Origin of the sequence: Paeniglutamicibacter quisquiliarum (assembly GCF_019084045.1) — a bacterium.
Taxonomy (GTDB): domain Bacteria; phylum Actinomycetota; class Actinomycetes; order Actinomycetales; family Micrococcaceae; genus Paeniglutamicibacter; species Paeniglutamicibacter quisquiliarum.
The window spans coordinates 56,961-99,942 of record NZ_JAHRED010000013.1 but is presented as its reverse complement, the minus strand read 5'-3'; the positions used below and the strand labels follow the sequence as shown (position 1 = coordinate 99,942).

Genomic DNA, 42,982 nt, shown 5'->3' with positions numbered 1-42,982 from the left:
GGGTGGCGGTGAGGCGGATGTGCAGGGGGTGGGAGTTTTTGGGCGCGCGCCAGCAACCGCGGGCTTGCGTGAAGCGGGTGGACGGGGCGCTAGGGGAAGGGCAGCCCGGCCAGCGTGCCGACGGGATTTCCGCCGCCGAGCACGGGCAGGTTGTCGAATGCGGCCAGCTTGGCCGGATCCAGTCCCAGGGCCAGCAACGCGGGGACGGCGGCGGGCATCCGGGCCCGGTCGCCTCCGTCGGAGATCTTCAGCGCCACGGCCGAGCCGTCGGGCAGGGCGATGAGCTGGATGCCCTCGAACCCGTCCTTGGCCAGCACCCCGGGGAAGGTTTCCATCAGCGCGGTGACGTCGCGTCCGAGGCCGGCAACCATCTCCGGGTGGGTGCGCATGGCGTTCGCGACCTGGTGCTCGGCGGTGCCAGCGGGTGCGGTCACGAGTGTCCCGAAGGCCCGGGCCATGGAAGCCAGGGAGAGGGCGAAGACCTCCGTGCCGCAGCCGTCGGTGCTCACCACGGTGGTCGGTTCTCCAGTGAGCTCGGCGACGACCTCGCGGATGAGGGTGGGCAGCGGGTGGTCGTGCCGCAGGTAGGTCTCGGTGTCCCAGCCGTTGAGCAGGCAGGTGGCCAGCATCGCGGCGTGCTTGCCCGAGCAGTTCTGCGCCAAGTGGGTGGGACCGTTGCCCGCCTCGATCCATTCCCGGCGCTCGGCCACTCCGTAGGGCAGGTCGGTGGAGTTGCGCAGCGCGCCGGGTTCCAGCCCGGCGTCGGCGAGGATCTTCGCGGCCAGGTCGCGGTGGTCGGCGGAGCCCGAATGGCTGGCGGAGGCCAGTGCCAGCTGCTCGGCGGAGAGCTGCAGTCCGGCGCGCACCATGGCCACGGCCATCAGCGGCTTCAGGGCCGAGCGCGGATAGATCGGGGCCGTCGGCTCGCCGCGCGTCAGCACGGTCCGGCCGGCTGCGTCCAGGGCTACCAGCGATCCGTAGTGGACGCTTTCCACCAGCTCGCCGCGGGTTTGCACGGCCAGCGGGGCGTGGGCCGGGAAGGTGGGAGTGCTCATGCGGTTTCCGCTCCAAGGATCGTGGTCAGTGCTTCGTCGACCGCGGCTAGGTGACCGGCCATGGCCTTGCCCGCCGCGGCGCCGTCGCGCGCCTCGATGGCGGCGAGGATCTCGCGGTGTTCGGCGCGCGAGGGGTGCTGGCGTCCGGTGATGAGGTTGATGGTCTCTGACTGGTTGACCATGGCCTCGCGGATGTCGCCCACAACCCGCTCAAAGACCCCGTTGCCGCTGGCCGCGGCGATCGTGGCATGGAAGCTTGCGTCGAGGGCCACCCAGCGCTCGGCGTCGTCCTCGTCCTCCATGGCCTCGATGATGCCGCGCAGCTCCTCGAGCTGGTCGGGGGTGGCGCGGGTGGCGGCGAGTTCCGCCGCGGGGATCTCGATGTGCGGGCGCGCTTCCATGAGGCTGCGCGCGGAGAACTTGCCCAGCACCAGGTCGTCGCTGGCCTTGCCCGCGATGACAAAGGTTCCCTTGCCGGTGTGCGTCTCGGTGAGGCCAAGGGCGGCGCAGGAGCGCAGTGCCTCGCGAACGACCGAACGGCTGACGGCGAATTTTCCGGCGAGCACCGACTCGGAGCTCAGCTTGTGCCCCACGGGCAGCTCCCCGGACTCGATGGCATCGCGGATGGCCGTGAATACGGCCTCGGCCGCGCTGACCCGGACGACGGGCTGCGGTCCGGCCGTCCGGCTGTCTGACAGGTTCATGTGTTGAACTATGTCACTCCTCACAAAGTGCTGTCAAGACGCCGATCGGGCACCCCCACATGGCCCATTCCCGCTCGTCGCCGGGGCTGCCCCAAACGCCCCGGTCAACCCGTGGATTTCATTGCCGTCCCACTTGCAATTGCGGCCACGGCCCCGTTTTTCCGGGCGCACAGGGATGCCCCGGCCGAGGGCCGTCGCGGCGGGACGGCCTGTGCCCCCGCCCCCTCGAGCGGCGCCGCTTCCGGGCCGGGACAACCTCGGCGCCCGGCAACCACTTGCGCACCGGGCACCGAACTGTGCATGAATTCCGCGTCATGACATGGACACCGGATGACCTGCGGCGATACGTTGTTTAACTGGATCCGCAGCCAGGGTATCGGCATCCCGCAGTGCCCGTGCGCGGCCGAAGCGGAAAGGCGATCCCCGTGGTTGACCCCGCACTTTTTGACTCCCTGGACGGCCAGCTTGAATGGCAGCGAGAGCTATACAAGCACTTCCACCGCAACCCGGAGCTCGGCCTTCAGGAGCACCAGACCGCCGCACGCCTCGAGACCGAGCTCGCGGCCCTGGGCTACGACGTGCAGCGCATCGGCGGGACCGGGGTGGTCGGGGTGCTGGCCAACGGCGAGGGTCCCGTGGTCTTGGCCCGGGCCGACACCGACGCACTTCCGGTCACGGAGGACACGGGACTGGAATACTCCTCCACCGTGGACGGCGTCATGCACGCCTGCGGCCACGACATGCACATGGCCACGCTGCTGGGCGCCGCAAAGGTGCTGGCCGACCACCGCGAGGCCTGGTCAGGCACGCACATCGCCCTCTTCCAGCCCGCCGAGGAAACCGCCGCCGGCGCGAAGGCGATGGTTGCCGACGGCCTGGTGGACAAGGTGCCGCGCCCGGACGTGGCACTGGCCCAGCACGTCATGCCGGTGGAGGCCGGACTCGTCGGCACCACCGCCGGGCCGATCCTCTCCGCCGGCGACAGCCTGAAAATCACCGTCCACGGCCGCGGTGCCCACGGTTCGATGCCGCACAACGCGGTGGACCCCGTGGTGCTGGCCGCCTCGATCGTGCTGAAGCTGCAGACCATCGTGTCGCGCGAAACCATGCCCGGGCAGTTCGCGGTGGTGACCGTCGGATCCTCCAACGCGGGGACAGCGGCCAACATCATTCCGGCCAAGGCCGAGCTGCGCCTGAACATCCGCACCTACGACCTCGCGCTGCGCAAGCACATCATGGCCTCCATCGAGCGGATCGTGCGCGGCGAATGCGCCGCCGCCGGCTCGCCCAAGGAACCCGAGTTCGAGTACTACGACCAGTTCCCGCTAACCGAGAACGACGCGGAGGTGAACGAGCGCGTGACAACGGCCTTCACCGGGCACTTCCCCGACGGGCAGGTCTACCAGGCCACCCCGGCCACCGCCTCGGAGGACTTCAGCACCATCCCCGACGCGTTCGGCGTCCCCTATGCCTACTGGACCGTCGGATACGTCCCGGCCGAGGCGTATCGCAAGGCCGTCGAGAACGGGAGCGTGTCCGCTGACATCCCGGCGAACCACTCCCCCTTCTTTGCCCCCGCCATCGACCCCACGCTGGAAACCGCCACACGCACCCAGGTGCTCGCAGCCCTTGCCTACCTGGGCAAAAACCAACAAAGCAAGGAAGGCTAGGCCATGGGAACCACAGCAAACGCACCCGCCGCCACCACCTGGAAGCCAACCGACAAGTGGCTGCTGGGCATCGTCCTGGCCGTCATCAACTTCTGGCTTTTTGCCCAGACGCTGCTCAACGTCATCCCCGGCATCCGCGGCCAGCTCGGCGTCGAGGAAACCCTGGCGAACCTGGCCGTGTCGGTCACCTCGCTGTTCTCGGGAATCTTCATCGTCGTGGCCGGCGGCCTGGCCGACCGGCTCGGCCGCGTCAAGATCCTCTACGCAGGCATCTGGCTGTCCATCGCCGGATCGCTGCTGATCGCCCTGACCCCGGAAAACCTGGGCGGAATCACCAGCACCATGCTGCTGGGCGGGCGGGTGGTCCAGGGCCTGTCCGCGGCCTGCATCATGCCCTCCTCGATGGCCTTGGTAAAGACCTTCTATGAGGGCAAGGCCCGGCAGCGCGCCCTGTCCTTCTGGTCGATCGGCTCCTGGGGCGGGTCCGGATTCTGTTCGCTCTTCGGCGGGCTGATGGCCACCAGCGCACTGGGCTGGCGCTCGATCTTCTGGATCTCCGTGGTCCTCTCGATCCTGGCCCTGTGGCTGCTGCGCGGCACCCCCGAGTCCAGGGCCGAGCGCGATCCGGCCGCGGCCGAGCAGGGCTTTGACTGGGGCGGGCTGGCGGCCTTCATCGTGCTGCTGGTCTCGATCAACATCTACATCTCGCAGGGTCCGGCGCTGGGCTGGCTGAGCCTGGGCGGACTGGGTCTGATCGCCCTGGCCGCGGTCTCCGGTCTGGTCTTCCTGTACATCGAGACGCACCGCGCGGGCGCGTTCGTGAACCTGAAGCTGTTCTCCAATGGCACCTTCACCGGAGCCACGCTGTCCAACTTCCTGCTCAACGGTGCGGCAGGCACGCTGATCGTGTCCCTGGGACTGGTGCAGATCGCCGCCGGAATGAGCTCCCTGCAGTCGGGCCTGCTCACCCTGGGCTACCTCATCGCAATCCTGGCCACGATCCGGGTGGGCGAAAAGCTGCTGCAGCGCTTCGGGCCGAAAAAGCCGATGCTGTGGGGCTCGATGATCACAGGCGTCGGCATCCTGATGTGCTCGATGACGTTCCTGTACATCGACCAGTACATCGTGCTTTCCGTCATCGGATTCACCCTCTTCGGGGTGGGCCTTGGTTTCTATGCCACCCCGTCCACCGACGCGGCCCTTTCCAATGTCCCCGACGCGCAGGTGGGTGCCGCCTCCGGCATCTACAAGATGGCTTCCTCGCTGGGCAACGCGATCGGCGTCGCGATTTCCGCGGCTCTTTACGTCGCGGGGCAGGCTGTCAATCCGGAACTCATCCAGTCCTGGGGCCTGTTCATCGGCCGGCAGGACAACGTGGCGTTGCGCTTCGGCGGTGCCATCGGCCTGCTGTTCAACGTGCTGATGGTGGTCATCGCCATCGCCGCGATCATCGTCACCGTTCCGGCCGAACCCAAGGACCGGGTGCCGGAGCCCGAACCCAAGGAGCCGCACGACGTCGCCCCCCCGGCGTTCGGCAACTAGGCAGAGCCCCGCGACAGCGGGTTTGAGGGGCCGGGACATGGCCATGTCCCGGCCCCTCGTGCGTTTCGACGAGCCGGACGGGCACTTCGAGCGAGCTTCAGATCACAGCTAAATTGGTTGCTCTTTGGCAACCAATTCAATATAGTTGATATCAATCAACCATATTCCTGCTGTTTTTGGAGCCCCTTTTGTCCCAGACACCCACCCCCACGAAGGCGGAACCGGAGAAGTCCGAATCGGGCATGACCCACCGCCAGGTGATGCAATCACTGACCGGCCTACTCATGGGCATGTTCGTTTCGATCCTCGCCGGAACCGTGGTCTCCACCTCTCTTCCGGTCATCGTTTCGGACCTGGCCGGCGACCAGACCTCCTACACCTGGGTCGTCACCGCGACCCTGCTGGCCACCACGATCTCGACCCCGATCTGGGGCAAGCTGGCGGACCTGGCCAACCGCAAGCTGCTGCTGCAGCTCTCCCTGCTGGTCTTCGTGATCGCCTCGGCCATCGCCGGCTTCTCGCAGGACACCAACATGCTCATCACCATGCGCGTGTTCCAGGGCCTGGGCGCCGGCGGCCTGACCGCGCTGACCCAGATCGTCATGGCCGACATCATCTCCCCGCGCGAACGCGGCAAGTACATGGGCCTCTTCGGTGCCGTCATGGCGCTGGGCACCGTGGGCGGCCCGCTGATCGGCGGCTTCATCACCGACGCCATCAACTGGCGCTGGAACTTCTTCATCGCCCTGCCCTTTGCGGCCATCGCGATCTTCCTGATCCAGAAGACGCTTCACCTCCCTCTCCAGGCCAAGCGCAAGGTCTCCATCGACTACGCGGGCATCGTGCTGCTTTCCGCCGGCGTCTCGTCGCTGCTGATCTGGGTCTCCCTGGCCGGCAAGGACTTCGACTGGGCCTCGGCCACCTCCGCCTGGATGGTCGGCGGCGCCGTCGTCGCCCTGGCCGCCTTCGTGATCGTGGAGTTCAAGGCCTCCGAGCCGATCATCCCGCTGAGCATGTTCAGGAACTGCACCTTCACCCTCTCGGTCATCGCCTCGATCTCCGTGGGCGTGTCGATGTTCGGCACCTCGGTCTTCCTGGCCCAGTACATGCAGCTCGCCCGCGGCGCCAACGCCACCCAATCCGGGCTGATGACCATCCCGATGATGGCCGGCCTGCTGGTCATCTCCACCATTGCCGGCGCGATGATCTCCAAGCACGGCAAGTGGAAGGCCATCATGGTCATCGGCTCGGTGCTGCAGCTGGCGGGCCTCTACCTGCTGGGCACCATCCACTACGACACCAACTTCGTCTTGGTTTCCGCCTACATGTTCCTCCTCGGCGCGGGCCTGGGCATGGTCATGCAGAACCTCGTGCTGATCGTGCAGAACGCCGTCACCCCGGCCGAGATCGGCGTTGCCTCCTCCGGCATCGCGTTCTTCCGCTCCCTGGGCGGCACCATCGGCGTCTCGGTCCTCGGGGCCCTGATGGCCACCAAGGTCGCGGACTTGATGGGCGCCAAGAGCGCCGAACTGGGCGCCGCGATCGCGGCCCTGGGCGAGAAGGGCAAGGACCTGGCCGCGTCACTGGCCTCCGGGAACATCCCTGCCGTCCACTCCCTGCCCGAGTCGGTCCGCACCATCATCGAGTCCTCCTACGGCGACGCCGTGGCCCACGTCTTCATGGTGGCTGCCCCGCTGAGCATCCTGACCATCCTCGCGGTGGCCTTCATGCCCAACCTGGAGCTGGGCAGCCAGACCCGCCACCAGCGCGAGGAAGCCGAGGCCGCGGAGCGGAACCTGGCCGAGGTCAGCGAGGCCGCCATCGCGGCGACCCCGCGACCGGCCGGCGAAGACACCTCGGCCCGCCACTGACATGAACACCCTGGCCGATCCCCTCGCCGTCGCGGAATCCGCACCGGCCGGCGACCCCGTCATGACTTCACTGATCGACGAGGTCGAGCACCAATTCGCGACGATGTTCGTCAACGCCCGCAACAGCATCCGCTCCCGTGCCGCGGCCATCCACCCGGAACTGCATCCGCTGGGTTTCAAGGTCCTCACGATCCTCTCCCGCTCCGGCCCCCGGCAGCAGGGCGCCCTGGCCGAGGAGACGGAGGCGGACAAGGCGATGATGAGCCGGACCATCAAGCAGCTCGAGGCCCTGGGCCTGGTGGAGAGGAGCATCGACCCGAACGACGGCCGTGCCCTGCTGGTTGCCATGACCACCGAGGCCCTGGCGCGCTTCGACGCAACGCTGGCCAATGCCCGCCGGGTCCTGCACGACCGGCTCGCGGAATGGGAACCGGGCGAGGTCCGCCGCTTTACCGACCTGCTGGCCAAGCTGAACGACTCGAGCCTCTAGCCTCCTCCCCACCCATGTGGTCCCTGGTCCCGAAATGAAGATCTTCCGGGGCCGGGGACCACATGCGTATCGGGTAGCGTTTCAGTCAGCGCCACCGGTCCCCCGCACGGGATCCCGAACCAAGGAATGCCTCCATGGGAATGCTCTTCAGCCACGACACCCTGCCCCAGCGCGTGCTCTTCGGCACCGGCAAGGCCGCCGAACACCTGGCCGCGGAGGTGGCGGGGTTTGGTGCCTCGCGGGTCATGATGATCGCCGGGCGACGCGACGCCGACACGGCTGCAGGCCTTTCGGCCCGACTCCCGGTTGCCCTGCACTATTCCGACATCGTCCAGCACGTGCCGATCGCCAGCGCGGCACGTGCCCGCGCCGCCGCCCGGGAGCACCGCGCCGACCTGCTGGTGTGCCTCGGCGGCGGGTCGGCCGTTGGACTTGCCAAGGCCATCGCCCTGGACACCGGATTGCCCGTCATCGCCATCCCCACCACCTATGCCGGCTCCGAGGCCACCAACGTCTGGGGCCTGACCGAGGACGGCCGCAAGAAGACCGGTGTCGACGCCCGGGTGCTGCCCGCCACCGTCATCTACGATGCGCAGCTCAGTCTCTCGCTGCCCGCGGGGCTCTCGGTCGCCTCGGGGCTGAACGCCATGGCGCACTGCATCGATTCGCTGTGGGGGCCGCGCGCCGACCCGATCAATGCGGCACTCGCCACCGAGGGAATCCGCGCCCTGGCCGCCGGGCTGCCCGCGATCACCGATAACCCGGCGGGAATCGAGGGCCGCGAGCAGGCACTCTACGGCGCCTACCTCTCGGCGGTGGCCTTCGCTTCGGCGGGTTCGGGCCTGCACCACAAGATCTGCCACGTGCTGGGAGGAACCTGGAACATGCCACACGCCCAGACCCACGCCACGGTGCTGCTCTACGTCCTGGCGTTCAATGCACCGGCCGCGCCCGAGGCCGAGTCCCGCATTGCAGCGGCCTTGGGCAGCTCCACGGCACTCGAGGGACTCAATGCCTTGCGCACCCGGCTAAATGCGCCGCGTGCGTTGAAGGACCACGGATTCGACGCGGCTGACATCCCCGAGGCGGTTTCGCTCATTCTTCCGGTCGTCCCGGCCAACAACCCGAGGACCGTCACCGCGGAAAACCTGACGGAACTGCTCACCGCGGCCCTCCACGGCACCGACCCGGCAAACCCGACCGGCTGACGGCTACCGGGGCGATTGCGCGGCGGCGACCGCCGGGGGCGCATGGCCAATCGTCGGCACGGGCTTCACCGGGTCGCGCCTGCCGGTGCGCGTGGCGCCTATTCCGGCAACGATGACCAGCACGATGCCCGCGATCGCCGCCGGGCGCGGGACCTGGTGCAGGAAGATTAGCCCGACAACCATGGCAATGGCCGGCTCCAGGCACATCAATGTCCCGAACGCCGCGGTGGTCAACCTGCGCAGGGCCAGCAGCTCGAGACTGAACGGGATCACCGGCAGCAGCAGCGCGAGCGCCAGCCCGATCGCCAACACCTGCACGTCCATCCGCCCGATCACCTCCGGCCCCACCACCAGCGTGGCGGCCAGTGCCGCGACGGGCATCGAAATGGCCAGCGCGCCGATCCCGTCGACGGCGTCCCCGGCACGCTGGGTGAGCAGGACGTAGAGGGCCCAGCAGCCGGCACCGGCCAGGGCGAAAAGCACCCCGGCCAGGTCCGCCGCACCGTGCCACGGTTCGGTCAGCCCGAGCACGCCGGCGGCCGCGACCAGCGCCCACCAGCGGCCGGCTCCCCGGCCCTGGACGATGGCCACGGCCAGCGGGCCCATGAATTCCAGCGCGCTCGCGGTGCCCAAGGGGATCGTCTCCACCGCCTTCATGAATGCCAGCGTCATGCCCGCGGTGGCCAGGCCCAGCAGGGCGCAGACCCCCAGCGTGGCCCGGGTGAACCGCATGCGCCACGGGCGGGCAATGGCCACCAGGATGACGGCGGCCCAGGCCAGCCGCAGCCAGGCGACGCCCTCGGACCCCAGCGTTCCGGCGAGGCCGATCGACGCGGCGAGGCCCAGCTGGACGCAGCCCATCGCGGCAAACGCCATCAGGGAGCCGACGGAGGCGGACGTGGCGGCGGGTGCGGGTGTGGAACTCATGGTTTCAAGTAGATCCGAGACGGGCTGTCCATGTCCACGCGAGAATCATCAACATATCGTTCGTTATTACTGCACAATGGTTGTCATGGAAACCCGGCGCCTGCAATACCTGTACGAGCTCTCCCGCATGGGATCGATGCGCGGGGTGGCCGACATCCTGGGCACCACGACCTCGACCGTCTCCCAGCAGATCGCACAGCTGTCGCGGGAGACCGGGGCCCGGCTGCTGGAGCCCGACGGACGCGGAGTGCGCCTCACCCCGGCCGGACGCCGACTGGCCGAGCACGCGCAAACCATCCTCGCCGCCGTCGACGCCGCCCGGCTCGACCTGGACTCCGGGGCCGAACCCTCTGGAACGCTGCGCGTGGCCGGATTCGCCACCGCGATCCGCAGGACGCTGATGCCGGTCATCGAGGAACTGGCCGAGCAGCACCCCCGGGTGCGCATCGTGGTGCTCGAGCACGAGCCCGCGGAGGCGCTGAAGCTGCTGGCCACCGACGACCTCGACCTGGCCCTGACCTACGACTACAACCTCGCCCCGGACGAGGTTGGCGCTGATGTCGAAACCCTGCCGCTGTGGAGCACCCCCTGGGGGCTGGGCGTGCCGAGCGACGAGGCGCAACGGTTCGCAGCCGGTGGCCGGATGCCTGACGCCGCGGCGGTCTTCTCCGCCTTCCGGGATCGCGACTGGATCGGGAACTCCCGCAACATCGCCGACGAAACCGTGCTGCGGCTCATCTCCTCGATGGCCGGGTTCGAGCCGGCCCTGCGCCACCAGTCCGACAGCCTTGACCTGGTCGAGGACCTGATCCTCGCGGGCCTGGGCGTGGGCCTGCTTCCGGCCGACCGCCCGCAGCGGGAAGGGATCGGTATCCTGCCGCTGCACCACCCGGACCTGCAGCTGCGCGCCTTCGCCCGGACCCGGCGGGGACGCAGCGCCTGGCCAGCCCTTGCCCTGGTTCTCGAGCGGCTGCGCAACGGCTAGGGCGCCCCCGGGGAAGCGCCTACCCTCCCCCAAGGTATCCGCGGTTGCCGCGCCTAACGCGTGGCAGGGCCCCCTCCCGGGGACCCTGCCACGCGTGCCGAGGCAACGCCGTGTCAGCGAACCCCGCGGAACTTCACGGCGGAGGCAAGGGCAACGATGCTGACGCCGGCCAGCACCGCCAGGTAGTAGCTCGGTGCCATCGCCTGTCCCGTGGCCTCGATCAGGTAGGCGCAGATCATCGGCGTGAATCCACCGAACACCGCCACCGCGGTGTTGTAGCTGAACGACAGGCCGGTCGCGCGGGTCTTGGCCGGGAAGACATCGGCCATGACCGAGGGCAGGGCGCCGAAGTAGACGGACTTCAACAGGCCCAGAACCACCATGACCAGTGCCAGCACCAGGAACGTGCGGCCCGCAATGAGCCACATGAACAGCGGAATGGTCAGCACCGCGATCGCGATCGCCGCCGGAACCATGATCCGGATCCGCCCGAACCTGTCGGAAAGGTGCCCGACCAGCGGGGTGAGGAAGGTCAGGATGACGCCGGTGAGGATCAGCGAGGTGAAGGAAATCGACGGGCTGATCCCCAGCTGCTTGATGCCGAAGGTCGGCATGTACTGGATGACGAAGTTCAGCGCGGTGGAGATCGCCAGGGCGCCGCCGGCCATGAGGACGCCGGCCTTCTGCGAGACGAAGACATCGCGCACCGGGGTGTGCTTTTCCTCCGGCGCCACCTCGGCCAGCGGCGCCTCGTCCACGTAGCGGCGGATCATCCAGCCGGCCGGTCCCACCAGCAGGCCAATGATGAAGGGGATCCGCCAGGCCCAGGCGTTCATCTCGGCCTCGCTGAACACCGAGGTCAGGATGACCACGGTGATGGCGGCCATCAATGCTCCCAGGCCCTGGCTGGCAAATTGGAAGCTGCCCAGGAATCCACGTCTTCCCTCGCCCTGCGCAATGAGGTACGAGGTGGCAGCCCCGAACTCGCCGCCGGCCGAGAAGCCCTGGATGAGCCGGCCCAGGATCAGGCCGATCGGCGCGAGGATGCCGATGGCGTCATAGCCGGGCATGAAGGCGATCACGGCGGTTCCCAGCACCATCAACCGGATGGTGAGCATCAGGCCCTTTTTCATGCCGTGGCGATCAGCGTACGAACCGAGAATCAATCCGCCCAGCGGGCGGATCAGGTAGGAGACCCCGAAGACCGCGAAGGCCTGGATCACCTCGACCGCGGGGTTGTCCGAGGGGAAGAAGTTGTGGCCGATGTAGATCGCCAACAGGGCGTAGATCGACATGTCGTACCACTCGAGGGCATTGCCGATCGTGGCGGCGGCGATGCCGCGGGCCATGGACTGCTTGCGGGGCGCCGGGGCGCCCGCCGTTTGCGGGACTGCTGCGATCTGGTTCTGACTGCGGTTCATGGGAATTCCCCTCGGGAGGCGGTGTCAGGCGTTGGCGGTGAGGACCCGGGGCGTGAACGGGCTGTTGCCGCGGACCCCCAGGTCGTGGAAGAGACCGCACATGAGCTGCAGTCCCTGGCGGGCGATCGGTTCGAGCATGTGTTCGTTCGGGGCGTGCTGGAGGCAGCCGGGGTACGAATGCGGGATCCAGAGGGTTGGCAGGCCAAGGATCGATTCGAAGACGGCGTTGGGCAGCGAACCGCCGATGTTGGGCAGGATGGTCGTCGGCAGGCCGGTGCTTTCACGCAGGGATTCGGCGGCCCAGGAAACCCACGGGTCATCGGGTTCGATCCTGCTTGCCGGGAAACTGGTCAGCACCTTGGCCCTGACCGTTGGGAAGCCGTGTTCGTCGAGCTCGCGCTGCACCTGGCCCTCGAGGTCCTGCACGTCGGTGCCCACGACGAAACGCAGCTGCAGAATGGCACGCGCGGTGCCGGGGATGGCGTTGACGGGGTTTTGCGGATCCGCCGCGCCCATGGCCAACACCTCGAGGGTGTTCCACCCGTAGACGCGTTCGGCCGGGGTCAAGCCCGGGTCCCCCCAGCCCGCATCCACGCTCGGGTCGTTCGGACCCGTGGCAACCTGGATGCCATCCAGTGCGCTGCGGACCGCGGCGGGCAGGGCGGAAGGAAGCAATGCGGGGAGCCTGATCCTGCCGTGTCCGTCGACCAGCACGCCAATGGCGGCGGCCAGGGTGGTGGCGGGATTGCGGATCAGTCCGCCCCAGTTCCCGGAGTGGTAGCTCTCCTCGCGCAGGTCGGCGGTGAGTTCGAAGGTGACCCCGCCGCGGGCCCCGAGGAAAATGGTCGGGGCCTCGGCCGAGAGCCGGGGTCCGTCCGAGGCGATGAAGACATCGGCGGCAAGCTCCTCGCGGTGGGCATCGGCGAACTCCGCCAGGTCCGGGGAACCGATTTCCTCTCCGGATTCGAAGAGGAACACGGCGTTGAACCCGAGGCTCCCGTGCGCCTCCAGCAGGAATTCCAGGGCCTTGAGGTTGACCAGGTGCTGGCCCTTGTTGTCCGCCGAGCCGCGCCCGTACCAGCGTTCGCCGGCGGCACTGAGGGTGAATGGATCCCTGCCTTCGTCCCATTGGCCTTCGTGTCCGTCGACCACGTCGGCGTGGCCGTAGCAGAGCATGGTCGGAAGATCCGGGTCCTCGATCCGGCGTCCGACAAGGAAGCTGTTGGCCCCGCCGTTCCACTCCGGGTGGATCCGGGTATCAAAGCCCAACTGTTGGAGCCTGGGAGCAATCTTGTCGGCGAGGTATGAATTCAGTTCAAGGCTGTTGGCCGAGTTCGTGCTGACGGTGCGATGCCGGACCAAGGCCGCCAGCTCCGAGAAGAATCCGCCGCCATCGACAAAAGACGCCGCCTTCTTCAAGAGTTCCTTGCGATTGTTCATGGCCGCACATCCTTTGGGTTGTTGTATCGTGAATCACACTAAGAGCTGCAGCGGTCATCCACCAGTAGCATTTTTCGCAACCCCGTTGACTTGAAGTCAAACCGGATGAAATGAGAATCGAATCGTGCAGATGCTGCCCACGTCCCTGGTCTACTTCCATGAGGTGGCCCGCACCGGCTCAATCACCGATGCGGCCGAAGCGCAGCACGTCTCGGCCTCGGCCATCAGCCGGCAAATCACCCAGCTTGAGCACTCCACCGGGGTCGCGCTGTTCCGCCGCCACCCGCGCGGAATGCAGCTGACCGATGCAGGCGTGCTCCTGCTTGCCCACACCCGCCGCAGCGAGGCGGAGGCCGAGGAACTGCTGGGCGAATTGCGCGAACAGGCCTCGGGGAAGCAGCGGACGCTGGAAATCGTCAGCTCGGAGGGCCTGGCCGCCTATCGGGTGCCGTCGGCCATCGCCGCATTCTGCCGCGAACACCAGGACGTGTCGATCCAGCTCACGGTGCTTCCGTCACCGGAGGCAACGCGCCGCATCGTCGATGGCAGTGCAGACGTGGCCATGATCTTCGCCCTGGGCCCGCAGCGCGACGTCACCGTGGAATTCTCCTGCCCGGCACCGGCCTACGCGGTGGTCGCCGCGGGCCATCCCCTGGCCGCGCACGCCAAGGTCTCGCTGGCCGAGCTCTGCCAATACCCGCTCTCGCTTCCCGCCAAGGGCATCAGCCAGCGGGAACTGTTCGACATTGCCGCCCAGATGGAGGGACTGGTCCCGCGGATCGCGATGGTCACCGACCACATCAATCCGGCCATGGAGTTCGCCCGCTCCGGCGTCGGGGCAACGCTGCTGAGCCATTTTGCCCGACGGGAGGGACTCACCGACGGGCTGTGCTTCATCCCCGTGGACCACCCGGCACTCGGCGAGCGCCGGGCACAGATCCTCACCATGCCCAGGCGCCGGCAATCGGCATTGGCCGCGGCATTCATCCAAACGATGACCCATGTCCTGCTCGAGGACTAACCAGCGGCCGCGGGCCGTCGGGGCCGCTACTTCAGCAGCGCGACGTCGGACACCAGGTCGATGTGTGCCTGCATGGCGGCGGCCGCGGCCGCCGCATCGCCGTCCTTGATCGCCCGGGCGATGACCTGGTGCGATTCAAGCGAGCGCTCCGGCCGGCCGGGCTGCCCGAGCGACTCCAACCTGGTCTCGAGCACCATTTCGGCAATGAAGGTCATGAGCTGGGCCAGCACGCGCGAATGCGCGGCGGCGGTGACCGCCTCGTGGAAGAGCTCGTCGCCGCGCTCGCCGCGGCCGCCCTCCGCAATCTCCCGCGCCATGACCTTCAGGGCCTCGTCGATGCGGTCGAGGTCCTCGTCGGTGCGCCGCTCGGCGGCCAGGGCGGCAAGCTTCACCTCCAGGGTGCTGCGCGCCTCCACGATCTCGGGAAGCCTGTTTTGGTGTTCCCGCAGGTCGCGCAGGACGGTCGCGATACTCGGCCGGTAGACCAGCACCGCCCCGGTCCCGTGCTGCACGTCAATGACACCCAGGACCTCCAGCGCCACCAGCGCCTGGGCGAGCGTGGCGCGCGAGACTCCCAGTTGCTCGGCCAGATCCCGCTCCGCCGGCAGGTGGTCGCCGGGGCCCAATTGCTCGGACTCGACGTAGCCGAGAATCTGCTTCATCAATTGCTCATAGAGCCGCGGACGCGCAACCTTGCCCAGCGATGCAGGCTTTTCCCGAGCCACGATAGACCTCCCAGCATTCATGTAATAGCTCCAATCTACACCGGACTCCCATTGACAAAGACACCTACTGTCTAGGAGGCTAGTCCAGTGTCATCGTGACTCGACTCACACCATTGGCCTTGAACAAAGGAAGCGCATATGTCCCCCGCCGTTATTTCCATCATCGTCTTGGCGGTGATGTTCTTGATTGCCACGGTGCTCCCGATCAACATGGGGGCACTGGCATTTGTTGGCGCGTTCCTCCTGGGCGCGGTCTTCCTGGGAATGGACTCCAAGGAAATCCTGGCCAGCTTCCCCGGAGGCTTGTTCCTCACCCTGGTGGGAGTCACCTATCTCTTTGCCATAGCCCAGAACAACGGGACCATCGACCTGCTGATCAACAGGGCGGTGAAACTTGTCGACAACCGCATCGCCCTGATCCCGTGGGTCATGTTCATCATCACCGCCGCCATCACCTCGGTGGGCGCCCTGGGCCCGGCGGCCGTGGCCATCATGGCCCCCATCGGCCTCAGCTTCGCCGCCAAGTACAAGATCAATCCGTTGATGATGGGCATGCTCATCGTCCACGGCGCGCAGGCCGGCGGGTTCTCACCGATTGCCGTCTACGGAGTCATCGTCAACGGGCTCATCGCCGAAACCGGCTTTGCCTTCAGCCCCACCGCGCTCTTCCTCTCCAGCTTCATCTTCAACCTCCTCATTGCACTGGTGCTCTTCATCGTCCTGGGCGGCAGGAAGCTCGCAGGCTCCAGGGCCGGGCAGCTGGCCGAACGCGTCGCCGAGGCCCGCTTGCAGGTCTCGGTCGGGGCCCGCACCGCGGACGTGGACTTCAAGGGTTCGGGCAGCGGCACCTACGGCCCCCGCGACCCGGCCGGCGACGGAGCCTCCGCCACCAAGCCGTCCCAGGAACGCTTCCCCCAGGTCATGACGATCCTGGGACTCGTCGCGCTGGCGGTCATCGCCCTGGGCTTCAAGGTCGATGTCGGCTTCGTGTCCATCACCATTGCCGTGATCCTGGCGCTGGTGAATCCCAAGGCACAAAAGGGAGCTGTCAACAAGATCAGCTGGTCCACCGTGCTGCTGATCTGCGGAATGCTCACCTTTGTCGGGGTCCTCGAGGAAGCCGGAACCATCGAGTACGTCTCCGACGGCGTCGCGAACATGGGCATGCCGCTGCTTGCGGCGCTCATGATCTGCTACATCGGCGCGGTGGTCTCGGCCTTCGCCTCGTCCACCGCGATCCTTGCGGCACTCATTCCCCTGGCGGTCCCGTTCCTCGATTCCGGTTCCGTCAGCGCCGTGGGCGTGGTCTGCGCCCTGGCGATCGCCTCCACCATCGTGGATGTCTCGCCGTTCTCCACCAACGGCGCACTTGTGCTGGCCAACGCCCCCGAGGGCACCGACAAGGACCGCTTCTACAAGCAGATCCTTGGCTACGGCGGCATCGTCGTCGCGGTCGGACCGCTGCTGGCCTGGCTCACCCTGGTCGTGCCCGGCTGGCTCTAACCGCCCTTCCCTTCTCCCCCTTCGCCACCAGTTACAAGGAGTCTTCGTGAGCACCACCGCGTACAAGACGCTGCCAACCGTTCCCTCCACAAGCACCGGACCGCTGAGCGGCTACACCGTGCTGGACCTGACCCGCGCCCTGGCCGGCCCGCATGCGGGCATGATGATGGGAGACCTCGGCGCCCGCGTCATCAAGGTCGAGACGCCCGGGACCGGGGACGACACCCGTAGCTGGGGTCCCCCGTTCGTGGGACCCGAGGAGGACCCGCAGGCCACCTACTTCCTCTCCTGCAACCGCAACAAGGAATCCATCGCCCTTGACCTCAAGAGCACGGATGGCAGGGACACGCTGTCCCGGCTCATCGAGCGCTCCGACGTGCTGATGGAGAACTTCCGCACCGGCGTCCTGGAACGCCTGGGATTCGGCATAGACGCCCTGCACTCACTCAACCCCCGGCTGGTCATCCTCTCCATCACCGGATTCGGCCACGACGGCCCCGAATCGCACCGCAGCGGATACGACCAGATCCTGCAGGGCGAGGCAGGCCTGATGTCCCTGACAGGGTCCGGCCCCGACGACCCGCAGCGCGTGGGCGTTCCCATCGCCGACCTGCTCTCGGGAATGTACGGGGCATACGGCGCCCTCGCGGCCCTGCTGGAACGCGAAAAGACCGGGAAGGGGCAGGTGGTCCGCACCTCCCTGCTGGCGGCCATCGTCGGGGTCCACGCCTTCCAGGGAACCCGGGCCACCGTGGCGGGCCAGGTTCCCCGGGCCCAGGGCAACCACCACCCGTCCATCGCCCCCTACGGGCTGTTTGGTTGCAGCAACGGCAAGGTCCAGATCAGCGTGGGCAGCCAGAAGCTGTGGCTCACCTTCGCCGCGGCCTTTGGGATCGACGGCACGCGCGCGGAATTCGCCACGAATGCCGACCGCGTCAAAAACCACGCGCTGCTGCTGGCCGAGATCGAGGCGGCCTTCGCCAGCCACGAGCCGGCGGACCTGTTGGCGAAACTGGATGCCGCCGGCATCCCCGCCGGCAAGGTCCGCACGCTGGACGAGGTCTACGCGTGGGACCAGGTCGCCGCGCAGGGCCTGCTGGTGGATGTCGAACACCCGGTGCTGGGCAAGATCACCCTGCCCGGCCCGCCGCTGCGCTTCTTCGACCCGGCCACCGAGGCCGAGACCACCCGGAGGAGCCACACCGCGCCGCCGTTGCTGGACGCCGATGCCCAGTCCATCCTGACCTGGTTGGACGGGGAAGCGCAGGTGGCGCGGTGAACGCCACGGACGTGAAGGAAAAGCGCATGACGGCGGCCGAACTCCTCGACACGGTGCTTGACCCCGGATCGTTCACCTCGTGGGACATCCCGGTCAGGCCCCCGCCCCTCGGCGCCGAATACGCCGCGGACCTCGCCGCCGCCGAGGCCAAGAGCGGCGTGGACGAATCGGTGCTCACCGGCGAGGGCCTGATCCGCGGCCGCAAGGTGGCGGTCATCGTCTCGGAATTCAGGTTCCTGGCCGGCTCCATCGGCCAGGCCGCGACCAAGCGCATCACCTCGGCCATCGAGCGCGCCACCGCCGAGGGATTGCCGCTGCTGGCCGGGCCTGCCTCCGGGGGAACCCGCATGCAGGAGGGAACCCTGGCCTTCCTCGGGATGGTCGCCATCACCGATGCGGTGCGCCGGCACAAGGAAAGCGGGCTGCCCTATCTGGTCTACCTGCGCCACCCCACCACCGGCGGGGTCATGGCCTCCTGGGGGTCCCTCGGGCACGTGACCGTCGCCGAGCCCGGCGCCCTGCTCGGGTTCCTGGGACCGCGGGTGTTCGAGACCCTCAACGGCGTGAAGTTTCCACCCAACGTCCAGGTGGCGGAGAACCTCTACCGCAAGGGGCTCATCGACGCCGTCGTGACCCCGCAGGAGTTGCCGGCGATCATCGACCGCGCCCTGCGGATCCTCCTGCCCGCCCGGGGGCGGGACACTGCGGTGGCGCCCGAGGTGCATTCGGGCACCCCGGGTGACGCGTCCGCCTGGGACTCCGTCCTGATCAGCCGCAACCCCCGGCGCCCCGACCTGCGCATGCTGCTGGCGGCCGGGGCCGATGACGCGCTGCCGCTCAACGGCACCGGCCAGGGCGAAAATGACCCGGGGCTGGGCCTGGCGCTGGCCAGGTTCGGGCAGCAGTCCTGCGTCGTGCTGGGCCACCAGCGCCCGCGGCACGCCGACACCCCTGCCATGGGACCCGCCTCGCTGCGCGAGGCCCGGCGCGGCATGCAGCTTGCCGCGGAACTCCAGCTGCCGCTGCTGACCATCATCGACACCGCCGGGGCAGCGTTGTCCAAGGAAGCGGAGGAGGGCGGACTCGCCGGGGAAATCGCGCGCTCGCTCAACGAGCTCATTGGCCTGAAGGCGCCCTCGGTGTCGGTGCTGCTGGGCCAGGGAACCGGCGGCGGGGCACTCGCGCTGCTGCCCGCCGACAGGATCATCGCGGCCCGGCATTCCTGGCTCTCTCCCCTGCCCCCCGAAGGCGCCAGCGCCATCATCCACCGCACCGCCGAATTCGCCCCGGAGGTGGCGGCAGCGCAGGGCGTGGAAGTTGCCTCGCTCGCACGCATCGGACTCGTCGACCACGTGGTGGACGAGAAGCCGGATGCCGCGCTGGAGCCGCGGGAGTTCTGCACCCGGATGGGCCTGGCCATCGAGCGGGAATTGGCCCATGCCCGCTCGATCCCGGAAGACGAGCGCCTGGCCAGGCGCCGGGCGAAGTTCCGGACCCTGGGCGGCTGAGGCCGGGGGCGGGGGGCGCGCCCGGTCCCCATCCGGGGCCGGGCGCCCGCTTGTGTCCACCCCGCATTCGGGCCAGACTCGAGGTACCGGCGAAGCCCCACGCACGCGCCGGCCGGAAGGAGCCACGACATGTCGCACCACAAGAAGCGCCGCAAGCCCTGCCCGGAGGCCGAGTCCCTGGCCACCGAGCATGCCCGTGTCTTTGAGGCCGCGGTGGAGGCCGGTCGGCGGGCCGGGCGCAAGGCGGCGAAGAGGAAGCTGAAGCGCGCGGCCAGGTATGGAGGGCTACAGCTCTCCAAGCCATTGCGCGAATCCGTGCTTCGCGACGCGGAGAAGGCCGGAGGCCGGGCCGCCTACGCGGCCGCGACCAAGGCACTGCGCCGGGCCGGTTCCCGGATGGCTCTGGCGCCGGCTCCCGGACACGCCGCAGCTGACTTCGGTTCGCCGACCGGTGCGGGGCCCGCCGCCGGAGCGGTGGCTGCTCCGCCGCGGCGCATGCCCGGATCGCAGGTCGTCATGGACGTCCTGCGCGTGGAACGGCCCAGCCGCAGCATGGTGCGCATCGTCGCCGGCGGGGAGGGCTTCGACGACTTCGAATCCAATGGCGCGGCCGACCAGTACGTCAAGCTGTACTTCACGAATCCCTCCCTGGGGCTGCTGCCGCCCTACGACTTGCGTTCGCTGCGCAAGTCGCTGCGTCGCGAGGACTTCCCGGCCTCCCGTTCGTACACGATCCGCCGTCACGACCCGGTGGCCCGGGAACTGGCCATCGAATTCTTCATCCACGAGCCCGCCGGGCCTGCCGCCGCCTGGGCCGCGGCAGCGCAGCCCGGCGACCAGCTGGTGCTCTCCAGGCCCAAGGGCAAGTTCCGTCCCGACCCGAAGGCCGAGCAGCACCTCTACGCGGCAGACGACACCGGGATCCCGGCCATCGCCGCGGCGCTGGAAAGGCTGCCGCGCACGGCATCGGGGCGGGTCTTCCTGGAGGTGGAGGGCCCGGAGGACGAACAGGAGTTCGACCTTCCGCTGCACATGGAACTCACCTGGCTCCACCGCAACGGCGAGCCCGCGGCCAGCAGCAACCTGCTGTCCGACGCGCTGCGGGACATCCCGGCCCCGCATGGACGTGTGGAGGTCCTGGCGCTGGGCGGGCGCGACGCGGTGCGCGACATCCGCAAACTGGCCTCGCATTGGGACATCGAACAGCGCCGCATCCACGTTTCCAGCTACTGGACCGCGCGCCGCCCCGGGCGAACGTGGCCCGTGCAAGCCGCCGCGGGGCCCCGGCTCGAGGCCGGGCAGCGAAGGGACGGAACGGACGACTAGGCCGAAGGTAGTCCCCGGGTGATCTGCGACAGGGATCGGTTCACCTGGAAGACCTTCCCGCGGATGCCGGTGATCCCCCATCCTGCCAGCCGCGCGCTGTGCATCGCCAGATAGGCCCGGGCGTCTTCCTCCGTGGTGAACAAGTAGATTCCCCCGGCCTCACCCGTCTCGCTGTTCTCGGTCCACAGCTTCCAGATCAGGCCGGGTTCCTGTGCGATGCTGTGGGCCAGCTCGGCATAGCCTTTGGCCATGTCCTCCCCAAAGGGCCCGTCCGAGGGGAAGTCGACCTGGACCAGCCACAAGTTCTCCCCCGCAGGGAGTGCGTCCATGTTTGTATCAGTCATTGTTTTCTTTGCCTTTCATCGTGGCGGGCACGAGGCGCCGCGGTTGAATTCATGCCGAAATGCCGCCAAGGGATCGGCGGATTCCTCCCGAAACACCATCGCATGAAAGGGCCGGGACAGTCGCAGGGAGGCCGCGGGGTGACGTGGCGTCACCCCGCAGTCCGTCGCGCTAGCTGACCGGTGCGAAGGCCGCGCGTCCCTGCACGGCGGAGGAGCCCAAATCGCCCTGGGGCAGTGCGGTGCCGCCCTCGACCGCACGTGCCCAGTCGTCGGTGATGGCGACGGCGGCAAAGTTGGAGTGCAGCAGCACCATCAGGGTTTCGTGCAACTGCCGTGCCTCGACCTGGCCGAGCTCGTTGGCCAGGTGGATGGCGCCGCTGGCGTCGGAGAGCACTTCCACGCCAAAGCCCAGCGGTTCCGCCGCAGCCGCGGTGGCCAGGTCGCAGTTGTTGGTCATGTAGCCGACCACGGTAATGGCCTCGACATCGTTGGCCCGCAGCCAGGCCTCGAAGTCGGTGCCGGCGAAGACGCTGGCGTAGCTCTTGACGAGGTGCTTCCAGGAATCCTTGCGGCGTGAGGCGATCTCGGGGTGCAGCTTCCAGCCCTCGGAGCCCTCGGCAAACACCGGAGCACCGGCCGGGTACTGGTGCTGCACCACGGCAACCGGCATGCCCTGCGCGTCGGCCAGGTCGATCGCCCGGGCGATGTTGGCCAGGGACTCGTTGCGGTCCGGGTACTGGATCGCCAAAGGCCCCTCCTCGGCAAAGTAGTCGTTTTGCACGTCGACAATGACCAGTGCGCGGCGCAGTTCAGCCATGGTGGGCTCCCATTCGTGGTGGTTGGTTGGTGACTCCAGCTTGGCATCGTGCCCCCGGGTACAGTGAGTGGCGTACATGCACGTCTTCGATGGAAACGGGCCAAGATGAAGATTGCCATCCATGCCTTTGACGGCATGACCATGTTCCACCTCGCGACCCCGCTGCTCGTCTTCGGCGAGGTTGCCCGGCTGGGCCTGGCCGATAACTGGAACACGCTGGTCTTCAACGAGCGGGGGCGTCCGGTGCGCAGCGCCGAGGGGCACCTGATTGGCGACGTCTCCGGGTCGGGGGCCGCCGAGGATGCCGACCTCGTGGTGTTCCCGTCCTGGCTCTCGGAGCTGCCCGATCCCTCCGGGGACCTGCTTCGGCTGATCCGCAACGCCCATGGGCGCGGGGCCGCGATTGCGGGCCTGTGCCTCGGCGCCTACCCGGTCGCGTGCAGCGGCGTGCTGGACGGCCGCACGGCGGTGACGCACTGGGGAGCCGCCCGGGAGGTGGCCGCCAAGCCGCATACAGTGGAATTCAATGATTCGGCCCTGTATATCGACCACGGCGATGTGCTCACCTCGGCCGGCACCGCTTCGGCCCTGGATGCCTGCCTGCACATCGTGCGCACCCACCTGGGCTCGGCGGCCGCGGCCACCGTGGCGCGGCAGATCGTCGTCGCGCCGCACCGCGACGGGGGCCAGGCCCAGTACATTGCCCGCCCGCTGCCGGATCCCGACCTGGATGGACCGCTGGGCCGGACCATCCAATGGGCGTTGGCGAACCTGGACCAGGACCTCGAGGTCGAGGCCCTGGCGGCCCACGCGACCATGAGCAAGCGCAACTTCACCCGCAGGTTCAAGGAGGTCACCGGGCTTTCCCCGGCGCGCTGGGTGCTGGGTCGCCGGCTCGACGACGCCCGCCAACTGCTGGAAACCACCAACTGGAGCGTTGCCCGCATCGCCGAGTCGTGCGGCTTCGGCAGTGCGGTGACGTTCCGCCAGAACTTCGTCGCCGCCTACTCCACCACTCCGACCTCGTACCGCACCCGCTTCACCAGCCGCTGAGCCACGGGCGCTTCAGGTCGAGGCTGCGTCCCTGGCGCGACGGAGGTTGCGCAGTTGCAACGCGAGAATGGCAATGGCATAGACCAGCGCGGGAAGCAGCGCCCAGGCCCAGTCGCCCAGCTCCACCTCGAAGGCCTCGGCCGTTGCGCCTCCCATGTTGATCCAGGCGGCCATCGGAGCGGAGCACAACCAGGCGAGCCCCACGGCGAGCATGCAGGTGCACCGGGACGTGAGCCCGAGGAACTTCGCCCCCAGCGCGCTGAACACCGCGGCCAGCGCCACGAAACTGAAGGCCACCAGCAGCAGGGTGTTGATCATCCGGAATTCGTGCAGGCCGCCGTGGCCGTTGCCGGCGAGGACGAAAAGGGTCGCGCCGGTGAGCGCTGCAGTCAGCCCCATCCCGAGGCAGTTGACCCGTTGCCAGCTCGGGGCCGGGGCGACCCCGCCCGGACCGCCCCGCGGGGTCGCGGAGGGGCGCTGCGTCCTGCCTGTCCACGCCATGGTGCTCCCCCTGGCTAGAAGTTCTTCGGCCCCACGTCGATGTGGTGCGATGCGTGGTGCAAACCCGCGCCACACCAGCATATAGTCAAACTCTTGGATAAAGCGATTGGCGGGCCGGCCCGGAGTTAAGAATACCGGGCCGCCCTGGCGACCCTCCGCACCTTCATCGCGATCACTGACCAAGGAGACGCGTTGAAGGTGGCGGGGGAAGCCGAGGCGGCCCGGAAGTTTGTGTCGCTTCGGCGGCCTAGACCTCGCCGCGGCGGATCAGCTTGCCCTGCGGGGTCTTGAAGTCGACCTCGGTGCCGCGCACGAAGGTGCGGCGGACCTTGCCCGCCAGGACCTTGCCCTGGTACGGGGAGATCGGGTTCTTGTGGTGCAGCTTGTTGACGTCGACCAGGAAGCTGTCCTCGGGTGCGAAGAAGGCGAAGTCGGCGTCGTTGCCCAGCGTGATGGCACCCTTGTGGTGCAGTCCGGCGATCTCGGCCGGGCGCTTGGACATCCAGTTCAGCACGGTTTCGAGCTTGATGCCGCGGCGCTGGGCCTCGGTCCAGATCAGCGCGAGCCCCAGCTGCAGCGAGGCAACCCCGCCCCAGGCCACGCCGAAGTCGCCGTTCTCGACGTCCTTGAGGTCGATGGTCGAGGGCGAGTGGTCCGAGACGATGCAGTCGATGATCCCGTCCTCCAGGCCCTTCCAGAGCAGTTCGCGGTTGGAGGCCTCGCGGATCGGCGGGCAGCACTTGAACGCGGTGGCGCCGTTGGGGATTTCCTCGGCCAGCAGGGTGAGGTAGTGCGGGCAGGTCTCCACGGTCAGCTTCACGCCGTCGCGCTTGGCCGATTCGATCATCGGCAGGGCGTCGGAGGAGGACAGGTGCAGGATGTGGGCGCGGGCGCCGGTCCAGCGGGCGCGCTCGATGACCTCGGCCACCGCCACGTTCTCGGCGCCGCGCGGGCGGGAGGCCAGGAACCTGTCGTAGTGGTCGCCCTCGGCGTTCGGGGCGCGGTCGATGGCGCGCGAATCCTCGGCGTGGACGAGCATCATCGAGTCGAAGGACACGATCTCGGTCATGTCCTCTTCCATCTCGTCGGGTTCGAGGTAGGGGAATTCCTCGACGCCGGAGTGGAGCAGGAAGCACTTGAAGCCGAAGACGCCGGCGTCGTGCAGCTCGCGCAGGTCGGACTTGTTGCCCGGGATGGCGCCTCCCCAGAAGCCCACGTCGACGAAGGCCTTGGGGCGGGCGGCGGCCTGCTTGAGCTCGAGGGCCTCGACGTTGACGGTCGGCGGGATGGAGTTCAGCGGCATGTCCACGATGGTGGTCACGCCGCCCGCGGCGGCGGCCTTGGTGGCGGATTCGAAGCCCTCCCACTCGGTGCGGCCCGGCTCGTTGACGTGCACGTGGGTGTCGACCAGGCCCGGGATCAGCACCTCCTCGGCGCTGAGCTCGATGAGCTGCGCGCCGGAGAGGTTGTTGCCCAGGGGCTCGATGGCGACGATCTTGCCGTCGCGGATGCCGATTTCGCGGGCGACGGTTCCGGCGCCCGTGACGATCCGCTCGCCGCGGATCACCAGGTCGAAGTCCGCGCCTGTGTTTTCTTCCGACCGTGGCGTCGTTGCCTCGGTGAGCTCGGTGTTGCCCATGGTCTCGTCCTTACATCTCGTGCGTTGGAAAATGCGGTGGTAAGCGGGGTTACGCGGTGGCCGCGTGGGTGGCCAGGAATTCTTCGGCCAAGAGGGTCGCCGCCCGTTGCACAAGTGGTCCACCCTCACTCATGCAACGGGCAACATCTGGTTCCAGCTCGAGCAGCGACCTGACCGCGGTGAAGCCCGCGTCGGTTGCCTGCTCGGCGGAAAGTTGGTTGCGTCCACAAATTGCGTAGACGGGGATGCCGTGGGCGGCGGCCAGCTGGGCCACGCCCACCGGCGTCTTGCCCTCCAGCGACTGGGTGTCGAGGCTGCCCTCGCCGGTGAACACCGCGACGGCCCCGGACAGCGCCTCTTCCAGGCCGGTCAGCTCCAGCACCACGTCGATGCCGCGGCGCCGGGTGGCTCCCAGCACGGCCATCGCGGCGAAGCCCACGCCGCCGGCGGCCCCGGCACCGGCGGATGCGGCAAGCGCGTTGATCCGATCGGCGCCGAGCCCGCGGCCCAGCACCTGCGCCCAACGGCCCAGTGCCGCATCGAGGTCCGGCACCTGCTCCGGGCTTGCGCCCTTTTGCGGGGCGAAGACGCGGGCGGCCCCGTTGGGTCCGGTCAGCGGGTTCTCCACGTCGGCGGCGAGGGTGAAGGAGGTCGTGGCGATCCGCGGATCCAGGGCACCGAGCTCGACGCGCTCCAGGGCGCCAAGCGCCCCGCCGCCGAGCGGCAGCTCGTTGCCCTGCTCGTCCAGCAGCCTGGCACCGAGTCCCTGGAGCATGCCGGCCCCGCCGTCGGTGCAGGCGCTTCCGCCCACGCCGAGGATGACCTGGGTTGCCCCGGCGTCCAGGGCCGCGGCGATCAGTTCGCCGGTGCCGCGGCTCGTGGCCCCGAGCGCATCCTTCCCGCCGGGCAGCCGGTCCAGGCCGGAGGCCTCGGCCATCTCCACGACGGCCACCTCGCCCCGGATCCCGAAGGCCGCGCGCACCGGCTCCCCGGTGGGCCCGGCGACCGTCGCATGGTGCAGCTCGAAGCCGCATTGGGCGGCGGCGGCGAGGGTTCCCTCGCCGCCGTCGGCGACGGGCACCGCGAGCGTGCGAGCCTCGGGCATTGCCGCGCGCACCCCCGCCTCGATGGCGGCGGCAACCTGCGCGCCAGTGAGCGATCCCTTGAACTTGTCCGGTGCCACTACTACCAACATGGTGTGCCGCCTCCTCTCGTGTGGTTCTTGCCTAGACCGATGCGCCCGCGTGGACACCGTGCGATGCTTCCAGCGGGGCCAGCGCCGTGGGGGCGTCGGCCGCCGCGGTGGCCAGGTCCTCGAACTCGTTGACTGCATCCAGTTCAGCACCCATGGCGATGTTTGTCACACGCTCCAGGATGACCTCGACCACGACGGGCACCTGGAACTCCGCGGCCAGGCGTCCGGCCTCGGCGAAGCCCTCGGCCAGCTTGGACGGGTCCTCCACGCGCACCGCCTTGCAGCCCAGGCCCTCGGCGACCTTGACGTGGTCAACGCCGTAGCCGTTGGTTTCCGGGGAGTTGATGTTTTCGAAGCCCAGCGAGACGTGGTAATCCATCTCGAAGGGACGCTGGGACTGGCGGATCAGGCCCAGGTAGGAGTTGTTGACCACGACGTGGATGTAGGGCAGCTTGAACTGCGCGCCGACGGCCAGTTCCTCGATCATGAACTGGAAGTCGTAGTCGCCCGAGAGCGCAACGACGGTGGAGTTCGGCTTGCCGCGCACCACGCCCAGGGCCGCGGGACCGGTCCAGCCCAGCGGGCCGGCCTGGCCGGCGTTGATCCACTGCCGCGGGCCGTAGACGTGCAGCATCTGCGCCCCGGCGATCTGCGACAGGCCGATGGTGGAGACGTAGGTGGTGTCGCGGCCGAAGGCCTCGTTCATTTCCTGGTAGACGCGCTGCGGCTTGATCGGCATGTTCTCGAAGTTGGTCTTGCGGTGCAGCGTGCCCTTGCGGGCGGTGCACTGATCGGCCCACGCCGAGTAGTCCGGCAGGGTGCCTGCGGCCTTGCGGTCGCGGGCCGCGGCCAGCAACTGGTCGATCGCCGCCCCTGCATCGGAGATGATGCCCAGATCCGGGGAGAAGACCCGGCCGATCTGGGTGCCCTCGATGTCGATGTGCACGAACTTGCGGCCCTTGCGGTAGGTGTCCAGGCCGCCGGTGTGGCGGTTGGCCCAGCGGTTGCCCAGGCCCAGCACGAAGTCGGAGGCCAGGAAGGAGACGTTGCCGTAGCGGGTGTGGGTCTGGATGCCGACCATGCCCGACTGCAGGCGGTGGTCATCGGGAATGGTGCCCCAGCCCATCAGGGTCGGGGAGACCGGGATGTTCAGCAGTTCGGCCAGCTCGACGAGCTTGCCCGAGGCGTTGGCGTTGATGACGCCTCCGCCGGCAATGATCATCGGGTGCTTGGAGGCGACCAGCAGGTCCAGGACCTTCTCGGCCTGGCCGCGGGTGGCTGCCGGCTTGTCCGGGACCAGCGGCTCGTAGGCGTCGATGTCGAATTCGATCTCGGCCATCTGCACGTTGATCGGCAGGTCCAGCAGGACCGGGCCCGGGCGTGCCGAGCGCATGATCTGGAAGGCCTTGGCGAAGTAGCCCGGGACCAGGCCCGGCTCCAGGATGGTGGCGGCGAACTTGGTGACCGGCTTGGCAATGGACTCGATGTCCACGGCCTGGAAGTCTTCCTTGTGCAGCTTGTCGGTCGGCGCCTGTCCGGTGATGCAGAGCATCGGGATGGAGTCGGCGATCGCGGCGTAGAGGCCGGTGATCATGTCGGTGCCGGCGGGGCCCGAGGTGCCCAGGCACAACCCGATCTTGCCGGTGGCACGGGAGTAGCCGTCGGCCATGTGGCTGGCGCCCTCGACGTGGCGGGCCAGCGTGTGGCGGATGGTGCCGCGGCGCTGCATGGCCGAGTACAGGGGGTTGATGGCCGCACCGGGCAGCCCGAAGGCCTCGATGGCGCCTTCCTTTTCCAGAATCAGGACAATTGCATCAACGACGCGCAACTTTGCCATGGTGTAGAGCTCCTTGTGTCAATCCCCGGCGCCGGCGCTTGCCTGGCGGGGGGAGGGTGTGGGTTTAGGTGGACCGATGGCGCACAGCGGTTGCTTGCCGCGAAGGATCCCTGGGGCGGATGGAAAGGTGCAGGCTTCCGGGCCTGCACCGCACCGACTGCCCTGCTTGCTAGCTGGCGGCCACGGGTTCGGCCGGCACGTCGGCGGATCCGCTGAGGCGTTGTACGCCGCGGAAGAGCCCGGAGTGGTCAAGTGCGCCGTCGCCGCTGGCCACGGTGGAGGCCACGAGCTGGGCGACAAGGGCGCCGAGCGGAAGCACGACGCCTGCCTCGCGGGCAGCGGAGGTCACGATGCCCATGTCCTTGTGGTGCAGGGCCAGGCGGAAGCCGGGCTCGAAGGACCGGTCAAGGATCTTCTGGCCCTTCTGGTCCAGGACCTTGGATCCGGCGAGCCCGCCACCCAGGACCGTCAGCGCGGCATCGGTGTCCACGCCGTAGGCCTCAAGGAACACCACGGCCTCGGAAAGCGCCTGGATGTTCGCCGCGACGATCAGCTGGTTTGCCGCCTTAACGGTCTGGCCGGAGCCCGAGGGGCCCACCAGCACGATGGTCTTGCCCACGGCATTGAAGACCGCCTCGGCGTCGGCGAAGTCTGCTTCCTCGCCGCCGACCATGATGGAGAGCACGCCGCCGATGGCGCCGGCCTCGCCGCCGGAGACCGGTGCGTCGAGCGGGCGGAGGCCCGCGGCGCGGGCCTCGTCGGAGAGGCGTGCCGCCACGTCGGGACGGATGGAGGAGTTGTCGATCCACAGGGCGCCGGACTTGGCGTGCGCGAAGACCCCGGCCTCGCCGGTGACGACGGCTTCGACGTCGGCGGAGTCCGGGACCATGGTGATGATGACGTCGGCGTGGGCCACTGCCTCGGGGATGGACCCGGAGCCCTTGCCACCGGCGGCCACGAGTTCGGCGGTCTTTTCCGGGCTGCGGTTGTAGCCGGTGACCTCGAAGCCTGCCTTGGCCAGGTTGATGGCCATGGGAAGGCCCATGATGCCCAGGCCGATGAATGCGATCTTGTGCGTGTTCGACATGCCGTGCTCCTGAAAACTTGTGCGTGCTGGTGGCTTGGGCAGCGTGTGCCCGAAAGTGCTTGGGGTGCCGGTTAGGCGGGCTGGCGGATGAGCCAGTTGAAGGCCTCGGCGTGGGCGGCCTTGTACTCCAGGGCGACGCCGCCGGCGTAGCCGAGGTCGCGGGACCGGGTGATCCATTCGCCCAGCGGCAGCGTTCCGGTGCCCGGTGCCCCGCGTCCCGGATCGTCGGCGATCTGGATGTGGCCGAATTCGTGGGCGTGGCCCTCGATCAGCGCGGCGACGTCGTCGCCGTTGACGGCCAGGTGGTAGAAATCGGCCAATAGCTTGACGTTGGCTGCCCCCGCGGCGTGGACCTTCTCGAGGACGAAGAACGCGTCGGCGGAGGTCTTCAGCGGGTAGGCCTCGGAGCCCGAGATCGGTTCGAGCAGCACGGTGCCGCCGATGCGTGCCACCCCGTTGGCCGCGGCGACCAGGTTGGAAACGGCCAGCTTGTCGTGCGCCTGGCCGTCGATCCCGGGCTGCCGGTTTCCATACAGGGCGTTGAAGCCCTTGCAGCCGGTGGCCTCGCCAATGCCTGCCACGACGTCGATGTTGTCGAGGAACTCGGATTCGCGTCCGACCCAGGAAACCAGTCCGCGGTCCCCGGCCGGCATGTCGCCGGCGAAGAAGTTCAGGCCCTCGAGGGTGACGCCTGCGTCCTTGATCGAGGCCACGAAGGCGTCGACCTCGGAGTCGGCGGGTACGGCCGTGGCAAACGGCCACCAGAATTCAACGCTGTCGAAGCCCGCCGCCTTGGCCGCGGCGGCGCGCTCCAGCAGGGGGAGCTCGGTGAGCAGGATTGAACAGTTGACGGTGTAGGCCATCTTCGACTCCTTCATGGTTCCAACTTCCATATTGTGAAATATGTTTATTGCTTGATGAGAACTCTAGCGAGTGGGCTGAGTCACTGTCAAGGGCCCGAGTCACCCGCACCCACCTGCCCGCCATCACGCCCCGGGCGACCAGAGTCGGTGCAAATCGGCCGTGACCAGTCAAATCCAGGCCGAATGATTTCTCCAGGAATTCCACCTGATGAAAATCCTTTTCTTTTACATGGAATCGTGCCATCATCGATCCACGAAGTAATCTCCGTCACACCCCCCTGTGGTGAAAGGTACGAGTTCTCATGACCCATCCAGATGTGCGCACAGCGACGTCAGAATCCAGCGTCCCGCCCGTGGTCCAGCACGAACTGAATCCCCATGGGCTCAGCGCGTCGCTATACAACAGCGACCTGGCACCAACCACCAAGGCGGGAAGGACCTGGTCCAGCTACAGCATCTTCACGCTGTGGGCCAACGACGTCCATTCCCTGGGGAACTACGCATTTGCGATTGGGCTCTTTGCACTCGGCCTGGGCGGCTGGCAGATCCTGCTGGCCCTGGGCTTCGGCGCAGTCCTGCTCTTTGGGCTGTTGAATTTTTCCGGCTTCATGGGCGAAAAGACCGGCGTCCCGTTCCCGGTCATGAGCCGCATTGCCTTCGGCATCCGCGGAGCACAGATCCCGGCCCTCCTGCGCGGTGCCGTGGCGATCGCCTGGTTCGGCATCCAGACCTACCTTGCATCCGTGGTGCTCGTGGTGATGATCCTGGCCGTCGCCCCGTCCGCCGCGAGCCTTAACTCCAACAGCTTCCTGGGCCTTTCCACCCTGGGCTGGATCTGCTTCGTCGCCCTGTGGGCACTGCAGCTGGTCATCGTCAGCTACGGCATGGAAATGATCCGCAAGTACGAGGCCTTCGCCGGCCCGGTCATCCTCGTCACCATGGGCGCGCTCGCCATCTGGATGTTCATCCAGGCCGGCGGCTCCATCGCATGGTCAACCGGCGACGCCAAGACCGGCGTCGACATGTGGCTCGGGATCCTCGGCGGCGGTGCCCTGTGGGTCTCCATCTACGCCACCTTCGTGCTGAACTTCTGCGACTTCACCCGCAGCGCCCGTTCCAAGGGCTCGATCGTTCGCGGCAACTTCTGGGGCATCCCGCTGAACATGCTGCTCTTCGGCGTGATCGTCGTGGTCATGACCGGTGCGCAGTTCAAGATCGACGGAACCATCATCGACAGCCCCTCAGACGTCGTTGCCGCCATCCCCAACACCTTCCTGCTGCTGGCAGCATCGGCGGCCCTGCTGATCCTGACCATTGCGGTGAACCTGATGGCCAACTTCGTCGCCCCGATCTATGCGCTGACGAACCTCTTCCCCAAGGTGCTGAACTTCCGCCGTGCCGGCATCATCTCCGGCGTCATCGGCCTGTTGATCCTGCCGTGGAACCTCTACAACTCCCCCGCCGTCATCACCTACTTCCTCGGCGGCCTGGGCGCCCTGCTCGGCCCCCTGTTCGGCATCATCATGGCCGACTACTGGATCCTGCGCCGTGCCCGGATCAACATCCCGGACCTGTACCGCACCAACCCGGAGGGCACGTACTTCTTCACCCGCGGCGTGAACTTCCGCGCCATCATCGCCCTGGGCATCTCCGCCGTTGCGGCACTGATCCTGGCCTTCTCCCCTGCACTGGGCCACGTCTCGGCCTTCGCCTGGTTCATCGGCTCCGGCCTCGGCGCCCTCGTCTACCTGGCCATCGCCAAGCGCGGCCAGGTCCACCAGGACGTCGACGGCGAGACCATCGCCGTCGCTCCCACCCACTAGGGCCCACCGCCCGCTTCAGATCCACCGCCACACAGGAGTTACCCCATGCGCATTCTGGTCCTCAACGTCAACACCACCGCGTCCATGACCCGGTCCATCGGCGACTCCGCCCGCTCGGCGGCGTCCCCGGGCACCGAGATCGTCGAACTGACCCCTGACTTCGGCGCCGATTCCTGCGAGGGAAACTTCGAGAGCTACCTCGCCGCCATCGCCGTGATGGATAAGGTCGTGAACTACACCGAGCCCTACGACGCGGTCATCCAGGCCGGCTACGGAGAACACGGCCGCGAGGGCCTGCAGGAACTGCTTGATGTCCCGGTCGTGGACATCACCGAGGCCGCGGCCTCCACCGCCCAGTTCCTAGGGCACAAGTACTCCGTGGTCACCACGCTGGACAGGACGGTTCCGCTGATCGAGGACCGGCTGAAGTTGGCGGGCCTCACCGACCGCTGCGCCTCGGTCCGCGCCAGCGGGCTGGGCGTGCTCGAGCTCGAATCCGATCCCGAACGCGCCGTGGCCGCCATCGTGGAGCAGTCGCGCCAGGCGGTGGAGAACGACAAGGCCGAGGTCATAGTGCTCGGCTGCGGCGGCATGGCGGAGCTCGAGGCCAAGGTCGCCGAGGCGACCGGCGTGCCGATCGTGGACGGCGTGCGCGCCGCGGTGACCATCGCCGAATCTTTGGTCCGGCTGGGGCTGAGCACCTCCAAGGTGCGCACCTACGCCACCCCGCGACCCAAGGTCGTCACCGGCTGGCCGATCACCAAGGCCGCCGTCAACGCCCGCTAGCACCACGCCCCGGCACCGCGCCGAAACCGCCTGGCTGCCTCCCTCGCCTAGTCGAGGGAGGCAGTCTTTTGCCCGGGTAGCAGGGCGGCAAGCCTCTGCATGCCCTCGGGAATGCGCTCGGCGGGGATCACCCCGAAACCGACCCGGATGAATCCCTGACCATCCTCCGAGTTCGAGAAAAAGTGGTGACCACGGCCGATTCGTGCCCCCACGCCCGGGCTCAGCGCAAGGGGTTCCGCGACGTCCCCGGTTCGCGGATGAATACGGCAACCAGCACGCCGGCGGCGGCCCCAATGGCCGTCTCCACGGCCCGGTCGGCCATGAGGATGCCGGGATCAGTTGGTGCCGCCAGATAGGTCATGACCAGGACCAGCGGCGTAAAGAAGACCAGGGCGAACCCGTAGTGGCGCGCCATAAACAACTCGCTCGGGAACTGCAGCGCGACCACCAGCAGCCCCAGCACCATGACGGATGGCCGGGGTAGGAGAACCAGGGCCGTCAGCCCCACTCCGGCAAGAGTTCCGAACACCCGGTGGATGCCGCGTTGGACGCGCGCCCCAAGAGTCTCTGCGGCCAGCGGAACAGCTCCCGCGGCCATGGCCCAGTAGGGGTGCCCGATACCCATGAGGATTCCTGCGGCACCGGCGGTGCCGACGGCCAGGACATAGCGCAGTGCGTGGACGAGGACAGCGGCCGAAACGGTGGGCACCACCGGCCGGCCGGCCCCCGACGCCCAGGTCTGGGCGCCGAACCAGCCGGCAAACCCGACCATTGCGGCGAAGCCGGCCGAGCCAACGCAGGCGATTGCGGCGCCCCACCACGGCACCGCCAGCGGAACAGAGGCACAGGCGCCGAGGGCAAAGAGGCAAAAGAATGGGCCCGCGGGCTTGAGCCTGTACCTGTCGGCGAAGAGCGAGCCCACACCCGCGATGAAGGCCTCGGTCAGGACGAGCGTCCAAGGCCTCACACCCAGGGCGGACAATCCAATGCCGATCAGGGTTCCTCCCACGAGCAGCACAGCCGCCTGAGCTTGGTGGACGAGCCTCATTTGGTGCGGTTCGTTCCTGCCATACATGCCGATGAAGGCGCCGAAGACGGCATAAATGATCAGGCCCGGCCTGCCAAGGGCCAACAGTCCCAGCGAGGGGACGGCGACGCTCAGCCCGACGCGCCATGCGGACATCCGGTCGCCCTGGGCCGGGCCCAGGGCCAGCAAGGAACGTCGAACGGTTGCACGTCGGGGAGCAGCGCCACCTTGTGGCCCCATTACCCGGACCCCCGTCATCTTTGCCATTTCGCCTCCCACGCAAGGGCACCGTGCCCCGGGGAACCACTTTGCGCCCCTAAGCAATCGGCGTCAAAGAGGCAACCGTGATGGTTAGATAAGCAGTGCCTATCGCTTATGTTCGTCCGGCAGGTGTTCCAGGAATGTGAGATCCGTCGATTCGACCACGGATGCCAGGGCACGCACGAGTATCGGTGTCGGATCCCGGGCGAGGGTGAGCAAGCCGACCGGAACGCATCGCTCCGGGCCCACCAACGGGACGGCGTGCAAATTGGCAGGTACCCCGAAGGCATGCAGCCAAGCCGCGGGCACGACGGTTGCCCATGAACCCGTCGTCACATGGGCAAAGAGCGAGGCCACCGAGTCGGTTTCCAGCCGTGGCTCCGGGCTGATTCCCACCTCGGCGAAGATGTCGTCGAGGCGCCGCCGTCCCTGCATGCTGGGGGCCAGCAGGCAAAGCGGGAGTGCCGCAGCTTGCGTCCACGTGGCAGAGACGGCCGGCGGCGAGCCCGCATCCGTCGCGGTCAGCAGGACGTATCGTTCCCGGTACAGCGGGAACACCCGGAATTCGTCGGGCACAGGGTCCTGGATGTAGGTGATTCCGGCATCGATTTCGTAGGACCTCAACCGCGCCACAACGTCGTCGGATGTCAGGTTGGAAACCACTTGGACGCGCGCCAAGGGGTGCGAATCGCAAAATGGCGCGTTGAGCAGCGACACCGCGATCGAGGCGGTGGGAATGGATCCGAAGCGAAGCTGGCCGCGGACGCCGGTGCGCATCGCACCGATCTCGTCGTTCATCGCGTCCCGGTCTGCAAGGATTTTCCGGGCCCAGAGGACAAGTTCCTGCCCCTCGGCGGTCAGGCCCTCGAACTTGTTGCCACGGCGGATCAGCGGAACATCAAGCTCCTTTTCCAGTTTCCGGATTCCCTCCGACAGTGCCGGCTGGGACACCGAACAGGATTGCGCGGCGCGCACGAAGTGTCGCTCTCGAGCGAGGGCGACCATGTACTCGAGTTGCCGGATAAACATATGACCGGTCTACAGCATCGTGAACCGATGTTCCACTTCCCCGCTGCGGAGGCTGCGGTGCGCCCAGTCGCGTCCGACAGAGCGCGGGCAGCGTGGGCGTATACTTTTTCGCATGTCCATTGTGATCTCGACCCAACCGCCCCGCGGGCGTTCGGAGGTAGCCGGCGTCTTTTCCGCCGGCTCGAGATAAGGCTGTCCACTTTCGGTGATTCTTCGCGCCCATTTGGCGCGCCCACATCCGCTGCCGGGTTCTCGGCGACTCGTCGCCCGACCGCGCGCGGATCTTTTGCCCCACCCGAAGCATGCCCCCTCCCTTCGCCGCGGCGACGAGGCGGCACGACAGTCAGGCCCAGAACTTCCATGCATTCACTTTCCGAAAAACAGATCCGTTCATCCTTCATCAATGCCTCGCTGCGCGAGCGCAAGGCCATCACGCTCCCGGAGAACTTCGACTCCCTGGATTGGGACACCCTCGAGTTCCTGGGGTGGCGGGATCCGAAGCTGCCCTTGGTCGGTTATGTCGTCACCGTCCTTGACGATGCGCCCGTGGGCATCATGTTCCGCAAGACCGAGGGCAAGATCCGCAACCGGCCGCAGTGCTCGTGGTGCGAGGACGTTGACCTGCCCAACGACGTGGTGTTTTTCAACGCCAGGAAGGGTGGCCAGGCCGGCCGCGACGGCGACACCATCGGCATCCTGGTGTGCGCCGAGTTCCAGTGCCCCGCCAACGTCCGCATGATGAAATCGCTGCCCTACCTCGGTTTCGATCGCGAGGCGGAGGTCAATCGGCGCATCGACGTGCTGCGGGAACATGTGCTGAACTTCGCCAGGCGCGTGCGCGACAACGCCTGATCCCGGGGTGGTTGCCGGGCCCGCCCGCCCGGGCGGTGCCCGCAACCACCTTTTCACCTGGCCCGGATTCAGGGGTCCGGACTAAACCGGGCTCTTCACTGCGCTCGGCGCGTAGCGGCGCAGTTCAACCGAGTCCCGCACCAGCGCGCGCATCCGGCCCATCGTCCATGGCTCGCCCGAGCGCGTACGCAATTGCACCAGCACGTTGCCCAACGCGGTGCATTCGACAGGTCCCGCGAAGACCGGGACGCCCGCCCGGTCGGCCGTGAGCTGGCACAAGAGTCCACTCTGGGATCCGCCGCCCAGCATGTGGATGGCATCGGGTACGAAACCGCCCTGCCCGGCCGCCGCGAAGGCCTCGGTGGCGAAGCTGGCCGCAAGGCTCTCCAGGATGATGCGCAGGATCTGCTCGCGCGATTCCGGCAAGTCGCCACCGGCCTCAAGGACGGCGGCAACGATCCGTTCGGGCAGGTTCCCCGGCGCCATGAAGCGCTCCTGGGCAGGGTCGATCAAGACGGCCGGGGCCTCCAGGGCCTCGACGGCCGGCAACAGGGACTCAAGGGTGACCCCTCCGGTGGTGCCGGCGGCGGCGGATTCGTTCCAGTACCTGATCGACTCGCTCAGCAGCCAGGTGCCCGTCACGTTCTTGAGAAGGCGGACCGTCCCGTCCAGGCCAAGCTCGTTGGTGAAGCCGGCCTGCCTGGCCTCCTCGGTGAGGGCCGGGCGCGGCAGTTCCACGCCCACCAGGCCCCAGGTGCCGCAGGAGACGTAGGCCGAGCGCGGCGAACCCAGGGGTGCGGCCGCCACGGCGCTGGCGGTGTCGTGCGAGGCAACGGCCGTGACCGACACTTCCCCGGTGGCGCCAAGCTCGTGTGCCAACTCGGGGCGCAGCATCCCGACCGTGTCCCCTGGTTCCACCAGGTCCGGCAGGAGCCCGGCCACGCCCAGGTGCCCGGCCAGTTCGGCATCCCAGGTGCCGGTGGAAATGTTGAGCAGCCCGGTGGTCGAGGCATTGGTGCGCTCGGCACGCACCGCCCCGGTCAGCAGCCAGTTCAGGTAGTCGGGCACCAACAGCAGCGTGTCGGCCGCGGCCAGGCGGCCTTCGCCGCGCTCGGCCTCGAGCTGGTAGACGGTGTTGAACGGCAGGAACTGCAGTCCGTTGCGCCCAAACAGCGCGGCGCGCGAAAACGATTGTTCCAGCTGCGCCACCGCCCGCTCGTTGCGCGGGTCGCGGTAGTGCCGCACCTGCCCCAGACGCTCGCCGTCGCGCAGCAGCGCATAGTCAACGGCCCAGGAATCAACGCCGATGGAGGCGATGTCGGGGCGTTGGGCGAAGGCCAGGGCCAGGCCGCGGCGGACTTCGGCCCACAACCCGTCCAGGTCCCAGGCCAGGGCGCCGGGCGCCGCCGCTTCCTCGAAGTCCGAGAGCGGGTGCGCCCCGTTGGCGAAGCGGTGCACCTGGGTGAGCACCACCTTCCCGTCGACCAGCTCCCCGAGCATCACCCGGCCGCTGGTCGCCCCCAGGTCGATGGCGGCCACCGGCGCAAGGGAACCGGCGGGGCGTGGTGCGTGCCGACTCATCGCAGGAATGCCGCCGCGACGCCGGAGTCAACCGGGATGTGCAGGCCGGTGGTGCGGGTGAGCTCCGGTCCGGTGAGCACGTACACGGCGTCGGCCACGTTCTCCGGGACGACCTCGCGCTTGAGGATGGTGCGGTTGGCATAAAACTGCCCCAGGTCCTGCTCCTCGACCCCGTAGGTGGCCGCGCGGTTCGCGCCCCAGCCGGAGGCGAAGATCCCGGACCCGCGGACCACCCCGTCGGGGTTGATCCCGTTCACGCGCACCCCGTGCTCGCCGAGTTCCACGGCCAGCAGGCGCACCTGGTGCGCCTGGTCGGCCTTGGTGGCGGAGTAGGCGATGTTGTTCGGGCCGGCGAAGACGGAGTTCTTGGAGGAGATGTAGATGACGTCCCCGCCCATGCCCTGTTCCACCAGTGCCTTCGCGGCGGCCTTGGAGACCAGGAAGGAACCCTTGGCCATCACGTCGTGCTGCAGATCCCAGTCGGCCTCGGTGGTTTCCAGCAGCGGCTTGGACAGCGAGAGCCCGGCGTTGTTGACCACCAGGTCGATGCCGCCGAAGGCCAGCACCGTCGCGTCGATGGCCGCCTGCACGCCCGCGGCGTCGGCGACGTTTGCGGCCACGCCGATGGCCACATCTTCATTGCCCAGCTCGGCCGCCGCCGCCTGGGCCTTGGCCAGGTCCAGGTCGGCGACCACCACGCAGGCGCCCTCGGCGGCCAGCCGGGTGGCGATGGCCTTGCCGATGCCCGAGGCCGCGCCGGTGACAAAGGCGATCCGCCCCTGGTGGGTCTTGGGCCTGGGCAGGCGGGCCAGCTTGGCTTCCTCCAGCGCCCAGTACTCGATGCGGAACTTCTCCGCGTCGTTGATCGGGGTGTAGGTGGACAGTGCCTCGGCCCCGCGCATCACGTTGATGGCGTTGAGGTAGAACTCCCCGGCCACCCGGGCGGTCTGCTTGTTCGCCCCGTAGGAGAACATGCCCACCCCGGGCACCAGCACGATCAGCGGGTCGGCCCCGCGCATCGCCGGGCTGGAGGCATCGGCATGCGCCTCGTAGTAGGCCCGGTAGTCGGCGCGGTATTCGGTGTGCAGTTCGCGCAGGCGCTCGAGCTGTGCTTCGAGCGTGGCGGTGGCCGGCAGGTCAAGGACCATCGGCTTGATCTTGGTGCGCAGGAAGTGGTCCGGGCAGGAGGTGCCCAGGGCCGCCAGGGCGGAGAGCTTTTCGCGGGACAGGAAGTCGAGCACGCGCGCATCGTCGCTGAAGTGCCCGACCATGGGCTTGTCGGCGCCGGCCAGCCCGCGGATCGTGGGGGCCAGGGCGGCCGCGCGGGCCCGGCGCTCGGACTCGCCCAAGGCCTCGAAGCCCGGCACCACGGTGCCGAAGGGCTCGGGGGCGCCGTTGGCCTCGATGTAGGCGGCGGCGGTGTCGATGATCCACAGCGAGTTCGCCTCGCATTCTTCGCTGGTCTCGGCCCAGGCGGTGATGCCGTGGCCGCCCAGGATGCAGCCGATGGCCTCCGGGTTGGCCTCCTTGATCTTCGCGATGTCCAGGCCCAGCTGGAAGCCGGGGCGGCGCCAGGGCACCCACACGACTTTGGAACCGAAGATCTTGTCGGTCAGCGCCTCTCCGTCCGCGGCGGTGGCGATGGCGATGCCCGAATCCGGGTGCAGGTGGTCCACGTGTGCCGCGTCAACCAGCCCGTGCATGGCGGTGTCGATCGACGGGGCCGCCCCGCCCTTGCCGTGCAGGCAGTAGTCGAAGGCAGCGACCATCTCGTCCTCGCGCTCCAGCCCGGGATAGACGCCGGCCAGGGCGCGCATGCGGTCCAGGCGCAGCGTGGAGAGCCCGGATTCCCTCAGCGTTCCCAGGTCCCCGCCGGAGCCCTTGACCCAGAGCAGCTCGATGGCCTCGCCGGTGACCGGGTCGCAGTCGGTGCCCTTGGCCGACGTGTTGCCCCCGGCGTAGTTGGTGTTCTTCTTGTCCGCGCCCAGTCGGTTGGAGCGGGTGATCAGCTCTTGTGCAGTCGTCGATGTCATTGTTTTCTCCAGCTTGGTGAATGTTTAGGCGTTGGCCCGGGCACGCTCGGTGCCGTAGCGCTCGGCTTCGATCTCTTCCAGGGACTTGCCCCGGGTTTCCGGTGCCCAGATGGTGCCGATGAGCAGGGCGAGCAGCAGCAGGCCGAGGATGATGAGCCCGACCTTCTCCAGGCCGATGGTGTTCAGCAGCACCGGGAAGACCAGGGACAGCAAGCCGACCATGACGCGGGCGAGCATGAACAGCACGCCCTGGGCGCTGGCGCGGTACTGGGTGGCGAAGAGCTCCGCGGCCCACAGGCCGTAGAACGCCTGCGCCCCCAGGCCCGCCGAGATGCCCCAGCCGATGGCGAAGAAGAAGAGCGAGAAGGCGCCGGGAGGCGCGAAGATCAGCACGGCCCAGGCGGCGACGCCCAGCAGCGCGCCGGCGAAGTACAGCCAGCGGCGGCTGACCCGGTCCCCGTAGCGCATGAAGCCGAAGTAGGTGGCCAGGGCCGTGAGGGTCCAGACCAGGACCTGCAGCAGGTTCTGGTGGGTGGCGCTTTCCACGCCCGCGGCGGCGTAGACGCGCGGCTGGAAGATGCCCGACTGGCCGGCGACGGTGTTCCACAGTCCGTAGACGCCGAGCAGGAACGCCAGGGCGCCGAAGTTCTTGCGGTTGCCCAGCAGCCCGCGGATGCCGGAGAAGAAGGAGACCTTCACGCCCAGGCGCACGTCTTCCTTGCGCTGGTTTTTCCAGGACCTGGATTCGGGCAGCCCGCGGCGTACCCACCAGGTGATGCCGGCGATGATGAACAGGTGGAAGAAGATCAGCCGGCTTCCGGTGACCCCCAGCGGTCCGACCAGGATGGCCAGCGCGAATCCGATGGCCGGGCCGATCGACCAGGCCAGCTGCGCGGCGCCCACGTGGGCCGCGCGGTGTTCGCTCGGTGCCTCCTCGGCAATGTAGGTCCAGGATGCGGGCACCCCGGCGCCGACGGCGATGCCCATGAGGACCACGCCGATCATCAGCGGCACGACGCCGGTGGCGAAGGTGAGCATCAGGGCGCCGAGCATGAAGACCAGCAGGTCGTAGGTGTAGATGAACTTGCGGCCCAGGCGGTCGCAGAGCGGGCCGCCGATCGCCGCCCCCAGTGCCGAGCCGAATGCGTTGGCGGACACCGCGGCGATGACGCCGACTAGTGCGTCGTCAAAGCCGAAGGCGCCCTGCCAGAGCGTGAGGCTGGTGGCCAGCGCGATGATCGCCCCGGCCTCCATGTAGTTGGACATGGCAACGGCCGCGGTGGCCTTCCAGCCGCTGATGGAGCGCGGTGCCTTGCGCGGGGCCAATGTGCCGGTTCCCATCTCAGGCACCCCATCCGGCCTGGACGCCGCCGACGCGGGCGGCCTCGATGCGCGATTGGTAGTCCGAGGCGCGGAATGCGGCCTCCGGATCCGCCGGCAGTCCGCGGGATTCGCGCCACTGCGCGAGCTCGGCGCGCACGTCGGTGTAGAACGCGTCCATGAACACCGCGTTGGCGGCCAGTACGTCGCCTGAACGCTGCGCGGCGGCCAGGGCGTCGAGGTCCACCAGCAGGGCGCGGGCCGTCATTTCCTGCACGTTGAGCACCGAGCGGATCTGGCCTTGGATCTTGTTTTCGACGTTGTGGCACTGGTCGAGCATGAACGCGATCTCGGTGTCGGCGTCAAGGCCCCCGCCGCGGATGACCTCGAACATGATCCGGAAGAGCTGGAACGGGTCGGCGGCACCCACGATCAAGTCGTCGTCCGCGTAGAAGCGCGAGTTGAAGTCGAAGGAGCCGAGCTTGCCCAGGCGCTGGAGCTGCATCACGATGAATTCGATGTTGGTGCCCGGCGCGTGGTGGCCGGTGTCCAGGCAGACCTTGGCTCGGTCCCCGAGTGCGGCGACCTGGGCGTAGGAGGTTCCCCAGTCGGGCACGTCGGTGTGGTAGAACGACGGCTCGAAGAACTTGTACTCGAGCATCAACCGCTGGTCGCCGCCCAGGCGGGCGTAGATCTGCTGCAGGGACTCGGCCAGGCGGTCCTGACGGCCGCGCATGTCTGCCTGGCCGGGGTAGTTCGAGCCCTCGGCGAGCCAGATCTTCAGGTCGCGCGAGCCGGTGGCGTCCATGACGTCGACGCATTCGAGGTGGTGGTCAACGGCCTTGCGGCGGACGGCCGGATCCTCGTGGGTCAGGGCACCGAACTTGTAGACGTCGTCCTGGAAGGTGTTTGAGTTGATGGTCCCCAGCTCGATGCCCAGGTCGTTCGCGTAGACGCGCAGGGCGCCGTAGTCATCCACCCTGTCCCACGGGATGTGCAGTGCCACGGACGGGGCCAGGCCGGTGAGCCGGTTGACCTCGGCCGCGTCGGCGATCTTTTCAAACGGATCGCGCGGGGTGCCGTCGGTGCCGTAGACCTTGAAGCGGGTTCCCGAGTTTCCGTAGGCCCAGGAGGGAACTTCAATGGCCTGGCGTTCAAGGGTGGCGAGGATCTCGGGGCTCAACGTCGTGCCCATGAGGTCTCCTTTTCGTTGGTGGGGTGGGGGGGTGTCGGTGCGCTCAGGAGTTGAGCGTCGCCAGCTGGTCTTCGAGGTGGAAAACCTCGGTCAGTCGTTCGGCGCCCTGGTCGGGGCGCCCGTCCAGGGACACAAAGAACCCGGACATCTGCGCTTCCCAGGCCGCGGTGCGCGGGTCGGCATCCAGCGCACGCTGGGCCGCCTGGTCGTCGTCGGTCTCGTAGTAGCCGACCAGGAAACCGTCGCCGCGCACGAAGAGCGAGTAGTTGCGGCGGCCCGCCTGCTCGATGGCCTGGAGCATCTGGGGCCATACCGCGGCGTGGCGTTCGATGTACTCGGTGAGCCGCTCGGGCTTCACCTGCAACTGGAAACAGACCCTCGTCATGCCGCTTCCCCCTTCGTGTGCTTGCGTGCCGATGTCACATTCGGGGCTCCGGCACCAGATTATGAATCGTTTCAATTCAATGGAACGTCCCGATACTAGACCAAGATCACAATGAATTTCAAGTGCTTTGGGCCGCCGGAACCAAATAAATTGAATCCTTTCAATAGGTGTCGTTCGGGCCCGGGCGGCGGCCCCGGGCGATATACTCGCAATGACGCATACACGGCAGGCGGAAGGGGCCCACTTTGGCAATCAGTGTCCGGGACGTGGCCCGCGAGGCCGGCGTCTCCGTGGGAACCGTCTCCAATGTGCTCAATCGCCCGGCCATGGTCTCGCCCTCCACTGTCACCCGCGTCACCGAAGTCATCGAACGCCTGGGCTTCGTGCGCAACGATGCGGCCCGGCAACTTCGCGCGGGCCGAAGCCGCAGCTTCGGCCTGGTCGTCCTCGATGCCCGCAACCCCTTTTTCATGGACGTAACCCATGGCGCGCAGCAGCGGGCCCTGGACAACGGCTACAGTGTGCTGATGGGCGCCAGCGACGACTCGGTGTCCAATGAAGGGCGACTGCTGGATCTTTTCGAGGAACAACGCGTGGCGGGGTTGCTCATTTCCCCGGTGCGCACGGACCTGAGCAGGCTGTGGCGGATTCGCGAGGCCGGGACCCCCGTGGTGCTGGT

General features: G+C 68.0%; 37 protein-coding genes (1 of these 37 running past the window's edge). 16 read left to right on the top strand and 21 right to left on the bottom strand.

Annotated features, from left to right (window positions below):
* Positions 1-89: 89 nt before the first annotated feature.
* Entirely contained in the window at positions 90-1,055 is a 966-nt protein-coding gene (locus KRR55_RS18555) for an asparaginase (RefSeq protein ID WP_217390793.1), read from the bottom strand.
* Positions 1,052-1,759 (bottom strand): FadR/GntR family transcriptional regulator, encoded by a 708-nt coding sequence (locus KRR55_RS18550; protein ID WP_217390792.1) that lies wholly within the window; start codon positions 1,757-1,759, stop codon positions 1,052-1,054. Before KRR55_RS18550 ends, KRR55_RS18555 begins: the two co-directional genes overlap by 4 nt.
* 425 nt (positions 1,760-2,184) lie before the next feature.
* Here KRR55_RS18550 and KRR55_RS18545 point away from each other — a divergent pair, with 425 nt between their 5' ends.
* The 5 genes from KRR55_RS18545 (at position 2,185) to KRR55_RS18525 (ending at position 8,540) form a co-directional block, all read left to right on the top strand.
* A complete protein-coding gene (locus KRR55_RS18545; RefSeq protein WP_336245168.1) occupies positions 2,185-3,429 on the top strand; it encodes an amidohydrolase in 1,245 nt (414 codons plus the stop codon).
* Between the two features lie 3 nt (positions 3,430-3,432).
* On the top strand, positions 3,433-4,971 hold the full coding sequence (locus KRR55_RS18540) for an MFS transporter (protein WP_217390791.1): 1,539 nt from the start codon (positions 3,433-3,435) through the stop codon (positions 4,969-4,971).
* 242 nt (positions 4,972-5,213) lie between these two features.
* Positions 5,214-6,842, top strand: coding sequence for an MDR family MFS transporter (locus KRR55_RS18535; protein WP_217390802.1), 1,629 nt, complete (start codon positions 5,214-5,216; stop codon positions 6,840-6,842).
* Between the two features lies 1 nt (position 6,843).
* On the top strand, positions 6,844-7,332 hold the full coding sequence (locus tag KRR55_RS18530; RefSeq protein WP_217390790.1) for a MarR family winged helix-turn-helix transcriptional regulator: 489 nt from the start codon (positions 6,844-6,846) through the stop codon (positions 7,330-7,332).
* 134 nt (positions 7,333-7,466) lie between these two features.
* The gene (locus KRR55_RS18525) at positions 7,467-8,540 is read left to right on the top strand and encodes a maleylacetate reductase (RefSeq protein ID WP_217390789.1); all 1,074 of its coding nucleotides are present in this window, start codon (positions 7,467-7,469) and stop codon (positions 8,538-8,540) included.
* Between the two features lie 3 nt (positions 8,541-8,543).
* Here KRR55_RS18525 and KRR55_RS18520 read toward each other — a convergent pair whose 3' ends face one another.
* The gene (locus tag KRR55_RS18520; protein WP_254456393.1) at positions 8,544-9,467 is read right to left on the bottom strand and encodes an EamA family transporter; all 924 of its coding nucleotides are present in this window, start codon (positions 9,465-9,467) and stop codon (positions 8,544-8,546) included.
* An 85-nt stretch (positions 9,468-9,552) separates the two neighbouring features.
* Between KRR55_RS18520 and KRR55_RS18515 the strand changes: the two genes are divergently transcribed.
* Positions 9,553-10,452, top strand: a complete 900-nt coding sequence (locus KRR55_RS18515) for a LysR family transcriptional regulator (protein ID WP_254456392.1) — start codon at positions 9,553-9,555, stop codon at positions 10,450-10,452.
* A gap of 113 nt (positions 10,453-10,565) precedes the next feature.
* Here KRR55_RS18515 and KRR55_RS18510 read toward each other — a convergent pair whose 3' ends face one another.
* Both KRR55_RS18510 and KRR55_RS18505 read right to left on the bottom strand, forming a co-directional pair.
* Positions 10,566-11,873: an MFS transporter gene (locus tag KRR55_RS18510; RefSeq protein WP_217390787.1), complete on the bottom strand. Its 1,308-nt coding sequence runs from the start codon at positions 11,871-11,873 to the stop codon at positions 10,566-10,568.
* A 24-nt stretch (positions 11,874-11,897) separates the two neighbouring features.
* Complete coding sequence (locus KRR55_RS18505) at positions 11,898-13,313, bottom strand: M20 family metallopeptidase (protein WP_217390786.1); 1,416 nt, start codon at positions 13,311-13,313, stop codon at positions 11,898-11,900.
* A 130-nt stretch (positions 13,314-13,443) separates the two neighbouring features.
* On the opposite strand from KRR55_RS18505, the gene KRR55_RS18500 reads away from it, so the two are divergent.
* Complete coding sequence (locus tag KRR55_RS18500) at positions 13,444-14,334, top strand: LysR family transcriptional regulator (protein WP_254456399.1); 891 nt, start codon at positions 13,444-13,446, stop codon at positions 14,332-14,334.
* A 26-nt stretch (positions 14,335-14,360) separates the two neighbouring features.
* On the opposite strand, the gene KRR55_RS18495 is transcribed toward KRR55_RS18500, so the two are convergent.
* The gene (locus KRR55_RS18495) at positions 14,361-15,080 is read right to left on the bottom strand and encodes a FadR/GntR family transcriptional regulator (RefSeq protein WP_217390784.1); all 720 of its coding nucleotides are present in this window, start codon (positions 15,078-15,080) and stop codon (positions 14,361-14,363) included.
* Between the two features lie 117 nt (positions 15,081-15,197).
* On the opposite strand from KRR55_RS18495, the gene KRR55_RS18490 reads away from it, so the two are divergent.
* The 4 genes from KRR55_RS18490 (at position 15,198) to KRR55_RS18475 (ending at position 20,675) form a co-directional block, all read left to right on the top strand.
* Positions 15,198-16,562, top strand: coding sequence for an SLC13 family permease (locus KRR55_RS18490; protein ID WP_217390783.1), 1,365 nt, complete (start codon positions 15,198-15,200; stop codon positions 16,560-16,562).
* A gap of 46 nt (positions 16,563-16,608) precedes the next feature.
* Complete coding sequence (locus KRR55_RS18485) at positions 16,609-17,841, top strand: CaiB/BaiF CoA transferase family protein (RefSeq protein WP_336245166.1); 1,233 nt, start codon at positions 16,609-16,611, stop codon at positions 17,839-17,841.
* Positions 17,842-17,867: 26 nt separating this feature from the next.
* Complete coding sequence (locus KRR55_RS18480; protein ID WP_217390799.1) at positions 17,868-19,349, top strand: carboxyl transferase domain-containing protein; 1,482 nt, start codon at positions 17,868-17,870, stop codon at positions 19,347-19,349.
* 129 nt (positions 19,350-19,478) lie between these two features.
* On the top strand, positions 19,479-20,675 hold the full coding sequence (locus tag KRR55_RS18475) for a siderophore-interacting protein (protein ID WP_217390782.1): 1,197 nt from the start codon (positions 19,479-19,481) through the stop codon (positions 20,673-20,675).
* On the opposite strand, the gene KRR55_RS18470 is transcribed toward KRR55_RS18475, so the two are convergent.
* Positions 20,672-21,019, bottom strand: a complete 348-nt coding sequence (locus KRR55_RS18470) for a monooxygenase (protein ID WP_254456391.1) — start codon at positions 21,017-21,019, stop codon at positions 20,672-20,674. The two genes, KRR55_RS18475 and KRR55_RS18470, sit on opposite strands and share 4 nt — an antisense overlap.
* A gap of 169 nt (positions 21,020-21,188) precedes the next feature.
* On the bottom strand, positions 21,189-21,836 hold the full coding sequence (locus tag KRR55_RS18465; RefSeq protein ID WP_217390781.1) for an isochorismatase family protein: 648 nt from the start codon (positions 21,834-21,836) through the stop codon (positions 21,189-21,191).
* Between the two features lie 105 nt (positions 21,837-21,941).
* Between KRR55_RS18465 and KRR55_RS18460 the strand changes: the two genes are divergently transcribed.
* A complete protein-coding gene (locus tag KRR55_RS18460; protein ID WP_217390780.1) occupies positions 21,942-22,889 on the top strand; it encodes a GlxA family transcriptional regulator in 948 nt (315 codons plus the stop codon).
* Positions 22,890-22,901: 12 nt separating this feature from the next.
* Here KRR55_RS18460 and KRR55_RS18455 read toward each other — a convergent pair whose 3' ends face one another.
* The 6 genes from KRR55_RS18455 to KRR55_RS18430 form a co-directional block, all read right to left on the bottom strand.
* Positions 22,902-23,390 (bottom strand): hypothetical protein, encoded by a 489-nt coding sequence (locus tag KRR55_RS18455; RefSeq protein ID WP_217390779.1) that lies wholly within the window; start codon positions 23,388-23,390, stop codon positions 22,902-22,904.
* A gap of 247 nt (positions 23,391-23,637) precedes the next feature.
* Positions 23,638-25,029, bottom strand: coding sequence for an allantoinase AllB (gene allB, locus KRR55_RS18450; RefSeq protein ID WP_254456390.1), 1,392 nt, complete (start codon positions 25,027-25,029; stop codon positions 23,638-23,640).
* 49 nt (positions 25,030-25,078) lie between these two features.
* Entirely contained in the window at positions 25,079-26,224 is a 1,146-nt protein-coding gene (locus KRR55_RS18445) for a glycerate kinase (protein ID WP_217390778.1), read from the bottom strand.
* 31 nt (positions 26,225-26,255) lie between these two features.
* Positions 26,256-28,061 (bottom strand): glyoxylate carboligase, encoded by a 1,806-nt coding sequence (gene gcl, locus KRR55_RS18440; protein ID WP_217390777.1) that lies wholly within the window; start codon positions 28,059-28,061, stop codon positions 26,256-26,258.
* 169 nt (positions 28,062-28,230) lie between these two features.
* Complete coding sequence (locus KRR55_RS18435) at positions 28,231-29,148, bottom strand: 2-hydroxy-3-oxopropionate reductase (protein ID WP_217390776.1); 918 nt, start codon at positions 29,146-29,148, stop codon at positions 28,231-28,233.
* A gap of 71 nt (positions 29,149-29,219) precedes the next feature.
* Positions 29,220-30,011: a hydroxypyruvate isomerase family protein gene (locus KRR55_RS18430; RefSeq protein ID WP_217390796.1), complete on the bottom strand. Its 792-nt coding sequence runs from the start codon at positions 30,009-30,011 to the stop codon at positions 29,220-29,222.
* Positions 30,012-30,313: 302 nt separating this feature from the next.
* Between KRR55_RS18430 and KRR55_RS18425 the strand changes: the two genes are divergently transcribed.
* Positions 30,314-31,834, top strand: coding sequence for an NCS1 family nucleobase:cation symporter-1 (locus KRR55_RS18425; RefSeq protein WP_217390775.1), 1,521 nt, complete (start codon positions 30,314-30,316; stop codon positions 31,832-31,834).
* A 45-nt stretch (positions 31,835-31,879) separates the two neighbouring features.
* The gene (locus KRR55_RS18420; protein WP_217390774.1) at positions 31,880-32,620 is read left to right on the top strand and encodes an aspartate/glutamate racemase family protein; all 741 of its coding nucleotides are present in this window, start codon (positions 31,880-31,882) and stop codon (positions 32,618-32,620) included.
* Between the two features lie 220 nt (positions 32,621-32,840).
* Here the strand turns inward: KRR55_RS18420 and KRR55_RS18415 are convergent, their stop codons facing one another.
* Entirely contained in the window at positions 32,841-33,914 is a 1,074-nt protein-coding gene (locus KRR55_RS18415; protein ID WP_254456389.1) for an FUSC family protein, read from the bottom strand.
* Positions 33,915-34,013: 99 nt separating this feature from the next.
* On the bottom strand, positions 34,014-34,937 hold the full coding sequence (locus tag KRR55_RS18410) for a LysR family transcriptional regulator (protein ID WP_217390773.1): 924 nt from the start codon (positions 34,935-34,937) through the stop codon (positions 34,014-34,016).
* A 360-nt stretch (positions 34,938-35,297) separates the two neighbouring features.
* Here KRR55_RS18410 and KRR55_RS18405 point away from each other — a divergent pair, with 360 nt between their 5' ends.
* Complete coding sequence (locus tag KRR55_RS18405; protein ID WP_217390772.1) at positions 35,298-35,789, top strand: FBP domain-containing protein; 492 nt, start codon at positions 35,298-35,300, stop codon at positions 35,787-35,789.
* A gap of 81 nt (positions 35,790-35,870) precedes the next feature.
* Here the strand turns inward: KRR55_RS18405 and KRR55_RS18400 are convergent, their stop codons facing one another.
* The 5 genes from KRR55_RS18400 to KRR55_RS18380 are packed head-to-tail and all read right to left on the bottom strand — an operon-like array spanning position 35,871 to position 42,303.
* Positions 35,871-37,370, bottom strand: a complete 1,500-nt coding sequence (locus KRR55_RS18400) for a rhamnulokinase (protein WP_217390771.1) — start codon at positions 37,368-37,370, stop codon at positions 35,871-35,873.
* Positions 37,367-39,403, bottom strand: a complete 2,037-nt coding sequence (locus tag KRR55_RS18395) for a bifunctional aldolase/short-chain dehydrogenase (RefSeq protein ID WP_217390770.1) — start codon at positions 39,401-39,403, stop codon at positions 37,367-37,369. The genes KRR55_RS18400 and KRR55_RS18395 overlap by 4 nt, the downstream gene beginning before the upstream one ends.
* A gap of 24 nt (positions 39,404-39,427) precedes the next feature.
* The gene (locus tag KRR55_RS18390; protein ID WP_217390769.1) at positions 39,428-40,744 is read right to left on the bottom strand and encodes an MFS transporter; all 1,317 of its coding nucleotides are present in this window, start codon (positions 40,742-40,744) and stop codon (positions 39,428-39,430) included.
* 1 nt (position 40,745) lies between these two features.
* Positions 40,746-41,918: an L-rhamnose isomerase gene (gene rhaI, locus KRR55_RS18385; protein ID WP_217390768.1), complete on the bottom strand. Its 1,173-nt coding sequence runs from the start codon at positions 41,916-41,918 to the stop codon at positions 40,746-40,748.
* 43 nt (positions 41,919-41,961) lie between these two features.
* Positions 41,962-42,303, bottom strand: a complete 342-nt coding sequence (locus tag KRR55_RS18380) for an L-rhamnose mutarotase (protein WP_217390767.1) — start codon at positions 42,301-42,303, stop codon at positions 41,962-41,964.
* Positions 42,304-42,548: 245 nt separating this feature from the next.
* Here KRR55_RS18380 and KRR55_RS18375 point away from each other — a divergent pair, with 245 nt between their 5' ends.
* Positions 42,549-42,982, top strand: the 5' portion of a protein-coding gene (locus KRR55_RS18375) for a LacI family DNA-binding transcriptional regulator (protein WP_217390766.1). Its footprint extends 592 nt past the window's final position; only the first 434 of its 1,026 coding nucleotides appear in the window; the start codon lies at positions 42,549-42,551; the stop codon falls past the right edge of the window.

Excerpts from the sequence above, each read along its gene's own strand:
- KRR55_RS18470 (WP_254456391.1), bottom strand. The coding sequence starts at position 21,019 with ATGACTGATACAAACATGGACGCACTCCCTGCGGGGGAGAACTTGTGG.
- KRR55_RS18445 (WP_217390778.1), bottom strand. The coding sequence starts at position 26,224 with ATGTTGGTAGTAGTGGCACCGGACAAGTTCAAGGGATCGCTCACTGGC.
- KRR55_RS18530 (WP_217390790.1), top strand. The coding sequence starts at position 6,844 with ATGAACACCCTGGCCGATCCCCTCGCCGTCGCGGAATCCGCACCGGCC.
- KRR55_RS18480 (WP_217390799.1), top strand. The coding sequence starts at position 17,868 with ATGACGGCGGCCGAACTCCTCGACACGGTGCTTGACCCCGGATCGTTC.
- KRR55_RS18540 (WP_217390791.1), top strand. The coding sequence starts at position 3,433 with ATGGGAACCACAGCAAACGCACCCGCCGCCACCACCTGGAAGCCAACC.
- allB (WP_254456390.1), bottom strand. The coding sequence starts at position 25,029 with ATGGGCAACACCGAGCTCACCGAGGCAACGACGCCACGGTCGGAAGAA.
- KRR55_RS18425 (WP_217390775.1), top strand. The coding sequence starts at position 30,314 with ATGACCCATCCAGATGTGCGCACAGCGACGTCAGAATCCAGCGTCCCG.
- KRR55_RS18505 (WP_217390786.1), bottom strand. The coding sequence starts at position 13,313 with ATGAACAATCGCAAGGAACTCTTGAAGAAGGCGGCGTCTTTTGTCGAT.
- KRR55_RS18400 (WP_217390771.1), bottom strand. The coding sequence starts at position 37,370 with ATGAGTCGGCACGCACCACGCCCCGCCGGTTCCCTTGCGCCGGTGGCC.
- rhaI (WP_217390768.1), bottom strand. The coding sequence starts at position 41,918 with ATGGGCACGACGTTGAGCCCCGAGATCCTCGCCACCCTTGAACGCCAG.
- KRR55_RS18500 (WP_254456399.1), top strand. The coding sequence starts at position 13,444 with ATGCTGCCCACGTCCCTGGTCTACTTCCATGAGGTGGCCCGCACCGGC.
- KRR55_RS18410 (WP_217390773.1), bottom strand. The coding sequence starts at position 34,937 with ATGTTTATCCGGCAACTCGAGTACATGGTCGCCCTCGCTCGAGAGCGA.
- KRR55_RS18430 (WP_217390796.1), bottom strand. The coding sequence starts at position 30,011 with ATGGCCTACACCGTCAACTGTTCAATCCTGCTCACCGAGCTCCCCCTG.
- KRR55_RS18555 (WP_217390793.1), bottom strand. The coding sequence starts at position 1,055 with ATGAGCACTCCCACCTTCCCGGCCCACGCCCCGCTGGCCGTGCAAACC.
- KRR55_RS18535 (WP_217390802.1), top strand. The coding sequence starts at position 5,214 with ATGACCCACCGCCAGGTGATGCAATCACTGACCGGCCTACTCATGGGC.
- KRR55_RS18420 (WP_217390774.1), top strand. The coding sequence starts at position 31,880 with ATGCGCATTCTGGTCCTCAACGTCAACACCACCGCGTCCATGACCCGG.
- KRR55_RS18520 (WP_254456393.1), bottom strand. The coding sequence starts at position 9,467 with ATGAGTTCCACACCCGCACCCGCCGCCACGTCCGCCTCCGTCGGCTCC.
- KRR55_RS18390 (WP_217390769.1), bottom strand. The coding sequence starts at position 40,744 with ATGGGAACCGGCACATTGGCCCCGCGCAAGGCACCGCGCTCCATCAGC.
- KRR55_RS18455 (WP_217390779.1), bottom strand. The coding sequence starts at position 23,390 with ATGGCGTGGACAGGCAGGACGCAGCGCCCCTCCGCGACCCCGCGGGGC.
- KRR55_RS18405 (WP_217390772.1), top strand. The coding sequence starts at position 35,298 with ATGCATTCACTTTCCGAAAAACAGATCCGTTCATCCTTCATCAATGCC.
- KRR55_RS18395 (WP_217390770.1), bottom strand. The coding sequence starts at position 39,403 with ATGACATCGACGACTGCACAAGAGCTGATCACCCGCTCCAACCGACTG.
- KRR55_RS18550 (WP_217390792.1), bottom strand. The coding sequence starts at position 1,759 with ATGAACCTGTCAGACAGCCGGACGGCCGGACCGCAGCCCGTCGTCCGG.
- KRR55_RS18475 (WP_217390782.1), top strand. The coding sequence starts at position 19,479 with ATGTCGCACCACAAGAAGCGCCGCAAGCCCTGCCCGGAGGCCGAGTCC.
- KRR55_RS18490 (WP_217390783.1), top strand. The coding sequence starts at position 15,198 with ATGTCCCCCGCCGTTATTTCCATCATCGTCTTGGCGGTGATGTTCTTG.
- KRR55_RS18415 (WP_254456389.1), bottom strand. The coding sequence starts at position 33,914 with ATGGCAAAGATGACGGGGGTCCGGGTAATGGGGCCACAAGGTGGCGCT.
- KRR55_RS18515 (WP_254456392.1), top strand. The coding sequence starts at position 9,553 with ATGGAAACCCGGCGCCTGCAATACCTGTACGAGCTCTCCCGCATGGGA.
- KRR55_RS18510 (WP_217390787.1), bottom strand. The coding sequence starts at position 11,873 with ATGAACCGCAGTCAGAACCAGATCGCAGCAGTCCCGCAAACGGCGGGC.
- KRR55_RS18435 (WP_217390776.1), bottom strand. The coding sequence starts at position 29,148 with ATGTCGAACACGCACAAGATCGCATTCATCGGCCTGGGCATCATGGGC.
- KRR55_RS18465 (WP_217390781.1), bottom strand. The coding sequence starts at position 21,836 with ATGGCTGAACTGCGCCGCGCACTGGTCATTGTCGACGTGCAAAACGAC.
- KRR55_RS18380 (WP_217390767.1), bottom strand. The coding sequence starts at position 42,303 with ATGACGAGGGTCTGTTTCCAGTTGCAGGTGAAGCCCGAGCGGCTCACC.
- KRR55_RS18525 (WP_217390789.1), top strand. The coding sequence starts at position 7,467 with ATGGGAATGCTCTTCAGCCACGACACCCTGCCCCAGCGCGTGCTCTTC.
- gcl (WP_217390777.1), bottom strand. The coding sequence starts at position 28,061 with ATGGCAAAGTTGCGCGTCGTTGATGCAATTGTCCTGATTCTGGAAAAG.
- KRR55_RS18495 (WP_217390784.1), bottom strand. The coding sequence starts at position 15,080 with ATGAATGCTGGGAGGTCTATCGTGGCTCGGGAAAAGCCTGCATCGCTG.
- KRR55_RS18460 (WP_217390780.1), top strand. The coding sequence starts at position 21,942 with ATGAAGATTGCCATCCATGCCTTTGACGGCATGACCATGTTCCACCTC.